General features: G+C 58.6%; 51 protein-coding genes, 3 tRNA genes and 2 pseudogenes (1 of these 56 running past the window's edge). 33 read left to right on the forward strand and 23 right to left on the reverse strand.

Features of this window, described 5'->3' with window-relative positions:
* Window positions 1–294: 294 nt before the first annotated feature.
* Window positions 295–1347 (reverse strand): annotated as a pseudogene (gene ampC, locus FQ187_RS09820) (class C beta-lactamase); the annotation flags it as partial.
* 249 nt (window positions 1348–1596) lie between these two features.
* On the opposite strand from ampC, the gene FQ187_RS09825 reads away from it, so the two are divergent.
* Window positions 1597–2499 carry a LysR family transcriptional regulator gene (locus tag FQ187_RS09825; protein WP_149629313.1) on the forward strand — a complete coding sequence of 301 codons (903 nt, stop codon included), beginning with the start codon at window positions 1597–1599 and terminating at the stop codon, window positions 2497–2499.
* Here the strand turns inward: FQ187_RS09825 and gudD are convergent.
* The gene (gene gudD / locus FQ187_RS09830; RefSeq protein ID WP_149629314.1) at window positions 2496–3839 is read right to left on the reverse strand and encodes a glucarate dehydratase; all 1344 of its coding nucleotides are present in this window, start codon (window positions 3837–3839) and stop codon (window positions 2496–2498) included. The genes FQ187_RS09825 and gudD overlap by 4 nt on opposite strands.
* A gap of 24 nt (window positions 3840–3863) precedes the next feature.
* A complete protein-coding gene (locus tag FQ187_RS09835) occupies window positions 3864–5210 on the reverse strand; it encodes an MFS transporter (protein WP_149629315.1) in 1347 nt (448 codons plus the stop codon).
* A gap of 281 nt (window positions 5211–5491) precedes the next feature.
* On the opposite strand from FQ187_RS09835, the gene FQ187_RS09840 reads away from it, so the two are divergent.
* The gene (locus FQ187_RS09840) at window positions 5492–6205 is read left to right on the forward strand and encodes a FadR/GntR family transcriptional regulator (RefSeq protein ID WP_149629316.1); all 714 of its coding nucleotides are present in this window, start codon (window positions 5492–5494) and stop codon (window positions 6203–6205) included.
* Window positions 6206–6308: 103 nt separating this feature from the next.
* Here FQ187_RS09840 and yegQ read toward each other — a convergent pair whose 3' ends face one another.
* Window positions 6309–7634: a tRNA 5-hydroxyuridine modification protein YegQ gene (gene yegQ / locus FQ187_RS09845; protein WP_149629317.1), complete on the reverse strand. Its 1326-nt coding sequence runs from the start codon at window positions 7632–7634 to the stop codon at window positions 6309–6311.
* 163 nt (window positions 7635–7797) lie between these two features.
* On the opposite strand from yegQ, the gene FQ187_RS09850 reads away from it, so the two are divergent.
* Window positions 7798–8859, forward strand: coding sequence for an AI-2E family transporter (locus FQ187_RS09850; protein WP_149629318.1), 1062 nt, complete (start codon window positions 7798–7800; stop codon window positions 8857–8859).
* Here the strand turns inward: FQ187_RS09850 and FQ187_RS09855 are convergent.
* From FQ187_RS09855 to FQ187_RS09865, 3 genes are all read right to left on the reverse strand, one after another.
* Window positions 8856–9038, reverse strand: a complete 183-nt coding sequence (locus FQ187_RS09855) for a hypothetical protein (RefSeq protein WP_095128871.1) — start codon at window positions 9036–9038, stop codon at window positions 8856–8858. The genes FQ187_RS09850 and FQ187_RS09855 overlap by 4 nt on opposite strands.
* A gap of 100 nt (window positions 9039–9138) precedes the next feature.
* Complete coding sequence (locus tag FQ187_RS09860; protein ID WP_003179723.1) at window positions 9139–9333, reverse strand: hypothetical protein; 195 nt, start codon at window positions 9331–9333, stop codon at window positions 9139–9141.
* Window positions 9334–9568: 235 nt separating this feature from the next.
* Window positions 9569–9940, reverse strand: coding sequence for a hypothetical protein (locus FQ187_RS09865; RefSeq protein ID WP_149629319.1), 372 nt, complete (start codon window positions 9938–9940; stop codon window positions 9569–9571).
* A 245-nt stretch (window positions 9941–10185) separates the two neighbouring features.
* Between FQ187_RS09865 and FQ187_RS09870 the strand changes: the two genes are divergently transcribed.
* Window positions 10186–11040 (forward strand): shikimate 5-dehydrogenase, encoded by an 855-nt coding sequence (locus FQ187_RS09870; protein WP_149629320.1) that lies wholly within the window; start codon window positions 10186–10188, stop codon window positions 11038–11040.
* An 8-nt stretch (window positions 11041–11048) separates the two neighbouring features.
* A complete protein-coding gene (locus FQ187_RS09875; RefSeq protein ID WP_149629321.1) occupies window positions 11049–11567 on the forward strand; it encodes a cupin domain-containing protein in 519 nt (172 codons plus the stop codon).
* Between the two features lie 7 nt (window positions 11568–11574).
* On the opposite strand, the gene FQ187_RS09880 is transcribed toward FQ187_RS09875, so the two are convergent.
* Window positions 11575–12222: a YceH family protein gene (locus FQ187_RS09880; protein ID WP_074878482.1), complete on the reverse strand. Its 648-nt coding sequence runs from the start codon at window positions 12220–12222 to the stop codon at window positions 11575–11577.
* Between the two features lie 310 nt (window positions 12223–12532).
* Here FQ187_RS09880 and FQ187_RS09885 point away from each other — a divergent pair, with 310 nt between their 5' ends.
* The 6 genes from FQ187_RS09885 (at window position 12533) to FQ187_RS09910 (ending at window position 17695) form a co-directional block, all read left to right on the forward strand.
* A complete protein-coding gene (locus FQ187_RS09885; protein ID WP_149629322.1) occupies window positions 12533–13510 on the forward strand; it encodes an NAD-dependent epimerase in 978 nt (325 codons plus the stop codon).
* A gap of 49 nt (window positions 13511–13559) precedes the next feature.
* Window positions 13560–14300, forward strand: a complete 741-nt coding sequence (locus FQ187_RS09890) for a glycosyltransferase family 2 protein (protein WP_149629323.1) — start codon at window positions 13560–13562, stop codon at window positions 14298–14300.
* A complete protein-coding gene (locus FQ187_RS09895; protein ID WP_008148397.1) occupies window positions 14297–14575 on the forward strand; it encodes a lipid-A-disaccharide synthase N-terminal domain-containing protein in 279 nt (92 codons plus the stop codon). Before FQ187_RS09890 ends, FQ187_RS09895 begins: the two co-directional genes overlap by 4 nt.
* Window positions 14576–14578: 3 nt before the next feature.
* Window positions 14579–16099: a glycosyltransferase family 39 protein gene (locus FQ187_RS09900; RefSeq protein ID WP_149629324.1), complete on the forward strand. Its 1521-nt coding sequence runs from the start codon at window positions 14579–14581 to the stop codon at window positions 16097–16099.
* Window positions 16096–17031 (forward strand): SdiA-regulated domain-containing protein, encoded by a 936-nt coding sequence (locus tag FQ187_RS09905; RefSeq protein WP_149629325.1) that lies wholly within the window; start codon window positions 16096–16098, stop codon window positions 17029–17031. The genes FQ187_RS09900 and FQ187_RS09905 overlap by 4 nt, the downstream gene beginning before the upstream one ends.
* Before the next feature lie 154 nt (window positions 17032–17185).
* A complete protein-coding gene (locus FQ187_RS09910) occupies window positions 17186–17695 on the forward strand; it encodes a DUF1993 family protein (RefSeq protein WP_008148402.1) in 510 nt (169 codons plus the stop codon).
* Between the two features lie 339 nt (window positions 17696–18034).
* On the opposite strand, the gene FQ187_RS09920 is transcribed toward FQ187_RS09910, so the two are convergent.
* Genes FQ187_RS09920 through FQ187_RS30300 form a run of 3 tightly spaced genes read right to left on the reverse strand, consistent with a single transcriptional unit; the run spans window position 18035 to window position 22966 of the window.
* Window positions 18035–19165: a DNA-binding protein gene (locus tag FQ187_RS09920; RefSeq protein WP_149629326.1), complete on the reverse strand. Its 1131-nt coding sequence runs from the start codon at window positions 19163–19165 to the stop codon at window positions 18035–18037.
* Window positions 19149–22781, reverse strand: coding sequence for a toxin VasX (locus tag FQ187_RS09925; RefSeq protein WP_149629327.1), 3633 nt, complete (start codon window positions 22779–22781; stop codon window positions 19149–19151). Before FQ187_RS09925 ends, FQ187_RS09920 begins: the two co-directional genes overlap by 17 nt.
* Window positions 22778–22966, reverse strand: coding sequence for a hypothetical protein (locus FQ187_RS30300; RefSeq protein ID WP_256667289.1), 189 nt, complete (start codon window positions 22964–22966; stop codon window positions 22778–22780). Before FQ187_RS30300 ends, FQ187_RS09925 begins: the two co-directional genes overlap by 4 nt.
* Window positions 22967–23471: 505 nt before the next feature.
* Here FQ187_RS30300 and FQ187_RS09935 point away from each other — a divergent pair.
* Complete coding sequence (locus FQ187_RS09935) at window positions 23472–23837, forward strand: DUF6124 family protein (RefSeq protein ID WP_149629328.1); 366 nt, start codon at window positions 23472–23474, stop codon at window positions 23835–23837.
* 63 nt (window positions 23838–23900) lie between these two features.
* On the opposite strand, the gene sstT is transcribed toward FQ187_RS09935, so the two are convergent.
* Window positions 23901–25133: a serine/threonine transporter SstT gene (sstT, locus tag FQ187_RS09940; RefSeq protein WP_149629329.1), complete on the reverse strand. Its 1233-nt coding sequence runs from the start codon at window positions 25131–25133 to the stop codon at window positions 23901–23903.
* A gap of 281 nt (window positions 25134–25414) precedes the next feature.
* Between sstT and FQ187_RS09945 the strand changes: the two genes are divergently transcribed.
* Window positions 25415–26569, forward strand: coding sequence for an MFS transporter (locus FQ187_RS09945; protein ID WP_149629330.1), 1155 nt, complete (start codon window positions 25415–25417; stop codon window positions 26567–26569).
* Between the two features lie 4 nt (window positions 26570–26573).
* Here the strand turns inward: FQ187_RS09945 and nhaR are convergent, their stop codons facing one another.
* On the reverse strand, window positions 26574–27473 hold the full coding sequence (nhaR, locus tag FQ187_RS09950; RefSeq protein WP_008148408.1) for a transcriptional activator NhaR: 900 nt from the start codon (window positions 27471–27473) through the stop codon (window positions 26574–26576).
* Window positions 27474–27607: 134 nt separating this feature from the next.
* Between nhaR and FQ187_RS09955 the strand changes: the two genes are divergently transcribed.
* Together FQ187_RS09955 and FQ187_RS09960 are read left to right on the forward strand one after the other, a co-directional pair.
* Window positions 27608–27850 carry a hypothetical protein gene (locus FQ187_RS09955; protein WP_149629331.1) on the forward strand — a complete coding sequence of 81 codons (243 nt, stop codon included), beginning with the start codon at window positions 27608–27610 and terminating at the stop codon, window positions 27848–27850.
* A 28-nt stretch (window positions 27851–27878) separates the two neighbouring features.
* Entirely contained in the window at window positions 27879–28628 is a 750-nt protein-coding gene (locus FQ187_RS09960; protein ID WP_046054156.1) for a TerC family protein, read from the forward strand.
* A gap of 79 nt (window positions 28629–28707) precedes the next feature.
* On the opposite strand, the gene FQ187_RS09965 is transcribed toward FQ187_RS09960, so the two are convergent.
* Entirely contained in the window at window positions 28708–28914 is a 207-nt protein-coding gene (locus FQ187_RS09965; RefSeq protein WP_149629332.1) for a hypothetical protein, read from the reverse strand.
* A 134-nt stretch (window positions 28915–29048) separates the two neighbouring features.
* Between FQ187_RS09965 and FQ187_RS09970 the strand changes: the two are divergent.
* The 3 genes and pseudogenes from FQ187_RS09970 to FQ187_RS09980 all read left to right on the forward strand — a co-directional run bounded on the left by FQ187_RS09970 (window position 29049) and on the right by FQ187_RS09980 (window position 30312).
* Window positions 29049–29778: pseudogene (locus FQ187_RS09970) on the forward strand (peptidase C39 family protein).
* Between the two features lie 94 nt (window positions 29779–29872).
* Complete coding sequence (locus tag FQ187_RS09975; protein WP_149629334.1) at window positions 29873–30079, forward strand: DUF6021 family protein; 207 nt, start codon at window positions 29873–29875, stop codon at window positions 30077–30079.
* A 17-nt stretch (window positions 30080–30096) separates the two neighbouring features.
* The gene (locus FQ187_RS09980; RefSeq protein ID WP_149629335.1) at window positions 30097–30312 is read left to right on the forward strand and encodes a hypothetical protein; all 216 of its coding nucleotides are present in this window, start codon (window positions 30097–30099) and stop codon (window positions 30310–30312) included.
* Window positions 30313–30367: 55 nt separating this feature from the next.
* On the opposite strand, the gene pbpG is transcribed toward FQ187_RS09980, so the two are convergent.
* Together pbpG and folD are read right to left on the reverse strand one after the other, a co-directional pair.
* Window positions 30368–31306, reverse strand: coding sequence for a D-alanyl-D-alanine endopeptidase (gene pbpG, locus FQ187_RS09985; RefSeq protein ID WP_149629336.1), 939 nt, complete (start codon window positions 31304–31306; stop codon window positions 30368–30370).
* 239 nt (window positions 31307–31545) lie between these two features.
* Complete coding sequence (gene folD, locus FQ187_RS09990; RefSeq protein ID WP_008148421.1) at window positions 31546–32400, reverse strand: bifunctional methylenetetrahydrofolate dehydrogenase/methenyltetrahydrofolate cyclohydrolase FolD; 855 nt, start codon at window positions 32398–32400, stop codon at window positions 31546–31548.
* Window positions 32401–32679: 279 nt separating this feature from the next.
* Between folD and FQ187_RS09995 the strand changes: the two genes are divergently transcribed.
* The 10 genes from FQ187_RS09995 to FQ187_RS10040 all read left to right on the forward strand — a co-directional run bounded on the left by FQ187_RS09995 (window position 32680) and on the right by FQ187_RS10040 (window position 43001).
* Window positions 32680–32756 (forward strand) — tRNA-Arg (locus tag FQ187_RS09995).
* A gap of 40 nt (window positions 32757–32796) precedes the next feature.
* Window positions 32797–32872 (forward strand) — tRNA-His (locus FQ187_RS10000).
* 54 nt (window positions 32873–32926) lie between these two features.
* Window positions 32927–33011 (forward strand) — tRNA-Leu (locus FQ187_RS10005).
* A 422-nt stretch (window positions 33012–33433) separates the two neighbouring features.
* A complete protein-coding gene (gene tig / locus FQ187_RS10010; protein ID WP_129437029.1) occupies window positions 33434–34744 on the forward strand; it encodes a trigger factor in 1311 nt (436 codons plus the stop codon).
* Between the two features lie 94 nt (window positions 34745–34838).
* A complete protein-coding gene (gene clpP, locus FQ187_RS10015; protein ID WP_046047575.1) occupies window positions 34839–35474 on the forward strand; it encodes an ATP-dependent Clp endopeptidase proteolytic subunit ClpP in 636 nt (211 codons plus the stop codon).
* A gap of 112 nt (window positions 35475–35586) precedes the next feature.
* Window positions 35587–36870 (forward strand): ATP-dependent Clp protease ATP-binding subunit ClpX, encoded by a 1284-nt coding sequence (gene clpX / locus FQ187_RS10020; protein WP_007946893.1) that lies wholly within the window; start codon window positions 35587–35589, stop codon window positions 36868–36870.
* A 161-nt stretch (window positions 36871–37031) separates the two neighbouring features.
* On the forward strand, window positions 37032–39428 hold the full coding sequence (lon, locus tag FQ187_RS10025) for an endopeptidase La (protein ID WP_027926069.1): 2397 nt from the start codon (window positions 37032–37034) through the stop codon (window positions 39426–39428).
* Between the two features lie 147 nt (window positions 39429–39575).
* The gene (locus FQ187_RS10030) at window positions 39576–39848 is read left to right on the forward strand and encodes an HU family DNA-binding protein (protein ID WP_002552737.1); all 273 of its coding nucleotides are present in this window, start codon (window positions 39576–39578) and stop codon (window positions 39846–39848) included.
* A gap of 233 nt (window positions 39849–40081) precedes the next feature.
* Window positions 40082–41953 (forward strand): SurA N-terminal domain-containing protein, encoded by a 1872-nt coding sequence (locus FQ187_RS10035; protein WP_149629337.1) that lies wholly within the window; start codon window positions 40082–40084, stop codon window positions 41951–41953.
* Window positions 41954–42182: 229 nt separating this feature from the next.
* The gene (locus FQ187_RS10040) at window positions 42183–43001 is read left to right on the forward strand and encodes a DUF2242 domain-containing protein (RefSeq protein WP_149629338.1); all 819 of its coding nucleotides are present in this window, start codon (window positions 42183–42185) and stop codon (window positions 42999–43001) included.
* 352 nt (window positions 43002–43353) lie between these two features.
* Here FQ187_RS10040 and FQ187_RS10045 read toward each other — a convergent pair whose 3' ends face one another.
* Window positions 43354–44394, reverse strand: a complete 1041-nt coding sequence (locus FQ187_RS10045) for an AraC family transcriptional regulator (RefSeq protein WP_149629339.1) — start codon at window positions 44392–44394, stop codon at window positions 43354–43356.
* A gap of 3 nt (window positions 44395–44397) precedes the next feature.
* Complete coding sequence (locus FQ187_RS10050; protein WP_149629340.1) at window positions 44398–45528, reverse strand: carbon-nitrogen hydrolase family protein; 1131 nt, start codon at window positions 45526–45528, stop codon at window positions 44398–44400.
* Window positions 45529–45737: 209 nt separating this feature from the next.
* Between FQ187_RS10050 and FQ187_RS10055 the strand changes: the two genes are divergently transcribed.
* Both FQ187_RS10055 and FQ187_RS10060 read left to right on the forward strand, forming a co-directional pair.
* On the forward strand, window positions 45738–47777 hold the full coding sequence (locus FQ187_RS10055) for an FAD-dependent oxidoreductase (protein WP_149629341.1): 2040 nt from the start codon (window positions 45738–45740) through the stop codon (window positions 47775–47777).
* A 50-nt stretch (window positions 47778–47827) separates the two neighbouring features.
* On the forward strand, window positions 47828–48745 hold the full coding sequence (locus tag FQ187_RS10060) for a 1-aminocyclopropane-1-carboxylate deaminase/D-cysteine desulfhydrase (protein ID WP_149629342.1): 918 nt from the start codon (window positions 47828–47830) through the stop codon (window positions 48743–48745).
* 10 nt (window positions 48746–48755) lie between these two features.
* On the opposite strand, the gene FQ187_RS10065 is transcribed toward FQ187_RS10060, so the two are convergent.
* The 3 genes from FQ187_RS10065 to FQ187_RS10080 all read right to left on the reverse strand — a co-directional run bounded on the left by FQ187_RS10065 (window position 48756) and on the right by FQ187_RS10080 (window position 51582).
* Window positions 48756–49304 (reverse strand): cytochrome b, encoded by a 549-nt coding sequence (locus FQ187_RS10065; RefSeq protein WP_149629343.1) that lies wholly within the window; start codon window positions 49302–49304, stop codon window positions 48756–48758.
* 188 nt (window positions 49305–49492) lie between these two features.
* Window positions 49493–50320 (reverse strand): phosphonoacetaldehyde hydrolase, encoded by an 828-nt coding sequence (phnX, locus tag FQ187_RS10070; RefSeq protein WP_149629344.1) that lies wholly within the window; start codon window positions 50318–50320, stop codon window positions 49493–49495.
* A 152-nt stretch (window positions 50321–50472) separates the two neighbouring features.
* A complete protein-coding gene (locus FQ187_RS10080) occupies window positions 50473–51582 on the reverse strand; it encodes a 2-aminoethylphosphonate--pyruvate transaminase (protein WP_149629346.1) in 1110 nt (369 codons plus the stop codon).
* A gap of 109 nt (window positions 51583–51691) precedes the next feature.
* Between FQ187_RS10080 and FQ187_RS10085 the strand changes: the two genes are divergently transcribed.
* A complete protein-coding gene (locus FQ187_RS10085; protein WP_149629347.1) occupies window positions 51692–52555 on the forward strand; it encodes a LysR substrate-binding domain-containing protein in 864 nt (287 codons plus the stop codon).
* A 121-nt stretch (window positions 52556–52676) separates the two neighbouring features.
* On the opposite strand, the gene FQ187_RS10090 is transcribed toward FQ187_RS10085, so the two are convergent.
* The gene (locus tag FQ187_RS10090) at window positions 52677–53549 is read right to left on the reverse strand and encodes a LysR family transcriptional regulator (RefSeq protein ID WP_149629348.1); all 873 of its coding nucleotides are present in this window, start codon (window positions 53547–53549) and stop codon (window positions 52677–52679) included.
* 268 nt (window positions 53550–53817) lie between these two features.
* Here FQ187_RS10090 and FQ187_RS10095 point away from each other — a divergent pair, with 268 nt between their 5' ends.
* Both FQ187_RS10095 and FQ187_RS10100 read left to right on the forward strand, forming a co-directional pair.
* Entirely contained in the window at window positions 53818–55143 is a 1326-nt protein-coding gene (locus FQ187_RS10095) for an MFS transporter (RefSeq protein ID WP_149629349.1), read from the forward strand.
* Between the two features lie 10 nt (window positions 55144–55153).
* Window positions 55154–56545 carry an FAD-dependent oxidoreductase gene (locus FQ187_RS10100; RefSeq protein WP_149629350.1) on the forward strand — a complete coding sequence of 464 codons (1392 nt, stop codon included), beginning with the start codon at window positions 55154–55156 and terminating at the stop codon, window positions 56543–56545.
* 3 nt (window positions 56546–56548) lie between these two features.
* Here FQ187_RS10100 and FQ187_RS10105 read toward each other — a convergent pair whose 3' ends face one another.
* Window positions 56549–56714: the 3' end of a type VI secretion system Vgr family protein gene (locus FQ187_RS10105; protein WP_149629351.1), read on the reverse strand. Its footprint extends 1259 nt past the window's final position; only the last 166 of its 1425 coding nucleotides appear in the window; its start codon lies off the right edge, out of view; its stop codon occupies window positions 56549–56551.

Consider the following 56714-nt stretch of genomic DNA (forward strand, 5'->3'; position numbering starts at 1 on the left):
GAGCTCTTCCAATTTTGGCCAGAAGCCGAAGACGGCTTCTTCGAATAGGCCTGATACATAGATGCAACGGGGCGGCGGTTTTTCAAAAGCGGGTAGACAGTGGGGGCGAGTCCATACATAGCAGCTGCCGAGCCTGCGAGGCTGCGTTCAGCGGCGAAGCCGTCGTAAAACCTGCAACCGAGGTCTTTCAGGAAAACCTCACTTGACAGATCACGACCGCTGCGTCCGAACGCGGCCCGAGCCGAACGCAGCCTCGCAGGCTCGGCAGCTGCTACGAAAATTTGTGCTTCTCGGCTACTTGCTCAGAGCACTCAATATCGTATGAGCAATCTTGATCCGCTTAGGGTTTGGGTAGTTTTTGTTGGCCAGGATCACAATGCCGATGTCTTTCGACGGCACGTACGCCACGTAAGCCCCGAAGCCGCTCGTTGAGCCGGTTTTGTTGATCAATACGTTTTCTGGTTGAGGTTGCGGCGGGGTCAGCCACTGGACTTCGTGAGCCTCCATCGCCATCTGCGTCGAGTTACCCGCCAGCAATTTATCGAGGGTGACCGGGTAGTTGTAGAACTCCCAACCCAGCCCCTGAGTCATCTCGCCCACCTTGTAGTAACCGGTATGCGTCATGGCAATTGCTCGTTGCATCGGATCTTCGAGGCTGGCCGGCTTCATGTTCGCTTCAACATAACGAATCAGGTCCGCAGAGCTGGTTTTCACCCCATAAGCCTCCGAATCCAGTGCCCCCGGCCCAACCCGTACAGGCTTGTCATCCTTGTTGTAGCCCTGAGCATAAAGCCCCATCTGAGCCTGCGGCACCTTGAGGTAGGTGTGTTTTAGTCCGAGTTTCGGCAGCAGGGTTTTTTCCATCACGTCATCAAACGCCGCGCCCATGCTTTGGGCGGCGAGGTAACCGAACAACCCCAGGCTCGGGTTCGAATACTGCCGATGGGTGCCTGCGGCATAAGTCGGTTTCCACTGCTTGAAATAGCCGAGCATCTTGTCCGGTGCATCGGCATCGCTGGGGAATTGCAGCGGTAGCCCGCCGGCGCTGTAGGTGCCCAGTTGCAGCACGCTGATGGTGTCGAACGCGCTACCACGCAGTTCCGGCAGCACGCTGCTGGCCTTGTCCGACAGGGACAGTTTGCCGGTGGCCTGAGCGTAGGCGGCGAGGGTGGCGGTGAAGGTTTTGCTCACCGAGCCGATTTCGAACAAGGTGTTTTCAGTGACGGGTTGTGCGCTCTCTTTCGAAGCTACGCCGTAGTTAAAGTAATACGGCTGGCCGTTGACGGTAATGGCGACCGCGACACCGGGGATCTGCTGTTGCTGCATCACCGGTTCGATGGGGCCTTCACGATGGCTTCAATGCGGTCATCAGCAACGCAATGACCGGCGCTGAGGAAAAGTGCAAAAGCGCTGTAGGACGAGAGTTTGTTAGGCATGATTGATTCACTTTCCATGAGTTTCAAAGGTGTTAACCACTACACTCCGAGCGGCTTTTCAATCCGGGTTGCTGGTGGGCGAGCCAAATCTATGCAGTCTGCCGAGGTTCGACAACCGATGATATTTCGGATGAGCCATTAGAAAAATTTGGGAGTGAGCATGATCCGGCCTCAATTACCGCTCAATGCATTGCGCGCCTTCGAGGCCTCCGCCCGGCATTTGAGTTTCACCCGTGCGGCCGTTGAGTTGTGTGTCACACAGGCGGCGGTGAGCCATCAGGTCAAGAGCCTTGAGTCTCAACTTGGCGTCACCCTGTTCAAGCGCTTGCCCCGCGGGCTGATGTTGACCAGCGAGGGCGAAATCTTGCTACCGGTGTTGCGCGAGTCTTTCGACCGTATAGCGCAAACCCTTGAGCGATTCGAGGGCGGACATTTTCGCGAGGTATTGACGGTCGGCGCGGTGGGGACGTTCGCGGTAGGCTGGTTGTTGCAACGGTTGACGGACTTCCAGGCGAAACATCCGTTCATAGATTTACGCCTGTCGACCAACAACAATCGCGTGGATGTGGCGGCTGAAGGGTTGGATTACGCGATTCGGTTTGGTGCGGGAGCATGGCATGGCATTGAAGCCGTGCGGTTGATCGAGGCGCCGCTGTCGGTGTTGTGTATTCCCGGGATTGCCCGGCAACTGAAAACACCGACAGACCTGTTGCAGCAAACACTCTTGCGTTCTTATCGCACGGACGAGTGGCCCGAATGGTTTCAGGCTACCGGCCTCTCGACCCACACAGCACCGCCTCGGAGCATCGTCTTCGACTCGTCGCTGGCGATGATGGAGGCGGCGCTGCAAGGGGTGGGCGTCGCATTGGCGCCGCCGCTGATGTTCGCCCGTCAACTGGCGGCGGGTGCAATAGAGCAACCGTTCGCTATCGGGATCACCACCGGCAGTTACTGGCTGACCCGCTTGCAGTCGCGCCCCGAAACGTCGGCGATGGCGGTGTTCAAGCAATGGTTGCTGCAAGCAGCACAAGAACCTGTGGGAGCGATATTCCAACAGAGTTAACGCACCAGACACGGCCGCTTGTTATCGAACTTCCAACCTGGAATCAGAAACTGCATCGCCACGCTGTCATCCCGCGCGCCCAGTCCCATGCCTTTGTACAACTCATGGGCCTTGGCCAGCTGGTCCATGTCCAGTTCGACGCCCAACCCGGGTTTCTTCGGCACCTGCACGCAGCCGCCAACGATTTGCAGCGGCGCTTTGGTCAGGCGCTGACCGTCCTGCCAGATCCAATGCGTGTCGATGGCGGTGATGTCACCCGGCGCGGCGGCCGCGACGTGGGTGAACATCGCCAGGGAAATATCAAAGTGGTTGTTGGAATGCGAACCCCAGGTCAGGCCCCATTCATGGCACATCTGCGCCACGCGGACCGAACCCTGCATCGTCCAGAAGTGCGGGTCGGCCAAGGGAATGTCCACTGATTGCAACTGGATCGCGTGGCCCATTTCCCGCCAGTCGGTGGCGATCATGTTGGTGGCGGTTTTCAGGCCCGTGGCACGACGGAATTCAGCCATGACTTCACGGCCCGAATAACCGTTCTCCGCGCCGCACGGGTCTTCGGCGTAAGCCAGGACGTGATGCTGATCCCGGCACAGACGAATGGCTTCCTTGAGTGACCACGCGCCATTCGGATCGAGGGTGATGCGCGCATCGGGGAAGCGTTCGGCCAGGGCGGTGACGGCTTCGATTTCTTCGTCGCCACTGAGCACGCCGCCCTTGAGTTTGAAGTCCTTGAAACCGTAGCGGGCGTGGGCGGCTTCGGCAAGGCGGACCACGGCGTCGGCGGTCATGGCTTTTTCGTGACGCACGCGGAACCAGTCGTGGTCGGCGTCCGGTTCGCTGCGGTAGGCCAAGTCGGTTTCGTTGCGATCACCGACATAAAACAGATAACCCAGCATCTTCACTTCATCACGCTGCTGGCCTTCGCCGAGCAGGGCGGCCACCGGCACGTCAAGGTGCTGACCCAGGAGATCAAGCAGGGCGGCTTCCAGGCCGGTGACGGCGTGGATGGTGATGCGCAAGTCGAAGGTTTGTAACCCGCGACCGCCGGCATCGCGATTGGCGAAGGTCTGGCGCACTTGATTGAGGATCTTCTGATAGGTGCCGATCGGATTGCCGACCACTAATGAGCGAGCATCTTCGAGGGTCTGACGAATGCGCTCGCCGCCCGGTACTTCACCGACGCCGGTGTGACCGGCGTTGTCCTTGAGGATCACGATGTTGCGGGTGAAAAACGGCCCGTGGGCGCCGCTCAGGTTGAGCAACATGCCATCGTGGCCGGCCACCGGAACAACCTGCATGCTGGTGATGATCGGGGCTTTGGCGGTTTCTTGTGTGTTCATTGTTATGTCCTTCAAAACAGATGTTCAGGCGTGGTTGGACGCTGGTTTGCCCAGTGCAACGGCCGGTGCGGTTTTCGGTTTGTTACGTGCGGCGAAGACGATGAGCGCGGCAATGATCGAGGTCGCGGCCAGGCCGTACAGCCCACCCTGAATCGAGCCGGTGCGTTCTTCCAGCAGGCCGAACGTGGTCGGCGCGACGAAGCCGCCGAGGTTGCCCACCGAGTTGATCAGCGCGATCACACCCGCCGCGATCCGTGCGTCCAGATAGGCCTGAGGAATCGGCCAGAACAGCGACGACGCCGATTTGAAACCCAACGCAGCAAAGCAGATCGCAACGAAAGCAAAGATCGGCCCACCGGTGGTGGACATAAACATCCCGGCTGCTGCGATCAGCAGGGCCGCGGCGACCCAGGCTTGCTGGTGTTTCCATTTGGCCGACAGCGAAGCGAAGGCGTACATGCCGATGATCGACAGCAACCACGGGATCGAGTTGAACAGCCCGACTTGAATATCGCTCAGATCGCCCATCTTTTTGATGATGCTCGGCAGCCAGAAGGTCGCGGCATAAATGGTCAGTTGGATGAAGAAATAGATCAGGCAGAACAGGATGATCTGGCGATCCTTGAGCAGCTTGCCCAGCGACGGTTTGATCGGCGTCGCGGCTTCGCGGGCCAGTTGTTCGTCGTCGATGGCCTTGACCAGCGCGTCCTGCTCTTCTCGACTCAGCCATTTGGCGTCGTGGGGTTTGGAGTCCAGCCAGAACCAGACGAACACGCACAGCCCGACCGAGAACATCCCTTCAATGAAGTACATCCACTGCCAGCCGTGCAGGCCGAAGCCGCTGATTTGCAGGAGCAACCCGGACAACGGGCCGGAGATCAGCGAAGCAATCGCCGAACCGCTGAGGAAGATGGCAATCGCCTTGCCGCGTTCAACGCCAGGCAGCCAACGAGTGAAGTAATAAATCACTCCGGGGAAGAAACCTGCTTCGGCCACGCCCAGCAGGAATCGCAGAATGTAGAAGTGGGTTTCGTTCTGGATGAAGGCCATGCAAGCGGCGACCAGGCCCCAGGTCAGCATGATGCGGGTCAGCCAGATTCTCGCGCCGACTTTTTGCAGGAGGATGTTGGAGGGGACTTCGAACAGCGCGTAACCAATGAAGAACAGCCCGGCACCGAGGCCGTAGGCGGCGGCACCAATGCCCAGGTCGTGCTCCATGTGGGCGCGGACGAAGCCGATGTTCACGCGGTCGATGTAGTTGACGATGAACATGATCACGAACAGCGGCAGAACATGGCGTTTCACTTTCGAGATGGCGGACTTTAGGAGCGAATCGGCGCCATCGTTCATCCCGGATATGGATGTATTCACTGCGTTATCTCCCACTGATTATTTTTATGCGGGGTGTGACTGGGTATTGCGATGTTGATAGACATCATACAACTGCGTTTTTTCATCCTGCAAGAGTGGTCGTCCAACAAAATGGCGCTTTAGAGAGCATTTATTATTCTTTTGCAGTGATGTATGACCTTTACGATGGTCTTGAATACCCTAGTTGTTGAGTGTTGTCATACAAGTTGCTCAGCGTTTTCCTGAGATTCCCATCGAGCGCAGTGCTACGATTCCGATAGTTCTGCTTTCGGATGATCGCCATGCAAGAAGACCTCGACGCGCCTGCCCGCAAGCGCACCCACAATCTGGCCCATGACCTGGTCACCAAACTGACCCAGAGCATCTTGCTCGGTCAGATGCTGCCCGGGGACAAGCTGCCGTCCGAGAACACGATTGTTCAGGAGCACGGGGTCAGTCGCACGGTGGTACGCGAGGCAATTTCGAAGTTGCAGGCGTCGGGTCTCGTGGAAACCCGGCATGGCATTGGCACCTTTGTTATCGAGCGAACACCGGAGCAGGGACTGCGGTTGAACGTCGATACCGCGCTGGGGGTGCGCAGCATTCTGGAGTTGCGCATGGGCCTGGAAACCCAGGCCGCCGCGCTGGCTGCAACCCGTCGCACGGATCATCAATTGGCGCAGATGCGCGAAGCGCTGGACGACTATCAAAGCCTGCTGGCCAACAACGACAGCTGCGTCGAAGCCGACAAGCGCTTCCACCTGCTGATCGCCGAAGCCACCGGCAACGTGTGCTTTCCCGAAATCATGCTGCACCTGGGCAGCGCCATGATCCCGCGCACCCGTGTCAATGCCGCCGAGCGCGGCGCGGTGGACTTGAGCAAGCTCGGGCAACTGGCCAACCTTGAGCACGAGGCCATTCTCAATGCGATCAAACGGCAAGATCCGGACGCGGCGCGGGCGGCCATGTGGCTGCACCTGACCAACAGTCGCGACCGTTTTTCGGCCGATCGCTGACCATATATTTTGTAGGCGGCAGTACCATCGCGTCATCGTTCTTCGTCGGAACGCCGCCCGTAGCAGGCTCGCTCCCACAAGGTTTTGTGTCGCTTGATGATATTCAGCTCACGCTGACATCCCGCATCAACAACCCAAACCGCAAATCCACCGCATCCGGAATCGGCAGATACACCGTATGCCCATCCCCCGGCGCCACCTCGATTTGCTCGCCTTTGACGTTTTGCAGCTGATGCAAGTCGAATTGGAAGTTGCCTTTGGGCGTCATCAGTTCCATGTGATCGCCCAGGCCAAATCGATTCTTCACCTTGATTTCCGCCATCCGGTCACGCCGCTCGCCGGTCAACTCACCGACAAACTGCTGCCGTTCCGACACCGAACTGCCGTGCTGGTAGTTCTGGTATTCGTCATGCACATGCCGACGCAGAAAACCTTCGGTGTAGCCGCGCTGAGCGAGGGATTCCAGATCCGTCATCAGACTGCGGTCGAACTGGCGACCGGCCACCGCGTCGTCGATCGCCCGACGGTAAACCTGAGTGGTCCGCGCACAATAAAAGTGGGATTTGGTCCGGCCCTCGATTTTCAATGAGTGCACGCCCATCTGCGTCAGGCGCTCGACATGCTGCACGGCGCGCAGGTCCTTGGCGTTCATGATGTAAGTGCCGTGTTCGTCTTCGAAGGCCGGCATCAATTCGTCGGGCCGGTTGGCCTCCTGCAACAGAAACACCTGATCGGTCGGGGCGCCGATGCCCAGGGTCGGTTCGGGCTGGAAGGTTTGAACGATCTCGCCCAGCTGATTTTCCGTGGCCTCTTGCGCTGAATATTTCCAGCGACAGGCGTTGGTGCAACTGCCCTGATTGGCGTCGCGCTTGTTCATGTACCCGGACAGTAGGCAGCGACCGGAGTAAGCCATGCACAAGGCGCCGTGGACGAACACCTCCAGCTCCATCGCCGGGACCTGTTCGCGGATTTCGGCGATTTCTTCCAGGGACAGTTCGCGCGACAGGATGATCCGGCTCAAGCCTTGTTGCTGCCAGAACTCGACACTGGCCCAGTTCACCGTGTTGGCCTGTACCGAAAGGTGAATCGGCATCTGCGGATAATCCCGGCGGACCAGCATGATCAGGCCTGGATCGGACATGATCAGCGCGTCCGGTGCCATGGCAATTACCGGCGCCAGGTCTTTGAGGAAGGTTTTTAGCTTGGCGTTGTGCGGGGCGATGTTCACCACCACATAGAAGCGCTTGCCTTGAGCCTGGGCTTCGTGAATGCCGAGGGCCAGATTGGCGTGATCGAATTCGTTGTTGCGCACCCGCAGGCTGTAGCGCGGTTGACCTGCGTACACCGCGTCGGCGCCGTAGGCGAAGGCATATCGCATGTTTTTCAGGGTGCCGGCGGGGGCGAGCAGTTCTGGAGGCAGGAGAGTCATGGCAGAGTCGGTCACAAAAGCCGCAGAGAGTAAGCGGCTTGCCCCAAGGTTTCATTGATCTGGATCTATGCTTGATGAACAAACGGATGGCACTCGCGCGAACCGTGGCGGACTAAGCATCAGGGCGCGACATTGTGTCCTTGCGGACTGACATGGATCGGACATGAACGAAGAGACAGTACAAAACAAATCACTGGTGATTTTGCTGGGCCTGGTCACCGCCGCTTTCATCTGGATTTTGCTGCCGTTTTACGGCGCGATGTTCTGGGCGGTGATCCTCGGCATCCTCTTCGCGCCCCTGCAGCGACGACTGCAACTGAAGTTCGGCTGGGAACGCAACCTGACGTCGCTGCTCACCCTGAGCATTTGTCTGGTGATCGCGATTCTGCCGGTGATTGTCCTCAGTATCTTGCTGGTTCAAGAAGGGGCCACGGTGTACAAGAGCATCGAAAGCGGCGAACTGGACATCGCCGGGTATGTGACGCATTTCAAACACAGCCTGCCGCCGTATTTTCAGCACTTGCTCGATCGGGCCGGGGTTGGCGAGCTGGACGGGCTGCGGGAGAAAATCATCAAGAGTGCAGTGACAGGCAATGAGTTTGTCGCCACGCAGGTCTTCAGTTTCGGACAGGGCACGTTTGATTTTTTGGTGAGTTTTTTCATCATGCTTTACCTGCTGTTCTTCTTTCTGCGGGACGGCGCCGAACTGGCACGCAAAGTTCGCGCTGCAGTGCCGCTGCAGGAGCACCAGAAACGTCGTTTGCAACTCAAGTTCAATCGCGTAGTGCGGGCGACGGTGAAGGGCAACCTGGTGGTGGCGATCACGCAGGGTGCATTGGGCGGTTTGATTTTCTGGTTTCTGGATATTCCGAGCGCGCTGCTCTGGGCGGTGCTGATGGCGTTTCTGTCGCTGTTGCCAGCGGTGGGTGCGGGGATCGTCTGGGCGCCGGTGGCGGCGTTTCTCCTGTTCACCGGGGCGATTTGGCAAGGCGTGGGGTTGGGGTTGTTCGGGATTTTTGTGATCGGCCTGGTGGATAACGTGCTGCGACCGATCCTGGTGGGCAAGGATACCAAGATGCCGGACTATCTGATCCTGATCTCGACCCTTGGCGGTCTGGCGATCTTCGGCCTCAATGGCTTTGTAATCGGGCCGCTGATCGCCGCGCTGTTCATGTCGAGCTGGGCCATCTTCATTGAAACCAAGCCACGGGTGCAGCTGCCTTAAGCGCTGAGTTGGCCTTGGCCAATACGTTGGGACAGTGCCTGGGCGGCCGGCAGCGAGGTGAGCGGACCGCTGATCGGTTCGCCGTCCTGCACCAGATACCAACAGGCGAGCAATCCTAGCTCTCTGAGCGGTGCGGGAACGGCGCTGCCGATAACGGACATGATCTGAACCTGGGACATAAGTACCTCCATCAATCTACGGAGCTACCTTACGGACCGGGCGCTTGAACGGACAATCAATGCTTTCGATAGTCGTCATTGATGCCAATGAGTTATCGGTTCAGTCGACCACCAGATCCAGCATATGAACCACTTCTTGCTCGTTGAGCAGGCCTTTTCGCACCAGGTTTTCTGCCAGCAGCGAAAGAAACTTGGCGCTGCGATGGCCTTCCAGGTGCTTGAGTTCGGTCAGTGCGTTGTACACCTTGCTGGAAGTGCACAAGCCGACAATGCGGTGCGGGTTTTGCGTGGGCATGAGGTCGTCCTTGTTTTTATCAACCTGTTGTTAACGGACAGATCCAAGATTGCGGACCTGACATGACATAAATATGACCGTTTTCCCCGAAGCGGGGGAAGGATGGCGAGTCAATCTTGCCAATTTGCACCGCAAAGACTGTCCCGACAGCGACCTTGGCGAGATTTATCCAGACCTCTGCCGACGGACGGTCACAAAAAAGGCCCCGCTGTTGAGGCGGGGCCTGATGATTCCGTTACCAGCGGCCATAACCGTGGGGAGGGCCGTAGTAACCGCGCGGTGGACCGTAGTACCCACGTGGTGGTCCGTAGTAAACCGGCGGCGGGCCGTAATAGGCCGGTTGTTGCACGTAGACCGGTGCCGGCTGGTAATAAACCGGTGGCGGGCCGTAGTAAACCGGTTGTGGCTGAGCGTATACCGGTTGCTGTACATAGACCGTCCGGTTGCTGTTGATGATGGCCGAACCGACGATGGCCGTGCCAACGATCGCGCCAAATACCGCCGGCCCTTCCCAACCGTGACCGCCGTGACCGCCGCCAGCTTCTGCCTGCCCTGCGATAGCAAGAGCACCGATCAGCAAGGCTACTGCGGGGATTTTACGGATCATGATAGTTCCTCGGTTCTTCGCCCCGGCGCTTGTGTCTGCAATAGACCCAAGGATTGTCGCGGAGATACTTCTAAGACAGCGTTTTTCTCAAAATCAGCACAGCCGTTGGGTAAATTTTGTGTAAGGTCTGTACCAGCTTCTTTACGGTTCAGTGAGGCCGCGTGCAGACACGCCGTTATGATCGATCAGACCCGATGGATTGGCTAATCCCGTCCATCTGAAAGTGCTATTCAAGGAGATTTTTCATGCAGATGAACCCCGACAGAGACACTCAGCTGTGCATGTCGCTTTCCGCACGCCCCGGGAACTTCGGCCTGAGGTTTCACAATCATCTGTATGAGCAACTGGACCTGAATTTTTACTACAAGGCCTTCAGCAGCCAGGATCTGCCAGGCGCCGTTGGCGGCATTCGCGCCCTGGGGATTCGTGGTTGCGGCGTGTCGATGCCGTTCAAGGAGGCGTGCATTGCGCTGGTCGATGAACTGGATCCCTCCGCTGCGGCCATTCAATCGATCAACACCATCGTTAACACTAACGGCCATCTCAAGGCTTACAACACCGATTACATCGCGATCGCCCAGTTGCTTGAAACCCACCAGGTGCCGAAGGAATTGACCTTTGCCCTGCGCGGCAGCGGCGGCATGGCCAAGGCGGTGGCCAGTGCCTTGCGCGATGGTGGCTACAAAAATGGCCTGATCGTAGCCCGCAACGAGCGTGCCGGATGTGCGTTGGCCGAATCGCTGGGCTATCGATGGCAAGCGGAGCTGGGTTCGGAGCGGCCGCAGATGCTGATCAACGTCACACCGATTGGCATGTCCGGGCCCGAGGCCGATCAGCTGGCGTTCGATGCTCAAACCATCGCTGCTGCCGAGACTGTCTTCGATGTAGTGGCAGTCCCTTCGGAAACACCGTTGATTGTGCGCGCTCGTGCTGAAGGCAAGCGAGTGATCACCGGGCTGGAAGTGATCGCGATCCAGGCGCTGGAGCAGTTCGTGCTGTACACCGGCATGCGGCCGACCGATGAGCAGTTTCACAAAGCCGTGGAATTTGCCCGCAGTGGCCTTGGCTCTCCTGGTGCCCAGCAAGCGAACCGTGACTGAGGTGACTCATGCATCCTGCCATTCTTAATCTGGATCAGGCCGAACTTGAGCCGCTACCCGAAGCGTTTGCCCCGACGGGAGACACCGCCGATCGCTATCAGCAACGGCAGGCGCGCATCGGCCAGCAACTCGGCGCGCAGAAGCTGGGTTATCGCCTGTACGTGCTGGAACCGGGGATGCGTGGCAGCCCGTTTCACAGTCATCGGGTCAACGAGGAGATGTTTTACATCGTGGCCGGGGAAGGGGAGATTCGCTTGGGCGTCGAGCGCTTTCCCGTTCGCGCCGGTGATGTCATTGCCTGCCCGCCGGGCGGCCCTGAAACCGCGCACCAGATCGTCAACACCAGCAACGGTGAGCTGCGCTACCTGGCGGTCAGCACCCAACAATCACCCGAGATTTGCGAGTACCCGGATTCCGGCAAATATGCGGTGATGGACGACTTCAAGGTCGACGCCGAGGGCAAAGCCTCGGGCTTCGTCGCCGTCGCCAGGCCGGCGGACGGCGTGGATTATTGGGACGGCGAGTAACGCAGGGTTATTCGAGGCGGGCCAGACGCTCTTCCAGCGCCGCGATTCGCGCCTCAAGCTCTTCGATCCGCTCAACCGATACGCCGCCACCCGCGCCACGCTCGGTCGGGTTCTGCCGTGCCGCCAGGATCACTTCGATGTCCGCCGGGTCGCCCAAGGCGTGCATGTAGCGGTCTTCACGCTGACCGGCCTGGCGCGGAATCAACAGCGCCAGACCGCGAGCGATCAAGCGTTCCAGTTGATGCACCACTTGTTCGGCATCTTCGAAGTCATGCATGCGGCCGCTGCGGGTCAGCAGTTCATTGACCGTTTGCGGACCGCGCAGGAACAGCAGCCCCGCAAGAATGACTTGAGCCGGCACCAGTTCCAGTGCCTTGTCGACCTTGTGTTCCCAGCGATCCGCACGGCTGCCCATCACCAGTTTGGTGAAGCCGCGTCCTTCGAGGGCGCGCAGACTTTGGCCGACTTGACCCTGGGTCAGGTTCATCACGGGCTCGCGGCTGGTTTTCTGGTTGCAGGCAATCACCAACGCATTGAGGGTCAGCGGATAGGTTTCCGGGCTGGTGGCCTGTTTTTCGATCAACGAACCCAGAATGCGGATTTCCGTGCTGTTAAGCCGCGGCTCGTCGAATGTTGTCTCTTGCTCAGTACTCATGGTTCTGCATCCTTCCCGGGGTCAATTTTTTTCTCCTGCTGGCATGCACTTTAGATTGACGTGTGTCAATGGCAACTGAATTCGTCATGCCTTCTTGGTAATCATCACAAAACCTAAATGAATAATTAACGCTATTTTTACAATCCGACGAGTAAGGTATGTATGGCCGGGAACTGGCAGACCTTATTGCGGGCATCTGGTAGTTCTCCCATTGACGATACAGGCCTTATTGACTGGACTACATGGAGCAAAGCATGAAGCTGACGTGGGTATTGGCCAAGAACAGTGCGCTGATCGGCGCGTACTCCTGATGACCGTTCTGGTCACTGGCGCTGCCGGTTTCATCGGGTATCACACTGTTAAGCGTTTGTGCCTGGAAGGTCTTGAAGTCATCGGTATCGACAACCTCAACGACTATTACAGCGTTGAGCTTAAACGCGCACGGCTCAACGAGCTTGCATCCTTGCCAGGCTTTCGTTTTCAGACCCTGGATATCGTCGACAAACCGGCACTGATGGCGTTGTTCAAAGAACATCGTTTTACCGAGGTTGTGCACCTGGCGGCCCAGGCGGGTGTTCGCTATTCACTGGACAATCCGGACGTCTACGCGCAATCGAACCTGGTGGGTTTTCTGAATGTGCTGGAAGCGTGCCGTCACTATCGCCCCGAGCACCTGATCTATGCATCAAGCAGCTCAGTGTACGGTACCAACAGCAAAATGCCGTTCAGTGTCGAAGACGCTGTCGATCATCCCATTTCACTGTACGCGGCCAGCAAACGTGCCAATGAGTTGCTGGCTCACAGCTATTGTCATTTGTATGGGCTGAAGGCCAGCGGCCTACGCTTCTTTACCGTTTACGGACCTTGGGGGCGACCCGACATGGCGCTGTTCAAGTTCACCGAAGCGATCCTCAACGGCCTGCCGATCGATATCTATAACCACGGCCAGATGGCGCGCGACTTCACTTACATCGACGACATTGTCGAAAGCGTCGTCCGTTTGCGCCCACGGCCGCCGATCCCGGACGGGGAGGGCGACGGCGTTAACCGGATTTTCAATATCGGGCGTGGCATGCCGGTAGCACTTCTGGAGTTCGTCGATTGTCTGGAATCGGCGCTGGGGATCGAGGCGCAACGCAACTTTCTACCATTACAGCCTGGTGATGTGGTCAAGACCTGGGCTGACGTGTCGGCATTGACGCAATGGGTCGACTTCCACCCTCAGGTGACGGTGGAAGCGGGTGTAGCGGAATTTGTGAAATGGTATCGCCACTTTTATCAGCGATGAAATGTTCGCCCTTGATAATAAGAAACCAAGGATTAAAGGGGGGACCCCTATGAGTCATGAAATTTTTGTATCTGTATTGATTCCGGCAAAAAACGAAGCGAACAACCTTAAGCCCTTGATTGAAGAAGTGCGCGCGGCCTTGGCCGACGAGGCGTACGAAATCATCGTCGTGGACGATGGCAGTACCGATGCCACCTTGCACGAACTGCGCCAGATGAAAAACAGTGGCCTGAGCACGCTGCGTATCCTGCGTCATGAGCGTTCGCTTGGGCAAAGTACCTCGCTTTACCATGCGGCACTGGCTGCCAAGGGGCAGTGGCTGGCTACGCTCGATGGCGACGGCCAGAACGATCCTGCGGACATCCCCGGGATGTTGGCGTTGGTGCGCGGTGAACAGGGGCTGGCCGGCATTCAGTTGGTGGCCGGGCACCGGGTCAACCGCCGCGACAACGCGAGCAAGCGCTGGGCTTCACGGTTTGCCAATGGATTGCGCAGCCGCATGCTCAAGGACCGGACACCGGACACCGGTTGCGGATTGAAACTGATCGAGCGGGCGGCGTTTCTGCGCCTGCCGTACTTCGATCATATGCATCGGTTCATTCCTGCACTGATCCAGCGCCACAACGGCCGAATGATCACCCATCCGGTCAACCACCGTCACCGCACCTCCGGGGTCTCCAAATACGGCAACCTCGACCGTGCCCTGGTGGGCATTCTCGACCTGATCGGCGTCTGGTGGCTGATCCGGCGCACGCGCCTGAACGCCAATGCGCAGGAAATCGAAGGATGAATCTCTCCCGTGAAACCCTGTGGCTGGTGGTCGGCTTCGCCGGCCAGATAGCCTTTACCGGTCGCTTCGTCTTGCAGTGGCTGTACAGCGAATACAAGAAACGCAGCGTGATTCCAGTGAGTTTCTGGTACCTGAGCATCGTCGGTAGCGCCCTGCTGCTCGCTTATGCCATTTACCGGGAGGACCCGGTGTTCATTGCCGGTCAAGCCTTTGGCTCGATCGTCTATCTGCGCAATTTGCAGTTGATTGCCCGCAGCAAACACTTAAAGGACTGAGTCATGCGCAGAACGTTATCACCCCGGGTCGAATGCCTGGGTTTGATGTTGCTCGCCCTGGTTTTGATCGGTGCCGGGCTGGGGCTACGTCAGCCGCAGAATGTCGACGAGGAGCGATTCCTTGGCGTTGCGCTGGAGATGCTGCAGCACGGCTCGTGGCTGATTCCGCACCGTGCGGCAGAGATCTACGGCGACAAACCGCCGATTTTCATGTGGACGGTGGCGTTCTTCGCCTGGCTCACCGGTAAACCCGCCATCGCCCTGTATCTGCCGGGGCTTCTATCGGCCGTGACGGTCACCGCAGTGGTCTATGACCTGGGCCGCCGGTTATGGCATCAACGTGCCGGTCGGATGGCGGCGCTCTTGTACCTGGCGACTTATCAGACCTATAGCATCCTGCAGACCGGCCAGATCGACAGCTTTTTGATTCTGTTCACCTCCGTGGGTATGTACGGTCTGGCGCGGCACCTGTTGCTTGGGCCGGCCTGGCGCTGGTTTTACCTGGGCTGCGCCGCCATGGGCATTGGTGTGATCACCAAAGGGGTTGGCTTCGTCCCGGCCCTGATGCTGATTCCGTATGCCTACGCGGTGCGCAAAGGTTGGCCCGGTGTGGTGGCCATGCCGGGAGAGGCGCGCAAGTGGCTGCTGGGACTGTTGGTCATGCTGGGCGCCATCACGATCTGGTTACTGCCCTTGGCCTTGTCCATCGCGCTCAATGGCACTGCTGACGAGGTCGCCTATGCACGAGAAATTCTGCTGCGCCAGACCGCGGGACGTTATGCCGCCGCCTGGGACCATCGCGAGCCGTTCTGGTATTTCTTCGTTCACGTGATCCCGCAATATTGGCTGCCGCTGGTGCTCGTGTTGCCGTGGCTGGTGCCCGCTTGGCGCCGGCAACTGCACAAGCGCGACGGCCGAGTGCTGGTGCTGCTGGGCTGGGTCGTGCTGGTGGTACTGTTTTTCTGTATCAGCAGCGGCAAGCGCAAGTTGTACATCTACCCGGCGCTGCCCGGGCTGGTGCTGGTGGCTGCACCGCTGGTTCCCTGGTTGCTCAAGCGCTGGTTCAGTCAGCGTCCGCGTGGTTGGCGAGTATTCCAGGCGCTGGTCGTGACCTGGTTTGCGCTTTGGATTGCCCGCGGTTTCATCGAGCCGATCAAGGACGGTCCAAACCCTCATGAGGCGATCATGGCGCAGGCGGCGACCATGACTCAAGGTGCCGACCTGGTGTTGGTCAATTGGCGCGAGGGCCATTGGCTGTTCGCACGACAACCGATCGTGCACTTCGGGATGGTCGGCTCAACGGTCGAGCAGGCGGCACAGTGGCTGCGCGAACACCCTCAGGCATACGCCTTGGTCCCCGACGAACTGTTGAGCCAGTGTTTCAATTCTCAGGCCGCGCGTGAGTTAGGCGAAACCTCCCGTGCACAGTGGTCGATCGTCGGCGCCGATGCCGATAACGGCCAATGTCATCCGGGACAACCCGTCAATGTCTATCGATTTACTTGGGACCCGAAAAAAACATGAGTAAAAGGAAGGCTGGAGTTCTGCTTATCGCCGCGCTGGTCGGCGTTAGCGTGGTTTTCGTTCATTTTGGCTGGCCCGGGCAGTTGTACGCGCACTGGCATAACAGCTGGTATGGCAATCAGGCGCCAGACAAAAATATCTGGCTGCCAGACTACAAAGTCGCGATCGACGGCAAACCGATCCCGGGCATCACCGATATCTCCGGTATCGCCTATGACCCTGAACACGACCGCTTGTTGGGTATCACCAATGGTTCGCCGATGGAAATTCTGGCGCTGACCCGTGACGGCGATTTGCTCGAACGCTACCCATTGATCGGTTTCGAGGATACCGAAGGCATCGCTTACATGGGCAAAGGGCGGGTGGTCATCGTTGATGAACGGCTGCAGCGGCTGCACATTTTTACCCTGCCGGACACCGCTGGCCCCATCCGTGCGGAGCAAACCGAATCACTCGCCATTGAGATCAACCTGAATGAGCATAACAAGGGGTTTGAAGGTGTGACCTATGACCCGGCCAATGACCGCATCTTCGCCATCAAGGAGCGTGATCCGCGGCAACTGTACTCAATCACCGGCATGCTCGGCTCCATTGGCAGCCGATTGCAGATCCGTATCAAGGACTTGACGACCTGGGTCGACCGCGGCGTTTACAGCAAAGACCTTTCCGAGGGTTACTACGATCCTCGGACCGGCCACTTGCTGTTGCTGAGCGAACAGTCCAGCAACCTGACCGAACTGGACCAGCAGGGTAACTTCGTCAGTATTCTTTCCCTGCGCGCCTTGGCGGGTGATCTCAAGCATACGCTGCCGCAAGCCGAAGGCATGACCATGGACAACACTGGCGAGCTTTACATTGTGAGCGAGCCCAATCTGTTTTACCGGTTCACTCAATCGAAGGCTGGTCTGTCGGCGAGTGCAGAAAAACACTGATGACGTTGAAGTTTTCATGCCGGCGAGGGGCTAACGTGCGCAGATCGTTCAGAGGTACGCTGCGTTTCCCCACCGGATAAAAGACCCGCCGCAGCGGGGTGTGCATGGCTATAATCGCCCCCACGTTTTCCTCCTGTCACAACACGAGACTGCCATGACTATTTCCCTGTACGCCGCTTCCGTTCCGGTTTTCAAACAAATGCTCAACGCCCTGAGCGATGTTTTGAACAAGGCCGAAGCCCACGCCACTGCCAAGAACATCGACCCAAATGCTTTCCTGCAAGCCCGTCTGTACCCGGACATGTTCCCGCTGGTCCGTCAGGTGCAGATTGCCGTTGATTTTGCCAAGGGCGTTTCCGCGCGTCTGGCTGAAGTTGAACTACCGAAATACGACGACACCGAAACCACCTTCGCCGAGCTGCAAGCGCTGATCGCCAAGGTGCTGGCCTTCATCGGCGAGATCAAACCGGAACAGATCGACGGCAAGGAAGGCATCGAAATCATCACCCGTCAGGGCACGCCGAAAGAGAAGCGCTTCACCGGCCAGGCTTACCTGCTGAGCTACGGTCTGCCGCAATTCTTCTTCCACGTCACCACCACCTACGCACTCCTGCGTCACAACGGTGTGGAAGTAGGCAAGCGCGATTACATGGGCGCGTTCTAAACCTCCCGACGTAAAAAAGCCCGCCAAGGTGTGAACCTTGGCGGGCTTTTTGGCGCGTGTAGTAACGCCGGTCTGCCTCGTCACTGGCGCGGCTGTGGGCAGTGAAGTCGGGTGTGGCGCCCTGGTACTTGGCGAGTTTGAACGCTTCGGCATGCGCTTCTTTGCGCGCTTGTTCCAGTGCCGGGGGCACAGGAGCGTCCAGCGGCTCGAACTTGCCGCCCTTGTTCAGGTAGTCGAGCAAGGCTTTGCGGGTCTGTTGCCGATCCGGTTCGGGCAACTGTTGCAGATCGACAAGTTGGCTCAGGGACGCGATGTGGGCGCGGACATTGGAAAAACAACTCATGCGCGGCGTTTGTCGGTCGGATTCAAGCGCTGCACTTCAGCAAAGATCTCGGTAATCGCTCGGCGAGGTTGGCGTTTATGCAGGGCGCGGACCTGTGCGCTCAGGCGCAGCAGTTCTTCACTCGGTTTGGCCCATTGTCCCTTCGGCAACGGCTCGGACCATTGGCGCATCGATTCGGGCATGGCCTGCGGGGCCATTTTCTGGAGGCGGCGGACTTCCCATTCGGTCAGGTGGTTGGGAATCGTCCACAACGTCATGACGTGGTACAGGTACCAGAAGAAGCCGGACACTCGACCACGGTGGCCGTCACGGATTTGTTGGTGCAGGCGCGCGCGGGCGTTGCGGAAAGTGTGCAGGCCTTCGTGGGGTGGGTCGTTCGGGCCTTGCAGGTCTTGCGGGTCCTGAATGGATTTGAGGTCGTGGATTTCGTATTCCATGTAGCCGCGAATGGCTTCCCAGTGGCTGATGGCCAGGGAGAGGCCGAAGCAGGGAAATTCGACGCTGGTCAGGGTCTCGCCGTGCTGGAAGCCGATGCCCATGCCGTATTGGCGGTGGATGCCGTATTGGGTGGCGCCTTGGGCTTCGATGACCCAGGCCGAGAGGGATTCCCAGGGGACGAAGACGGGCTCGGTGGCGTCTTCGGGCATGAAGCAGACTTCGCGGCGTTGGCGGTTGAAGCGGGTGGGGATGATGGCGGCGCGTTTGTTGTGGGTGTGGCGCCAAGTGCAGAGAAGGATGGCTAACGCAGAGAAGCCGGTTATCAGGGCTATTCCGTAGGCCTCATTGAAAACCCCTTCTATGGCATGAGAAACATCGTCCCAACCCATCCCGAACAAAAAAAACATGAAGCCGCCAAATAGAGGTATCAAAAATGCGATCGAGAAGGCAACGCTGAATGGTCCACCTAATACGACCTGCCATGAAAACACCTGCGGTGAACCCAAGCCAAAGTCCATGAACACCTCATTCAGATCCCCGATATGCGGACCGTGCGGTGGCAGCGCTGTCGGTAGTGGCAACGGCGCGAGATAAGTGATTTTCCCACTTGGAAACGGTTCAACGTCTCCGGCACTTCGGGATTGCTCAAGTTGCGGCGCGGGTATCGGGATATCAATCTTGTTGGGCATGGTCGGCCAACTCCAGCAAATGGGTTTCAACCAGCAACATGGGCGGATGTTCGGTAACGGATTGAGGGGCCAACGCCGGAAAGCGGCCGTCACCCCGAGGGTCCAGGCGAATGACCCGAATGCGAGAAACCCACGCGCCCTTGGCGTTCAAGGTCTGTATACAGACTGCCAGCTCCAACGTTTCGGACGCCGGGGTAAATTCGCTGTCAGGATCCACGGGATATTTCAGGCATAACACCAGCCGGTCGGGTCCTGTTTGCACGATGCGCAGGCTGTTCGCCACTTCCTCACTGACGACGTCCTTGCGCTGGCGCGGTACACCACGACTGTGGAGGGGAACGGAAAGTCGGTGGGCGCCGATCCCCAGGCGATGAGCCGGTTGACCGCTCAGGGGCGGCTGAAAATCATTGAGCTTGAGCCCTGGCAGCACCAGATGGATGTCTTTGGGCTTGGCCTTTAACAACAGGTCTTTCAGCCAGGAGTCATGCTTGTTCGGACCCAGTTGCGCATACGGGGCGTGAAGCAAATAGGCCAGATAACTTTGATATTCATCCAGGGTATGGTCACCGCGATGATCGGCGTCCAGGCTCCAGGGAGTGGTTTTCAGCCACTTATCATGGGTGCTGATGTTGTAGCGGTTGTACAGCCAGGTGCCACCCAGTTCCAGCACGGTGAATAAGGCGCCGGCCAGATTGAAGCGGAAGAATACGGTGGATAGCCTTGTCCCCGCAGCAGCCCAAGCAGCCGTTCTTGCGGCAGTGTTTTTTGCGATCAACACGTTAAATGCAGCACGACCGGTGTGACTCAAACCATAGGCATTGACGGTCGTCATGCCGGTCGCCCCTGCTGTCGCGAGCGCCGCACTATTCTGCGCCGCAGCATTCCCACTCCGCGTCGCCTGTTGCCAATTCTGGTGGTGGTTGATGAGGCTGACCATTGAAGATGCAAAACCAAAACCGTAGGTGAAGATGCCCAGTCCAACATGCATCTTGCCCATTTGCACATGCACATTTTGCAAAGCATGGTGCTGAAGACCCGCGACGAGCGCAGCGCTCCGAACCTTCAACGCCGTATCGGCGAGACTTTGGGCCGCAGTGAATCCCGCCGCCCCGGTAGCCATCGCTGCATTAAAAAAGGGCATCCAGACTCGCTTGTTCCTGGATTGGTTGGTCAGTTCCCTTATGACCGAAACCAAATTCACCCCCTGCACCAAAAACACCAACAACCCCATACCCTCACTTCGAATCAAACTCCCATTCGGCACCGAGCCAACCCCCAGCCGAATATCCTTCAGCAAACTCCGTACCTCCAACTGCTGCGCCGGCGGAAACAACACCGTCACCCCCGCCCGAGCCGGCGTCGCGCCATACAGCCGAACCGACTGGTCGGGCAATTCCGCAATCGGGCTCAGCGCCCCCGCCAACCGGCCTTCAAGTTGCGTCAACTGCCCGCGTACCCGCACGATCTCGCCCTGCAACTCCACCGCCCGTGGCATCTTGTGCCCCGCCCGGTTTTTGTTGTGGGTGAGCTGGTTGCGTTCGCGGGTCAGGGTTTTCAGGTAATCGCGCTCCCTGAGCAGTTCCTTGAGGTTGGTTTGCAACGCCGCGTGTTCTGCTGGGCTAGCGACAGTAAAGGTCACGCCGGTGGTTTTCGCCGCATCCAGTATCCGTCCCGACAAGGCCTTGGGCAGGCGCCGGAACAGTTCGTCGAGGTCGGGGATTTTTCCTCCGGCCAGATCGAAACCTTCCAATGCCCGGCTCAGCCCCAGGTTCAGCGCCGGGCTGAGGCTGTGCTGGGCCGCATCAGCAACGGCGCGGGTGTGTTCGGGCAAATCGTCGAGGGCCGGCAGGGGCGGTTGTTCGATTTTCTTCAACTCGCCCAACCAGTGCGGCAGGTTGTTGAACACCCCCATGCCGGCGTTGAACAACGTGCTGTATTGCGCGGCCCGTTCTGGCTGAAGACGCAACGGCAAGGTGTAGAACAGCGGTCGGGTCAGTTCGGGGTGTTTTTCCAGATAGCCGAGGAGGATTTCGCTCGCGTGGTCGCTGCGGCAGATGTCCTTGAGGCAGGCGTATTCGGCGGTGAAGGCCTGGTGGAGTTGCTGTTGATCCTGCGCGTCGTAATACCAGGCCGAGCGATGGAAGCGACCGGCACACACCAGCATGGTGCGGTCGGCGGTGATGCGCTCGAGCAAGCGGTTCCAGCGGCCAAGGTCGTCTCGATGCTGAAACAGCGCGCTGTCCATGGCCGGACGGTCGATGAAATCGTTGACCCCACGTTTGCCACTGAAGCTGGAGCCTTCGAGCACATCGACGATGCGTTTGTTTTGCTCTCGGCCGAGTTTTATCAAGGTATCGAGGTGACGTTCGACGAAATCGTCGGGGGCGACCGTGAAATGTTGGCGCGTGTAGTAACGGCGGTCTGCATCGTCACTGGCGCGGCTGTGGGCGGTGAAGTCGGGTGTGGCGCCCTGGTACTTGGCGAATCTGAACGCTTCGGCATGCGCTTCTTTGCGCGCTTGCTCGAGTGCCGGAGGCACGGGAGCGTCCAGCGGCTCGACCTTGCCGCCCTTGTTCAGGTAATCGAGCAAGGCTTGGCGGGTGTGTTCCCGGGTTGGTTCGGGCAACTGCTCGATATCGCCAAAAAGCGCCTGGACTCGTGGATCGTCGCTGGCGTCGGCCAGGTTGCCGATATCCGCGGGACTGAGCTGGCTAAAGGATTCGATGTAGCAAGCCAGCAGGTAATCGCGTTCGTTGTGGTCGGCATTGCTCCAGTCGTCGACCCAGCCGACCACGGTGTCTTGATACTCGGCCAAGTCACGCAGCACGCCGAGGTCGTCGTGTACCACGAGGAACAGCGTGTCGTCCTGATAAGCCGGGCGGACCCGCCCGAGAAACTCGCCGATGTGCGCCTCGCGAAACCGCCGTGGCTGTTCCCACAGATAGGGTTCACGTTCGTGCGCGGGGGCGTCGCTGACGTGCACCGTCGGCAACAGAACGGCGTCCGATGGCGACTCGGCTTCCTGCTCTTCGCGGTCTTTTGCGACGTGTGCCTGCTGGGCTGGAACGGTCGCAATCTCCGCCAGCCACTGCTTACCTTGCGCGACCGTCAGCAGATGCTCGCCACCGGTTTGGCAATGCACCGGGCCGAGGTCGACGGCCTGCATGAAGTGTTCGCGTTCCTCGCGGCTGTCGAGCACTTGCGTGCATTTGGCCGCCGTCCATTGCACTTCGGCGAAGGTCACATGCAAGGTGCTGCGCCTTGAAAATACCAAGGCCGGACGCTCCTCGATGGGCGTGCGCTGATCGCTGTCGACCTTGGCGCCCTTGTGCAGCAAGGCGCTGACCAGTCCGTTGAGTACCTGGTATTCGTGCAAGTGGCCGGTGACGCTGTCGATGATGTACAACCAGCCATCGCGCAGCATGCGAATGCCCAGCGGACGGGTTGTCAGGGCATACGGCAGCTTCAGTTCGGCACTCGGGTCGAGGGGCTTTTCCACCAGCCCATAGCGCAAGGGCAGCAGCTGCACGTGGGTTTGGCGCAAGGGGCAGGCACCCAGAGAGCCGATGGGGGATTTGGATGCCGCTGCTGCGGCGAGGTTGGCGGGTGAAGTCATGGGCGCCCCCGTTGGCTGGCCCACTGGTGGGCCAGGTCAGCGGCCAACGCGATGCGCTCGCCGGGGGATTGCAGCGATGGTGTATCGAGCGTTGGGGTGATGCGCGCGGGCTGATTGAGTACCTGAATGTCGCAGGAAAAATCAGCGTCGCGTCTGAAAATGCCTGGGTTGGCAGCACTGTGCATCCACATGTCCCTGTGTCTGTTAAAGACACGGGACTTTGCGTGCATCTACCAATTGGCGCAGTCAGACGAATCGATATTTAGCGTAGGACGCATCCGTTAAGCCGAATGGTTGTCGAATATCGTTTCCCGTCAACATTTTCGGAATGTTAAACACCGCTCGACAGCACTTGTTGAAAACGGCTCAAGGTTACTTCCTGCAAGCTACAACACCTTGCGTCGTTGCCTACGGCTACGCCAGAATCCGCCGGCTTGTGCGCCTTGGGGGCGGTCGGTAACTTGGTTCTCGTCACTGCCCATCAGTGATAGGGTTTAGTCGCCCGGCTAGTCATCTACGGTTGCACAAGTGTCATCCAGTCAGGTTCGCCTGCACTTGATGGTGGCTGTGCGCATGGCGCCTTCGGGCGCACCGGGTTTTGGTGACTTCACCGGTCGACTAACTTGCGCACAGCCGCCTCCTTTTCGTTTAGTCGCGAGATGGTCACGGCCCTTCTATAGGAAAGTTACCATGTTCAAGGTCACACCCAATCCACCAGACACCGATCCGGTCTCCCCCTACGAAAGCCCTGACTCAAACGACCATCACTTCCCGCCAGCCGACCCCAAACCACCAAAACGCAACGGCCAGCTCTTCAGCGTCTGCCCGGGTATCAACCCTGAAACCCTTCTCGCCAATGCCTCGGAAGATTTGCTGTCCATCAGTGCCATCGCCGCCAACCTCGCCGACGATGTGGACGGCTCCCGCCGCTCCGTAGCCTTGGCGCTCAGCCGCATGGCTGACGGCGTGCATTTGATGGTGGAGCGAACGCTGGATCATCTGGATGAGCCGGAAATGGCGGCGATTTTCGCCAAGCAACAAAGCCGCGTCATCTAATCCGCCACCCATAAAAAATGGGCACCCAACCAAGTTGGCGTGCCCTTTTTTAATGCGCCGGATTTAAGCCAGGCGTTGTTCTTTCTCGTCTTCGCCCAGGCACGCTGCCGCGGTGAACAGCACGTCGGTGGAGGAGTTCAGCGCGGTTTCCGCCGAGTCTTGCAGCACGCCGATGATGAACCCAACGGCCACCACCTGCATGGCGATTTCACTGGGGATGCCGAACAGGCTGCACGCCAGGGGAATCAACAGCAACGAGCCGCCCGCCACACCAGAAGCGCCACAGGCACAGATCGCCGCGACGACGCTCAGCAGGATGGCGGTCGGAATGTCCACGGCGATGCCCAGCGTATGCACGGCGGCCAGGGTCAGCACGGTAATGGTGATCGCCGCGCCGGCCATGTTGATGGTCGCGCCGAGCGGGATCGAGACCGAGTAGGTGTCTTCGTGCAGGCCCAGGCGCTTGCTCAGTTCCAGATTGACTGGAATGTTCGCCGCCGAACTGCGGGTGAAAAATGCGGTGATGCCGCTTTCCCGCAGGCACATCAGCACCAACGGATAAGGGTTGCGACGCAGTTTCCAGAACACGATGACCGGATTCATCACCAGCGCCACGAACAACATGCAGCCCAGCAGCACTGCCAGCAGATGCACGTAGCCGATCAAGGCGCCGAAACCGGAGGTGGCGAGGGTCGAAGCCACCAGGCCGAAGATCCCCAGTGGCGCGAAACGAATCACCAAACGCACGATCAGGGTCACACCGTTGGACAAGTCGCCAAGCACCTCTCGAGTGGTGTCACCGGCATGGCGAATGGCAACGCCCATCCCAATCGCCCACGCAAGAATGCCGATGAAGTTGGCATTCATCAGCGCTCTGACCGGGTTGTCGACCACGCTCAACAGCAGACTTTGCAGCACTTCACTGATACCGCCCGGCGCGGTGACCGTAACGTCGTGAGTCGCCAATACCAGGCTCGACGGGAACAGCGTACTGGCGACAACGGCCACCACCGCCGCCGCAAACGTTCCCAGCAGATACAGAAACAGAATTGGCCGGATGTGGGTTTCCTGGCCGTGCTTATGGTTGGCGATCGAGGCCATGACCAGCACGAACACCAGAATCGGCGCGACGGCTTTAAGCGCCGATACGAAGACTTTCCCGATAAACGCGGTGGACTTCGCCACCTCCGGCGCTAACAGGGCCAGGGCAATCCCGGCGATGAGACCGAGGATGATTTGTGTGACCAGGCTTAAGTGTTTCAGGCGTAACCATAGCGAAGGGGATGAAGCGGTCATAAAACGGCATCTCTGATTTTTTTTAGGTGCGGGGGTATCGCGACATCAATGCCAATCAATGGCCGATGAACAGGGTGTACGTATCGCAGGGCGCGGACTTTATCACAGCGTGGCCTTTATCCTTCAGACCTGTGACGATCTGCCGCCCGTGGGCCAACGAGATCGGCAGGTTCGTGCAACCCTGATCGGAAACACTCTGTTAAGATTCGCCATCCTCATTTTCAAGTCATGCCAGTGGGCCTTCGGGCTATCGCTGGTGTCGTCGTTTTCTGGAGTTCTGCATGCTGTTGCCCATCCTTCTGTTGTCTGCCGCCGGTTTCACGGTGCTGACCACGGAATTCATCATCGTCGGCCTGTTGCCGGCGATCGCTCGAGACCTTGAAGTCACCATCCCCCAAGCGGGTTTGCTGGTGACCTTGTTCGCCTTCACGGTCGCCGCATTCGGGCCGTTCCTAACCGCGTATTTCGCCCGGTTCGAGCGCCGCAAATTGTTTATCTCGGTGCTGATCATGTTTGGCTTGGCCAACACCCTCGCAGCGTTTGCGCCAAACATCTGGGTGATGTCCGTCGCCCGGTTGATCCCCGCGTTGGGGTTGCCTGTGTTCTGGGCGCTGGCCAGTGAAACCGCGGTGGACATTGTCGGCCCGGACTACGCCGGTCGCGCCATCGCCAAGATCGGATTCGGGATTGTCTGCGCCACCGTGTTCGGCATTCCGGTGGGCACACTGATCTCCGATGCGTTCGGTTGGCGCAGTGCCTTCGGCATTCTGGCGGTGATCGCGTTTGCCAAGGCGTTGCTGCTGTTTATCTACCTGCCGAAAACCAATCTGCATCAGCATCAGGTGAGCTTTCGCTCGCAGTTCAGGATCCTGCGCAGCCCGCTGATGGTGGGGCATGTGCTGCTGTCGATCCTGGTGTTCAGCGGCATGTTCACCGCTTATACCTACCTGGCGGACATTCTTGAGCGACTGGCCGGTTTCAGCGGCACGCTGGTCGGCTGGTGCCTGATGGGCTTCGGCGCGGTCGGCCTGATCGGCAACTCATTGGGCGGCCGCGCGGTGGATCGTCATCCGTTGATGGCTTCGACGATGTTCTGCGCGTTCATGATCGCCGGCTTGGTGGCATTGGTGCCGAACATTCATTCGCCGCTGGGTCTGGCAGCGGCGATGGGGATTTGGGGCGTGACTCAGGCGGCGTTGTTCCTGGTCAGCCATGTGCGATTGATGAAGGCTGCACCCGAAGCGCCGGCGTTCGCGGCATCGCTGAACATTGCCGGGGCTAACCTCGGGATCGGCCTGGGCGCCATGATCGGCGGTAGGGTCATCGACGGTGTAGGCCTGCAAGGTCTTGGTTTCGCGGCGGCAGCTTTTATCCTCGCCTCGATCCTCTTGGCCATCGCGCTGATGACCTTCAAGCCCCGCGAAGTCTGCGCCTGACACCTCACATCTCGGTGAACAGCTCGCGTCGGGCACCTTCGGTAATGGCGACAATGCCGGGGTGCTTGACCTTGCGTTCCACCGAAATGGCGTAGAACGACTCGGTCACCGCGTCGGTCTGGCCAATCAATTCCACGCCGTATTGGCGTATTACCTCATCGGCAATCACGCTCGGGCCGATGAAGATCCCGCTGCCGGATTGGCCGAAAGCCTGCATCAAGGCGCTGTCGTCGAACTCGCCGACGATGCGCGGCTGGATCTGCTGCTCGGCAAACCAGCGCTGCAAGCGACTGCGCACCACGGTCTCCGGCCCTGGAATCAGCAGCGGTGCGCCGTGCAGGCTGCGGGGGAAATCCTGACCGTACTGCGCCGCCAGTTCAGCAGTGGCGAAGAAGCTGATCCCGCATTCCCCGAGTTTCTGGCTGTAGCCCTTGATGTCCAGGTGCGAGGGCATCGGGCTGTCGGAGATCACCAGGTCAAGACGCTGGATCGCCAGGTCGGCGAGCAGGCGTTCCAGTTTGTCTTCGCGACAGGTGATGCGCAGCGGCTCGCTCAATTCCATGGTCGGCGCAATCAGGCGATAGACGATGGATTTGGGCACCACATCGGCCACACCTACCCGAAACAGAATCTGCTGTTCGTTGGGCTGTGCTCGCAGCATCAGCTCCAGTTCGCCGCCCAGCTGAAACATTTGCTCGGCGTAGGGCAGGGTCTGACGGCCGGCCTCAGTGAGTTCCAGTTGCCGGCCGACCCGGCGAAACAGCTCGATGCCATAAGTTTGTTCGAGCAGGGAAATCTGCCCGCTGATGGTCTGCGGCGTCAGATTCAGCTGTTCGCAGGCGCGCACGATGCTGCCGGTCTTGGCCACCACCCAGAAGTAATGCAGCTGTCGATAGTTGAGCATGGCGACCTACAGTTCGTTAAAACCGAAGTATAACCGCTAAAAATACGAATTTTCCTGAAGTGTTTGCCTCCTTAGAATGCCTCGCTATCGACGGGTGGCCTTTTCGCCCTGTCTGTTCTATCGAGGAAAGCATCATGAAGCTTAAAACCACGGCACTGCTGATCACGTCTTTACTGGTATTGGCCGGTTGTGACCAAGCCGAAAAAAGCGCTCAGCAACTGATGGGCAAGGCTGCCGAAACCGCCAAACAAGCGATCGACGACACCCACAAAGCCGCAGAGCAGGCAATCAGTGACGCCTCTGGCGGGCTGATCAGCAAGAAAGAACAATCGGGCGAAGATAAAGAGAAAACCGAATCTTCGTCCCAGGAAATCTAAACCGTCTTAAAAGAGTCAGGACTGACCCATGGAATACCTTTTAGAACTTGCTGCAAGCCCCACCGCCTGGGTTGCCCTGGCCACGTTGATCGTCATGGAAATCGTGCTCGGTATCGATAACCTGATCTTCATTTCGATCCTGACCAATAAACTGCCCGAGCAGCACCGGCAGAAGGCGCGGCGCATTGGTATCGGCATGGCGCTGATCCTGCGACTGGCGCTGTTGAGCACTATCGCGTTCATCGTCCAGTTGACTGAGCCTGTGATCGATATCTTCGGCCAGACGTTCTCCTGGAAGGACATGATCCTGATTGCCGGCGGCCTGTTCCTGTTGTGGAAGGCGACCACCGAGATCCATCACAGCATGGACCCTGCACCGGATGATCCGACGTCGGCCACCTCGACCGTGACCTTGGGCTTTGCCGCCGCGATCGGTCAGATTCTGCTGCTGGACATGGTGTTCTCCATCGACAGCATCATTACCGCTGTCGGCATGACCGAGCATTTGCCGATCATGATCATCGCGGTGGTGGTGTCGGTACTGGTGATGTTGCTGGCGGCTGATCCCCTGGCCAAGTTCATCAACGACAACCCGACGGTGGTGATGCTGGCGCTGGGCTTCCTGATCATGATCGGCATGACGCTGATCGCCGAAGGCTTCGGCGCCCATGTACCGAAAGGCTACGTGTATGCGGCCATGGCGTTCTCGGCGACGATCGAGGGTTTGAACATGATGTCGCGACGGGCAAAGCAGAAGCGTATCGCCGCTGAAGCATAACCTGCGTTAAACGAAACGGCCGCCTGTGCTCGAAAGAGTCCAGGCGGCCGTTTTTGTTTGCGCTACACAACGGTGTCGTTCAGTGCGCGGTAGCGTGCTGTTCAGCGGTTTTATCGGGTTTCGCCACTGGCGCCGACTGAGCCGGATGATGGTGCCGGCGGGTAATGCGCAGGACCCCCCACAACATGGCGGCGGCAACGGTCAGCCAGCCAGAAATCAACATCATAATGGTCATTGTCATTGTCAGGCTCATCAGTGCCTCCTCTTCGCCCTGCTGCGGGCACATACTCTTTGCACATGACAGTCTAGTCGCTGCTGTGTTTCAGGCTATTGACCAAAGGTCGCCTGTCACCAATTAGTTCGCTCTATCGAATGCCATCATCTGCCGGTTGAGGCTATACCACTGCCGCGCGGCGTCCTATGATCGACGGCCAAGCCGGGAGCGTGAATGCCTGGCGTCTAAATCAAGAGAGTGATGATGGTGCGGGTATTTTCTCGAATTCGATCTTTAGTGCTGGTCGTTGGCTGCGTTGCAGGTCTGGCTGGCTGCGCGGGGAGTGTGGCACCTGAAATCAAGCGCCTGCCGGAGCGAGTCGAACTCAGTGGCACGTTCTACCGTGGCGTGGCGAATCAGAGTGGGCCGCAAGTGCTGGCCAGCATGTTGTCCCAGCAAGGCATAGTGATTACGCCAGGTTTGCTCGAAAAACCGTTGCATTTGCCGGGTGCCGAAGCCCAGTTGCAGCAGAACATGCAGAACCTCGCTCGCGAGTACGGCATGGTCGTCTATCCCCTCGACAGCAATCTGCCTGCACTGTTGACCCAGGTTGCGGCCGGTTACCCGGTAATGGTGCGTTTCACTGAAGGTTCGGCGTTCTGGGCTGAACCGCGTTACGCCATTCTTGCCGGGTACAACCGTCAGAAGCGGACAGTGCTGCTGCGCTCGGGCATGAATCGTCGGGAGTTGATGGGCTTCGGTTCGTTTGAGTCGGCGCTCAAGGATGCCGGTGGCTGGGCCGTGCTGATTCAGAAGCCGAATCAGTTGCCGGCCAATGTCGATCAGCAGCGATGGCTCAAGGCCGCGAGCGACCTTGCCCGGGCAGGTCAGGAGCAGGCGGCCGCCAGGGCGACGAAAGCGCTGAACGCGCAATAAGTCCGTTCGTCATCTGTCGGGCACCCTTGCACTTTGCCGACCTCTAAGAAAGTAGGGCCCGGATTTCTCCGGTCCAGACTCAAAGGAGGTGCCCATGGCACATTCCACTACCCCTGTCGGCCCGCACTCGTCCGAGCATTCCTCGGGCGATGAGTTGGGCTTCGATCCCGATTCGCCGGACCTCGCCGATCCTCAGGTCGACCCCATCGGCCCTGCCAAGGCGCCCAGGGATGTGAAGCCGGGCGACAATACCAAGGCTCCCGCGAAGCCTTACGATCCACTCGCCGATCTGAAACCCTGAGCCTTAGTGAGGTGCGTATGTCTACCGATTCGAGTTTCAACGACAAACGTCCGGACAGCGTTCCAACCACCCCTGAAAAAGACATCGACCCCGTGATGGATCCGGACAGCCCGTTAAGGGATCCTTTGGCCAGGCCCGTGGTCGTGCCGACGGAGCATCCACAGGGCTGGAATGACCCGAGTGCCGGGGACGGCATTCCGGATGACGAACAGATGCCGCTGCCCAATGACTGACGCCGGACGAAAAAAAGCCCCGAATGGTCGGGGCTTTCTTTTGTCTGTCGTTTACTTATTTCGACGCTTCAACCACGCCGCTCTGACGATGCTTGAGGTTCTTGTTGGACTTGTACTGCAAGGCTACAGACGGCACGTTCGTGCCTTGGCCGGTTTCCACCCAGCTGCGAATACGGCTGGCATCGGCAAAGTGTGTGTACTTGCCGAAAGCATCGAGGATGACCAGCGCAACCGGGCGGTTGGCCATGCTGGTGACCAGCACCAGGCAGTGACCGGCCTCGTTGGTGAAGCCGGTTTTCGTCAGCTTGATGTCCCAGTTCGGCTTGTTGACCAAATGGTCGGTATTACGGAAACCCAGGCTGTAGTTGGGTTTACGGAACGAAACGGTTTTTTCCTTGGTGGTACTTAGCTCAGTCAACAGCGGGTACTTGTGCGCAGCGATCAGCAGTTTGCTCAGGTCGCGGGCCGTGGACACGTTGCGAGGGGAGAGGCCGGTCGGTTCTACAAAGTGGGTGCTGGTCATGCCCAGTGCTTTCGCTTTGGCATTCATTGCGGCAATGAACGCGACGTAGCCACCCGGATAGTGATGGGCCAGGCTTGCGGCAGCGCGGTTTTCCGAGGACATCAGGGCAATCAGCAGCATTTCCTTGCGCGGCATTTCGCTGTTGAGTTTGACCCGGGAAAACACACCTTTCATTTCCGGGGTGTCACTGATGTTGATGGAGAGGTATTCGTCCATGTTCTGCCTGGCTTCAACCACGACCAGGCCGGTCATCAGTTTGCTGACGGAAGCGATCGGCACAACCACGTCAGGATTGCTGGCATAGATGACTTTGTTGGTCTGCAGATCCATCAGCAATGCGCTGCCGGAAGCGATCTTCAGTGTTGACGTATCTCGCGGCGCCGAAGTGGTGTCGGCAGCGTTGACCATTGGCGTGGTGAAAGTCCCTGTAAATGCAAAAAATAGGCTCAGGATGGAAAGACGGATTTTCACGCTGGCAGACTCGTTAGGTGTGGATAAGCCGTTCTGTAACGGGTTGTTTCTTTAAAAAACGACGCATTTTAGGAGTATGGCTGAAGAACTGTCGATGGTTGTTCAATGAACAGGTCAAAGTCCTTGAAAACCCCTACAAGCAGTAGGTTTCCGGCGAGTGGTAGCGTTTTTAATTCAGGCAAAAAGAACCCCGCCAATGGCGGGGTTCTTTTGTTCGTCGCAGCAATGAAAATGCGAACTCAGCTGTGCAGTGTTTCGGCTGCGTACAGCGTGTTTTCCAGCAGGCAGGCGCGGGTCATAGGGCCAACGCCACCCGGGACTGGAGTGATCCAGCCGGCGCGGGGCAGGGCGGTGTCGTAGATCACGTCACCGACCAGTTTGCCGTCTTCCTGGCGGTTGATGCCGACGTCGATCACGATCGCGCCTTCCTTGATCCACTCACCCTTTACCAACCCCGGCTTGCCGGCGGCGACCACCACCAGATCGGCGCGACCGACGTGGCCTGCCAGATCCTTGGTGAAGCGGTGGGTGACCGTCACGGTGCAGCCGGCCAGCAGCAATTCCATTGCCATCGGGCGGCCAACAATGTTGGAGGCCCCGACAACCACTGCATCCATCCCGTAGAGATCGACACCGGTGCTTTCCAGCAACGTCATGATGCCTTTAGGGGTGCACGGACGCAGCAGCGGAATACGCTGGGCCAGGCGGCCGACGTTATAAGGGTGGAAACCGTCGACGTCCTTGTCTGGACGAATACGTTCCAGCAATTTGGAGGCGTCCAGGTGTTCAGGTAAAGGAAGCTGAAGCAGAACGCCATCAATCGCCGGGTCGTCGTTCAGGCGATCGATCAGATCGGTCAGCGCTTCTTGAGTGGTTTCGGAAGGCAGGTCGTAGGCTTGGGAAATGAAGCCGACCTCTTCACAGTCTTTACGCTTGTGCGAGACATAAACCTGAGAGGCGGGATCGCTGCCGACCAGGATCACCGCGAGACCGGGCGTGCGCAGACCTTGCTGGCGACGCTCGTTGACGCGTTTGGCGATCTGCTGGCGCAGGCTGGCGGCGATCGATTTGCCGTCGATTAGTTGTGCAGTCATTGCGCGTGATTAACCATCGAGAGGGGAAAAAAAGAGAACGCATTCTCGCATGTCATGAGGTGAGGGCAAAGGCGCTTGGTCTGCAAATTCCCCTAACCCCTTTAATTAAATGAATTTTTTTTAAAAAAGAGTTGACGACCTTCAGGGGCACCTATAACATTCGTCGCACTTGTCGGGCACAGCCTAGCACTGGTTAAGAAGGTCGAGCAGAGTTGATGTTTAATTCGGTGAGGCTGAAAGCACTTAGTTTGTAATCGTCCAAGAATACAGATTAACAAGGCGCCCGTAGCTCAGCTGGATAGAGCATCCGCCTTCTAAGCGGATGGTCGCAGGTTCGAGTCCTGCCGGGTGCGCCATTAGGCAGCTTTGGCACAAGTAACGCAACATGGCAATATGGTGGGCGTAGCTCAGTTGGTAGAGCACGGGATTGTGACTCCCGTTGTCGAGGGTTCGATCCCCTTCGTCCACCCCATATTTAGAAAGGCGCCAGATTAACAGTCTGGCGCCTTTGCTTTAAAAGCTTGATGCGGATGTGGTGGAATTGGTAGACACACTGGATTTAGGTTCCAGCGCCGCAAGGTGTGAGAGTTCGAGTCTCTCCGTCCGCACCATTACAAGTGGCTATTTAATAGCAGAAAACGGCGCAGCACCTGAAAAGGGCTGCGCCGTTTTTGTTTTAGAAGTCTGAATTTTCAAAGCGGCCGCAGGTTCTGGGTCTAGAGGGCGGCTCGGATCGTCGGATTCATGTTTCTCGATGATGCTGATTCGCCCGTTGGTCCCCTTGTGGGGTCGACTGTCAGGGATGGATTGCCGATGCCTCCTATATATAGAAGGATTGGTGCAGAGCCCTGGCATGATTGGCTGTATTTGCTAACAGGGCGAGGCACAACCGTTTGTCCCCGCCTATAAATTGCCTGCTGCTTTTTTACCCGTTTTCAGTAGGGTGACTTCTTGAGTTTGACCCACTAGAATGCATGCCCTTGATTCTGGGGTCGGAAACGGCCGGCTAACGTCTGTGCAACGAGGAATATCCATGCAAGTTTCTGTTGAAAATACTTCTGCTCTTGAGCGCCGCATGAGCATCACCGTGCCGGCTGAGCGCATCGAGACTCAGGTCAACAAGCGTCTGCAGCAGACTGCCCAAAAGGCCAAGATTGCTGGCTTCCGTCCAGGCAAAGTGCCAATGAGTGAAATCAAGCGCCGTTTTGGTGCTGATGCACGTCAGGAAGCTGTTGGCGACGTGATCCAGTCTTCTTTCTACGAAGCTGTTGTTGAACAAAAGCTGAACCCGGCTGGCGCTCCTTCAATCGAGCCGAAATCGTTGGAAGCCGGCAAAGATCTGGAATATGTCGCGATTTTCGAAGTGTTCCCTGAGTTCACCGTTGCCGGCTTCGAAGGTATTGCGGTTGAGCGCCTGAGCGCTGACGTGGCTGATGCCGATCTGGACAAAATGCTGGAAGTGCTGCGCAAGCAGAACACCCGTTTCGAAGTGGCCGATCGCGCCGCTCAAAACGAAGACCAGCTGAACATCGATTTCGTTGGCAAGGTCGACGGTGAAGTGTTCGCTGGCGGTTCCGCCAAAGGTACTCAGCTGGTTCTGGGTTCCGGCCGCATGATCCCAGGTTTTGAAGACGGTCTGGTTGGCGCTAAAGCCGGCGAAGAGCGCGTTCTGAACCTGACCTTCCCAGAGGACTATCAGAACCTCGACCTGGCAGGCAAAACCGCTGAGTTCACCGTGACCGTGAACACTGTTTCCGAGCCAAAACTGCCAGAGCTGACCGAAGAATTCTTCGCTCAATTCGGCATCAAGGAAACCGGTCTGGAAGGCTTCCGCACCGAAGTTCGCAAGAACATGGAGCGTGAACTGCGTCAGGCGATCAAATCCAAGGTCAAGAATCAGGTAATGGACGGTCTGCTGGCCACCAACCCGATCGAAGTGCCTAAGGCTCTGCTGTCCAACGAAGTTGACCGTCTGCGCGTGCAGGCTGTTCAGCAGTTCGGCGGCAACATCAAGCCTGAGCAACTGCCGGCCGAGCTGTTCGAAGAGCAAGCCAAGCGTCGCGTTGTGCTGGGTCTGATCGTGGCTGAAGTGGTCAAGCAATTCGACCTCAAGCCTGACGAAGCCCGCGTTCGTGAAATGATTCAGGAAATGGCTTCGGCTTACCAAGAGCCTGAGCAGGTTGTGTCCTGGTACTACAAGAACGACCAGCAACTGAACGAAGTCCGTTCGGTTGTGCTGGAAGAACAAGTTGTGGATACTGTTCTGCAGAAGGCTAACGTGACCGACAAATCGGTCTCTTACGAAGAAGCAGTCAAGCCGGTAGAAGCTCCACAAGCCGACTGATAGCTTTTTGCGGTAAGAAGTAATCACCATAAGCCAGCCTTCGCGCTGGCTTATGCGTATTCAAGACATAACTATTTGGGAGTGACTGCAGAGCATGTTCCGTAATTCGTATATTCAGCAGAACTCTGATATCCAGGCCGCAGGCGGCCTGGTCCCGATGGTTGTCGAGCAGTCCGCTCGTGGCGAGCGCGCCTACGACATCTATTCGCGCCTTCTCAAGGAGCGAGTGATCTTTCTGGTTGGTCCGGTAGAGGACTACATGGCCAACCTGATCTGTGCGCAACTGCTGTTCCTTGAAGCGGAAAACCCGGACAAGGACATCCATCTCTATATCAACTCCCCGGGCGGTTCGGTGACGGCGGGCATGTCGATCTATGACACCATGCAGTTCATCAAGCCAAACGTGTCGACCACCTGTATCGGTCAAGCGTGCAGCATGGGTGCGTTTCTACTGACGGCCGGTGCCCCTGGCAAGCGTTATTGCCTGCCGAACTCGCGTGTGATGATTCACCAGCCACTGGGCGGTTTCCAGGGCCAGGCTTCGGACATCGAAATCCATGCCAAGGAAATCCTCTTCATTCGTGAGCGTCTCAACACGCTGATGGCCAAGCATAGCGGTCACACGCTTGAAGAAATCGAGCGCGACACCAACCGTGACAACTTCATGAGCGCAGAAGCCGCTCGTGAGTACGGGTTGATCGACGAAGTGATCAGCCAGCGCCCCGCTTAAAATAAGCAGCTCAAAATAGGCTTGGTCGGCTGCTCCGATCACCAGCGGGCTTGAAAAAGCCCGCAATAGCCTTCATCTTGTGTTGCAAGCCTATCGGATTTGGATCGAACGAATGACTGACACCCGCAACGGCGAGGACAACGGCAAGCTGCTCTATTGCTCCTTCTGTGGCAAAAGCCAGCATGAAGTGCGCAAATTGATTGCCGGCCCCTCGGTCTTTATCTGCGACGAGTGCGTCGACCTGTGCAATGACATCATCCGTGAGGAGGTGCAGGAAGCCCAGGCCGAGAGCAGCGCGCATAAATTGCCATCGCCTAAAGAAATCAGCGGCATCCTTGATCAGTACGTGATTGGTCAGGAGCGTGCGAAAAAGGTTCTGGCCGTAGCGGTGTACAACCACTACAAGCGCCTGAACCAGCGTGACAAAAAGAATGACGATGTCGAACTCGGCAAGAGCAACATCTTGCTGATCGGCCCGACAGGCTCGGGTAAAACCCTGCTTGCCGAAACACTGGCCCGCTTGCTGAACGTTCCGTTCACCATCGCCGACGCAACCACCCTCACCGAGGCAGGTTACGTGGGTGAAGATGTCGAAAACATCATTCAGAAGCTGCTGCAGAAGTGCGATTACGACGTAGAAAAGGCCCAGATGGGCATTGTCTACATCGATGAGATCGACAAGATCTCGCGCAAATCTGACAACCCGTCGATCACCCGGGACGTTTCCGGTGAAGGCGTGCAGCAGGCCCTGCTCAAATTGATCGAAGGCACGGTCGCTTCCGTTCCGCCTCAAGGTGGTCGCAAGCATCCGCAACAGGAATTCCTTCAGGTCGACACCCGTAACATCCTGTTCATCTGCGGTGGTGCGTTCTCCGGTCTGGAAAAGGTTATTCAAAACCGTTCCACCAAGGGCGGCATCGGTTTCAACGCGGAAGTGCGCAGCAAGGAAGAAGGCAAGAAAGTCGGTGAGTCCCTGCGTGAAGTCGAGCCTGACGATCTGGTCAAGTTCGGTCTGATCCCTGAATTCGTCGGTCGTCTGCCGGTACTTGCCACGCTGGACGAGCTTGATGAGGCTGCGCTGATGCAGATTCTCACCGAACCGAAAAATGCTCTGACCAAACAGTATGCCAAGCTGTTCGAGATGGAAGGTGTGGACCTGGAATTCCGGGCTGACGCTCTGAAATCGGTCGCCAAACGTGCCCTGGAACGCAAAACCGGTGCCCGTGGACTGCGTTCGATTCTCGAAGGTGTATTGCTCGACACTATGTATGAAATCCCCTCGCAGTCCGAGGTGAGTAAAGTAGTGATCGACGAAAGCGTTATAGAAGGCAAGTCCAAGCCACTGTATATCTACGAAAACAGTGAGCCGGCTGCCAAGGCAGCGCCAGACGCTTAAGCGTCACGCTGCTGGAATAAAGAAGGGGCCTTCGGGCCCCTTTGCTTTTTGCGCGTTTTAACACCTTCTTTAAGCTTGTTTTTTTTGAAGGTAGCCCCCATCTTGGTTTCAAGCTCACTTCCATCTGTTTACGGCCTTATGGCCGCCGTAGAGGCGAAATCATGAAGACAACCATCGAATTGCCTCTCCTGCCATTGCGTGATGTTGTGGTTTATCCGCACATGGTTATCCCGCTGTTCGTGGGGCGCGAGAAATCCATCGAAGCCCTCGAGGCAGCGATGACGGGCGACAAGCAGATCCTCCTGCTGGCTCAGAGAAACCCTGCTGACGACGATCCCGGTGAAGATGCACTTTATCGCGTAGGTACCATTGCTACCGTTCTGCAGCTGCTCAAGCTGCCTGACGGCACGGTCAAGGTTTTGGTCGAAGGTGAGCAGCGGGGCGCCGTTGAGCGTTTCAGCGAAGTGGACGGCCACTGCCGTGCCGAAGTCTCATTGATCGACGAAGTCGACGCGCCAGAGCGCGAGTCGGAAGTGTTCGTACGCAGCCTGCTGGCTCAGTTCGAACAATATGTGCAGCTGGGCAAGAAAGTCCCGGCTGAAGTCCTGTCGTCGCTCAACAGCATCGACGAACCAGGCCGCCTGGTCGACACCATGGCCGCACACATGGCCCTGAAGATCGAGCAGAAGCAGGAAATCCTCGAAATCATTGATTTGTCGGCCCGGGTCGAGCACGTTCTGGCGTTGCTGGATGCCGAGATCGACCTGCTGCAAGTCGAAAAACGCATTCGTGGTCGCGTCAAAAAACAAATGGAGCGCAGCCAGCGCGAGTACTACCTGAATGAGCAGATGAAGGCCATTCAGAAAGAGCTCGGCGACAGCGACGAAGGCCACAACGAAATCGAAGAGCTGAAAAAGCGCATCGATGCCGCCGGTCTGCCGAAAGATGCCTTGGCCAAAGCCCAGGGCGAACTGAACAAGTTAAAACAAATGTCGCCAATGTCTGCGGAAGCGACCGTGGTGCGCTCGTATATTGACTGGCTGGTTCAGGTGCCGTGGAAGGCGCAGAGCAAAGTGCGACTGGATCTGGCGCGCGCTGAAGACATTCTCGATGCAGACCACTATGGTCTGGAAGAAGTCAAAGAGCGGATCCTCGAATACCTCGCCGTGCAGAAGCGAGTGAAGAAAATTCGTGGTCCGGTGTTGTGCCTGGTCGGTCCTCCCGGGGTGGGTAAAACCTCTCTGGCGGAGTCGATTGCTCACGCCACCAACCGCAAATTCGTGCGCATGGCCCTCGGTGGTGTGCGTGATGAAGCGGAAATTCGTGGCCATCGCCGTACTTATATCGGTTCGATGCCAGGAAGATTGATTCAAAAGATGACAAAAGTGGGCGTTCGCAACCCGCTGTTCCTGCTCGATGAAATCGACAAAATGGGCAGCGACATGCGTGGCGATCCGGCGTCGGCGTTGCTGGAAGTGCTCGACCCTGAGCAGAACCATAACTTCAACGATCACTATCTGGAAGTCGACTACGACCTGTCCGATGTGATGTTCCTTTGCACCTCGAACTCCATGAACATTCCACCAGCCTTGCTGGACCGGATGGAAGTGATTCGTCTGCCGGGTTACACCGAAGACGAGAAGATCAACATCGCCGTCAAATACCTTTCGCCAAAGCAGATTACTGCCAACGGTTTGAAAAAAGGTGAGCTGGAATTCGACGCCGAAGCGATCCGCGACATTATCCGCTACTACACCCGCGAAGCCGGTGTACGTGGGCTGGAGCGCCAGATTGCCAAGGTTTGCCGCAAGGCGGTCAAAGAGCATGCAATGGAAAAACGCTTCTCGGTGAAGGTCACTGCCGAGATGCTGGAACACTTCCTGGGCGTGCGCAAATTCCGCTACGGTCTGGCCGAATCGCAGGATCAGATCGGTCAGGTCACCGGGCTGGCGTGGACTCAGGTGGGTGGCGAATTGCTGACTATCGAAGCCGCAGTCGTACCGGGTAAAGGCCAGCTGATCAAAACAGGTTCTTTGGGTGACGTCATGGTCGAATCGATCACTGCGGCCCTGACCGTTGTTCGCAGTCGCGCGAAGAGCCTGGGGATTCCCCTGGACTTCCACGAGAAGCGCGACACGCACATCCACATGCCGGAAGGGGCGACCCCGAAGGACGGCCCTAGCGCCGGTGTGGGCATGTGCACGGCTCTGGTGTCGGCATTGACCGGGATCCCTGTGCGCGCGGACGTCGCCATGACTGGCGAAATTACGCTGCGTGGTCAGGTGCTGGCGATTGGCGGTTTGAAAGAAAAACTGCTCGCTGCTCACCGTGGCGGAATCAAGACGGTGATCATTCCTGAAGAGAACGTACGCGATCTGAAGGAAATTCCTGACAATATCAAGCAAGATCTGCAGATTAAACCGGTTAAATGGATTGACGAGGTCCTGCAAATTGCGCTGCAATACGCGCCGGAGCCCTTGCCAGATGTAGCTCCAGAGATAGTTGCAAAGGATGAAAAACGCGAGTCTGACTCTAAGGAAAGAATTAGCACGCATTAGTACGCATTTGCCTGGGTGGCTTGTTGACAGCTTTTTAGAGCCCTTGTTATAAAGCGGCTCTTAAGTGTCTGTAGGCCATTCAGCACTCGTTTTTGCTTTCACCAAAAAACTTAGAATCATACTCAAATAGATATAAGGGGACTTAGAGTGAACAAGTCGGAACTGATTGATGCTATCGCTGCATCCGCTGATATCCCGAAAGCTGCTGCTGGCCGTGCGCTGGACGCTGTAATCGAATCCGTCACTGGCGCTCTCAAGGCTGGCGACTCTGTTGTTCTGGTTGGTTTCGGTACTTTCTCCGTAACTGATCGTCCAGCTCGCATTGGTCGTAACCCACAGACCGGTAAGACGCTGGAAATCGCAGCCGCTAAAAAACCAGGTTTCAAAGCCGGTAAAGCACTGAAAGAAGCTGTCAACTAAGTTCGATTCAGGTTTTTGCCTATCCGGGTCGGGGTCATGCCTGACCTGGCAGCGGAGCGGTAGTCCAGTCGGCGAGTCGCCGATCCGAGACGCCGAGGCTCGCAAGTTCGAGTCATCGGTCCGCTCCGCCAGTTACGAGAAGGCGCATCCTCGGATGCGCCTTTCTTCTATCCGGATTCTACCCACGCTCCACGGTTGCCTAATTTTGAAGTTCAACCGTTTCTGGGGGACGCATGCTGCAGAATATCAGGGACAATTCACAAGGCTGGATTGCCAAGACCATTATCGGGGTCATCGTTGCACTGATGGCTTTGACCGGTTTCGACGCCATCTTCAAGGCCACGACGCACAAAAATGATGCGGCCAAGGTCAATGGCGAAGAAATCAGCCAGAACGAGCTCAGCCAGGCGGTCGATATGCAACGCCGTCAGCTCATGCAACAGCTGGGCAAGGATTTCGATGCTTCCTTGCTCGACGAAAAAATGCTGCGCGAATCGGCCCTCAAAGGCCTGATCGATCGCAAGCTGCTGCTGCAAGGCGCAGAAAACTCGAAGTTCGCATTTTCCGAAGCTGCTTTGGACCAAGTGATCCTGCAAACGCCTGAATTCCAGGTGGATGGCAAGTTCAGTTCTGAGCGTTTCGACCAGGTTGTTCGCCAACTCGGCTACAGCCGCATGCAATTCCGCCAGATGCTGGCTCAGGAAATGCTGATCGGTCAGCTGCGCGCTGGTCTGGCAGGTAGCGGTTTCGTCACCGACGCACAGGTTCTGGCTTTCGCCCGTCTGGAAAAACAGACCCGCGATTTCGCTTCCCTGAACGTCAAGGTTGACCCGGCGGCTGTGAAGCTGACCGACGACGAAGTCAAAGCCTACTACGACGAACACGCCAAGGAGTTCATGACGCCGGATCAGGTGGTCATCGATTACCTCGAGTTGAAGAAGGCTTCCTTCTTTGATCAGGTCAGCGTCAAGGACGAAGACCTGCAAGCGGCGTATCAGAAAGAAACCGCGAACCTGTCCGAGCAACGCCGGGCCGCGCACATTCTGATCGAAGTGAACGACAAGGTGACCGAAGCGCAAGCCAAGGCCAAGATCGAGGAGATCCAGGCACGTCTGGCAAAAGGCGAGAAGTTCGAGGCTCTGGCCAAGGAATTCTCCCAGGATCCGGGTTCGGCCAACAACGGCGGCGACCTCGGCTACGCAGGTCCTGGTGTCTACGATCCAGCCTTCGAAACAGCGCTGTATGCGCTGGCCAAGGATCAGGTCTCGGCGCCGGTCCGCACCGACTTCGGTGTTCACCTGATCAAGTTGTTGGGCGTGGAAGCACCTGAAGTGCCGACGCTCGCCAGCCTGAAAGACAAGCTGACCCGTGAGCTGAAAACCCAGCAGGTCGAGCAGCGTTTCGTCGAAGCGACCAAGCAACTGGAAGACTCGTCGTTCGAAGCCTCCGATCTGGCTCAGCCGGCGCAGGACCTGAAGCTCACTGTTCATACGTCCAAGCCGTTCGGCCGGGAAGGTGGCGAAGGTGTTGCAGCCAACCGTGCCGTGGTCACTGCGGCGTTCAGCCCTGAAGTGCTGGATGAGGGTGCCAACAGCACCGCCATCGAGCTCGATCCGGAAACCGTGATCGTGCTGCGCGCCAAGGAACACCTGAAGCCTGCGCAACTGCCGTTGGAAAGCGTGGCTGCCAGTATTCGCGTGCAATTGGCCAAGGAGCACGCCAGTGCTGCCGCCAAGACCAAGGCTGAAGAGCTGATTGTCAGCCTGCGCGATGGCAAGACTGCGCTGGACAAGGCGATCGACGGTCAGAGCTGGAAAGTGACCCAGGCAGCCACTCGTGGCCAGGAAGGGGTTGACCCAACCGTGCTGCAGGCGCTGTTCCGCATGCCCAAGCCTGTCGCCAAGGACAAGCCGACCTTCAGCAGCGTAACCCTGGCCGATGGAAGCCTGGTGGTCGTGCGCCTGAACAGCGTGAACGAAGCCGCTGCGCCGACCGAAGAAGAGAAGGCTCAATACCGTCGCTTCCTTGCTTCGCGCATTGGCCAGCAAGACTTTGCGGCCTACCGCAAACAGCTGGAAAGCCAGGCTGAGATCAAACGCTACTGATGCCTGACTGAGTTTTGCGCTACACAAAGACCCCGGCCGAAAGGCCGGGGTTTTTTATGGGTGAAACGAAAGCAGCGCGGGTTACCCGTCGCCTGAGTATTTACCGAGCGACTTTTTCCTGTAAATGACAGTCAGTAGACTTGTAACTGTTTTAAGACACTAATCGATACTCCGCTAAGCATCGATCTGTTGCACAATACGCCCCGGACCGTTTTCCTCAGGATGTTCAATGTTTAAATCATTTCCCATGCGTGTTGCAGGGCTGGCGTTGGTGCTGGCCGCCGCGGCCGGCTGCTCGTCGAAGAAAGCCCCTATCTACGAGCATGAGAACTTCGATGACTCCGGAACGTTTTCGCGTAGCTACCCGGTGACTGATGCGCAGACGTGCGAAGCCGCCCGTCGGGCGTTGCTCAGTCAGGGCTACATCATCACCAGTTCCGACCCGAAACTGGTCAGCGGACACAAAAGCTTCCAGCAGACCGGCGAGACCCACATGGAGATCAGCTTCAGTGTGGTCTGTGCCGATGATGGCAGTGAAGGGCACCACGCGACGATGTTCGCCAATGCCCTGCAGGACCGTTATGCGCTGAAGAAGACCAACAACTCCGCCAGCGTTGGTGTGGGTGTGCTGGGCTCTGTGTCGATGCCGATCGGCTCGTCCGACGACTCGATGGTCAAGGTCGCCAGCGAAACCGTATCGGCGCCCAAGTTCTACGAGCGGTTCTTCACCCTGGTCGAGTTGTTCCTGCCAACGGAAGCGAAAAAGGCCGCACACATCAAGGATAAGCCGAAACCCGATCTCGGCGTGCCTGAAGCCAAGGTTGCACCGGCTCCGTTGGCGCCGTCTGCGGCAGAACCTGCGCCAGCACCTGCCGAAGCTGCTCCAGCAGCCGCTGAGCCTGTTGCACCGCCGCCTGAAGCCGCTCCGATTGCTCCGGCCGAGAATGCCGAACCGGCATCAACCACGGAAACCGTCACTCCGCCGCCCCAATCAAGCCTGCCTCCACCCACCGAGCCTATTTCGGCCATTCCTGTATCTGGCCAGTAATCGTGCTCTGACGCCGCGGGATCGGGTCAGACGACACCGATCGCGCAGCGGCTTTTAAAGTGATCTGCGTCAACCCAGGCCGTTGTCCTACGGCCTGTATCGAAAAAATCCTGTGATAAATTCCTGACGGCCTGCTACGTTTTATTTAAGTAGCTGCTCAGCGGCGTACCTGCGTCATTTTTCTTTCACGTGGGCACTTTATGCTCGGGGCGCTGGTCATTTATTCAGGCGTTTTTTTCAACGAGCTTCGGGGGATTAAAAAATGGACGATTATCAAGAAGAGCTGCTCGAGTATCAGGCGTTTGAACTGGACCCGCTGGAACCGGCCGAAGACGCTACCGAGCTGTAAGCGTCAAGCGGATTGGCGATGACTGCGGCGAAACTCGCCGGGAGTCTGGCCGCTCCAGCGTTTGAAGGCCCGTTGAAAGGCTTCGGCTGAGGCAAAGCCCAGCAGATAGGCGATTTCTCCGAACGCCAGTTCGGTATCGCGGATGTAGGTCATGGCCAGGTCGCGACGCGTGTCATTTAGGATCGCGCGAAATTGCGTGCCTTCCTCGGCGAGTTTGCGGCGCAAGGTCCAGGTTGGCAGCTTCAGGCGTGCCGCCACTTCTTCCAGGTCGGGTTCCCGGCCACCATTGAGCAATGGCCCCAGTAACTGAGTGATGCGTTCACGCAGGCTGCGGGTGCGTGTCAGTTGCTCCAGTTCCCGTTCACACAGTTGCAGCAAGTGTCGCCAAGTGCTCGGGCAGTGTTCCGGGTTGCGCTGGGCGAGGCTGGCAAGGCTCAAGCGCAGTTGATTGTGCTCGCAACCGAACTGGATCGGGCAGTCGCCCAGCACTTCATAAGCCGTGCGGTAATCCGGCTCATCGAACTCGATCTCGATGCGTTCGGCCCGCAACGGGGCAGGGCTGACGCTGGACAATTGCTGCAACCAGCCAGCGATGATCGAATCCACCACGAAGCGGTTGTAGGCGTTGTAAGGGCTGATGGAATAAAACCGCAGCCAGGCACCTTGGGCGTCTTCGTGAAAGCTCGATTGGCCGCGATAGTTGGAGCCATACAAGGCTTCGAAGCGAATCAGGCACCGCGCGGCTTCTCGCACCGTTGGCGCCTGAGCGGCGGTGACCCCGGCCAGGCCGACCTGGCTCAGGCGACTGAGCTGACCCATGCGCAAGCCAAGTGCCGGGTTGTCGGTCAGTTGAATGGCGCTGTGGCCCAAGCGCATGTAGCGCGGTATCGAGAGCCGGGCGCCCGCTTCGCTGAGGCGAGCCGCGTCGAGGCCGTATTGTTCGAGCAACGGCTGAGGGTCTGCACCGTGGCTGCGCACGGCGTCGGCCAGGCTATGAACAAAGCCCACCGACAGATCGCCGAGGCGCATCGGCAACGGTTTCATCGGTTACAACCAGAGGTTCAGCAAACGTGCGCCACGGGCATTGCCGTCGGCGAACTGCTGGCCGTTGCTGCTGAGAAAACTTTGACCGGCGCTGCCCTGATCCCAGAACTGACCGCGCAGGAACACGCTCATGCCGGCGATTGCCTGGCTACTGGGCGGTTGAGCGGTGAGTGTCAGACGATGCCAGGCCTGGCCTTCGCTGAGTTCCCCGGCCTTGAGGCTGACGGAGCCAGGCGTCGACAGGCCCTTGTAACCGCTCCACGGTTTGTCCCAGGTGCCGCGCCCGAGCACAAACGCCGGGACCGCGACGAACTGCGCACCCTGGTCGTCGAGCTTGCGGTAATTGTCCGGGTACCAGCTGTCGCTCCCGATCAGCACACCCAGGCGTCCGGCCGGGGTGTCGACGACGTTGAGCGTATGTTCGCCATTGGCGGCGATGACTTCATGTTCATCGAAAATCGGATGCATCTGGCGCTGGGGTTGGCCGATCGGCAGGCCATCGCGGCCGAACACCACGCTGCTGTTGTACAACGCGCCGCGGCCGATTTTCAGGGTGCCGTCGATGACGCTAGGCTCGGGCAGCACGATGGAGCCCGCCACCAACGTCACGTGGAACTCTTTCGCCAGACCACCAAACAGAGCCTGGTAGTCCTTGGCCATGCCTTTGGCCTTCATGCGCAGGTGCGCGTCGTCCAGACGTTTTTCGCCCTTGGCGCTGATCAGTGCGCGGACGAACTTCAGAGGGTTACTGACCGCCAGCCAGTTCATGGCTTCCTTGAGCGTGGTCGCCTGGTACAGCTCATCTTTCTCGCCGCTGACCATCAACCAGGTGCCGACATGTTCGGGCAGGACGACGATGGTTTTTTCATTCAGCAGGCCCTGGTCCTGGGCCTTCTGCAAATAAGCCGCCAGCTTGCGGTGCAGGCGCTCGGGGCTTTGATAGTCGGTGGGAAACAGTTCGGGCTGGATGCCCAGCAAATTGCCGCGATCAGCGGGTATGCCTTGGTCGACCGCGAGGTTGATACGCAGGTCCGACAGGTAATGGCCCACCGGACGGTCCGCGGCCCACATGGCGTAGGTCGTAAGGGCGGCAATCAATGCCATGGAGAAGGTCAGGTACAGAAGTTTGCGCATGGGGAAACAGTCAACGGCCGTGTGCAGGGTTCGCGACTAGGGTAGGGCGCATGCTGGCGCTTGCCAAGGGGCGCTGCACATTTGGATCAATAAGTTGTCAGTTACGGTCATTGAGTGACAGCCGCGCGACTCTTAGTCTGTCCAACATGACTGACGGGGGCCAAAGAGCTCCTGCACTTTTTCCGTGATCGCTCGATGTGGAGTTACCGATGGCCGCCGCTCATTACCCGCACCTGTTGGCCCCGCTGGACCTGGGTTTTACCACGCTGCGCAATCGTACCCTGATGGGTTCGATGCACACCGGTCTTGAGGAAAAACCCGGCGGTTTCGAGCGCATGGCGGCGTATTTCGCCGAACGTGCCCGTGGCGGCGTTGGCCTGATGGTCACTGGTGGTATTGGCCCGAACGACGAGGGCGGGGTGTACTCCGGCGCAGCCAAACTGACCACCGAGGAAGAAGCGCTCAAGCACCGGATCGTCACCCGCGCGGTGCACGAGGCGGGCGGCAAGATCTGCATGCAGATCCTTCACGCCGGGCGTTATGCCTACAGCCCGAAACAAGTCGCGCCGAGCGCCATTCAGGCGCCGATCAACCCGTTCAAGCCAAAAGAGCTGGACGAGGAAGGCATCGAGAAGCAGATCAGCGATTTCGTCACCTGTTCGACCCTGGCGCAACAGGCCGAGTACGACGGCGTCGAGATCATGGGCTCTGAAGGTTATTTCATTAATCAGTTTCTTGCGGCCCACACCAACCAGCGTACTGACCGCTGGGGCGGCAGCTATGAAAACCGCATGCGCCTGCCGGTGGAAATCGTCCGTCGGGTGCGTGAAGCGGTAGGCCCGAATTTCATCATTATCTTCCGCCTGTCGATGCTCGATCTGGTGGAAGGCGGCAGCAGCTGGGAAGAAATCGTGACGCTGGCCAAGGCCATCGAGCAGGCCGGTGCGACCATCATCAACACCGGCATCGGCTGGCACGAAGCGCGGATTCCGACCATTGCCACCAAAGTGCCGCGCGGCGCGTTCAGCAAAGTCACGGCCAAGCTGCGTGGCTCGGTGAGCATTCCGCTGATCACCACCAACCGTATCAATACCCCGGAAGTCGCCGAGCAGATTCTGGCCGAAGGCGATGCCGACATGGTGTCCATGGCGCGGCCGTTCCTCGCCGACCCAGACTTCGTCAACAAAGCCGCGGCCGGTCGTGGCGATGAAATCAACACCTGCATCGGTTGCAACCAGGCCTGTCTGGACCACACCTTCGGCGGCAAATTGACCAGTTGCCTGGTCAACCCGCGCGCTTGCCATGAAACCGAGCTCAACTACCTGCCGGTGCAGCAGATCAAGAAAATCGCGGTGGTCGGTGCCGGCCCTGCGGGTTTGTCCGCGGCTACCGTGGCCGCCGAGCGAGGGCATCAGGTGACGCTGTTTGATTCGGCCAGCGAAATCGGTGGCCAGTTCAACATCGCCAAGCGTGTGCCGGGCAAGGAAGAGTTCTTCGAAACCCTGCGCTACTTCAACCGCAAACTGCAGACCACCCACGTCGAGGTGTGCCTGAACACCCGCGTCGATGTGGCGCAACTGGTCGAAGGCGGTTACGACGAGATCATTCTCGCCACCGGCATTGCTCCAAGAACTCCAGCGATTCCGGGTGTCGAGAACGCCAAGGTGCTGAGCTACCTGGACGTGATCCTTGAGCGCAAACCGGTGGGCAAACGCGTCGCGGTGATCGGCGCCGGTGGTATCGGATTCGATGTGTCGGAGTTCCTGGTTCACCAGGGCGTGGCCACCAGCCAGAATCGCGAGGCGTTCTGGAAGGAATGGGGCATCGATACTCATCTTGAAGCGCGCGGCGGTGTCGCGGGTATCAAGGCTGAACCTCATGCCCCGGCGCGTGAAGTGTTCCTGCTGCAACGCAAGAAATCCAAGGTCGGCGACGGCCTCGGTAAAACCACCGGCTGGATTCACCGCACAGGGCTGAAAAACAAGCAGGTGCAGATGCTCAACAGCGTCGAGTACCTGAAGATCGACGACGAAGGTTTGCACATCCGCATCGGCGAAACCGGCGAGCCGCAAGTGCTGCCAGTGGACAACATCGTGATCTGCGCCGGGCAGGATCCGCTGCGTGAATTGCAGGAGGGTCTGGTGGCGGCCGGGCAGAATGTGCATTTGATTGGCGGCGCGGATGTGGCGGCAGAGCTGGATGCCAAGCGTGCGATCAACCAAGGGTCGCGTCTGGCTGCTCAGCTGTAATCTCCACAACGGCTGTTAAGATGCCGGCTCTTCACCCAGAGCCGGCATCGATGCTTCTCCCGCCCAACGAATGGCTACCCCAGCCCCCCCTCGAAGCCCTTCATCTTGATTGGCTCACCCGATCAAGCATCGAAGTCGCGATCCTGCGCCTCGACCAGATCGACCCTCTGATCAGCGGCAACAAGTGGTTCAAACTCATCGAGCACCTGAAAGCTGCTGACCGGATCGGAGCCAAAGGCATCATCAGTCTGGGCGGTGCCCACTCCAATCATCTGCACGCACTGGCGGCGGCGGGCAAACGTTACGGTTTTAGCACCGTTGGCCTGCTGCGCGGTCATCCGCAAGAAACGCCAACGGTGAAAGACTTGCAGGCGTTTGGCATGCAATTGCATTGGCTGGGTTATGGCGGTTATCGAGCGCGGCACGAGCCGGGTTTCTGGTTGCCATGGCAGGTGCAATATCCCGACCTGCATCCGGTGCCGGAAGGTGGCGGCGGTTTGCAGGGCGCCAAGGGCTGCATGCCGCTGAGGTCAATGGTCAGCGAGCAACTGATCGGTTTGGGCTGGAGTGATTACGACGGCTGGTGGCTGGCCTGCGGAACGGGCACGACCCTGGCCGGTCTGGTGCTGGCCGAGGCGGGCGAACACCCGGTATATGGCGCACTGGCGGTGCCCGACGATCATGGTGTGGCGCAGCAGGTCGAATCGATTGTGCGGGAGTCGGGTTTACAGCACTGCGCTTATGAATTGTTCGATGCCAGCCGTGGTGGCTTTGCCAAAGTCGATTCGCTGTTGCTCGAATTCATCGATCAGACCGAACAGGCCAGCGGCATTCCCCTCGAACCGCTGTACACCGGCAAAGCATTGTTGGCGCTCAAGCAGCAAGTAGTAGCGGGGAGATTCGAAAAGGGCACGCGGCTGATCTTCGTCCATACCGGCGGTCTGCAGGGCCGCCGGGGTTTCCAGTGAGCGGCGGGATTCACCCGCGCTTGGGCATCATCCGCAGCAAGGTGTTATCGCCCACGACATAGTGGTGATAAATCCCCGCCACGGCGTGCAGACCGATCAGCCAGTAACCAAGGGTGCCGCCGAGTTCATGCCAACCCTGAATCTGCTTGGCCAACGCCTTGTCCTCCGCGACCAGCAACGGCAGGTCGAAGCCGAAGAACATCACTTGGTGACCTTTGGCGCTGGTGGCCAGCCAGCCCAGAATCGGCATGGCGATCATGAAAATGTACATCGCCCAGTGCATCAATTTGGCCAGCACGGTCTGCCAGTGAGGCGAGGCCGGGAAGATTTGCGGTGCCGAGCCCAGACTGCGCGCAAACAACCGCAGCCAAACCAGTACAAACACCGTCAAGCCCAGCAAAAAGTGCGATTCGGTAATCAGCGTCCGGCCGCCACTGCCTTTTGGAAAGATTCCGCGAAATTCAATACAGGCGTAAACCAGCGTCAGCAGGATCAGCATCAACCAATGCAGCACGATCGATACGGTGCTGTAGCGTGAGTCGGAATTCTTCCAGGGCATACGGTGTTCCTCACAGGTCAGGTCGAGCCACCGTTCTTGTTCGACAGTGTGCTTTAACTGTAATCCGCTTTGGTGGATTTGCCTGTGGCTATTTGGGCGTTCAATGCTTTGGATCAGGTGTTCGGCCAAAAAAAAAACGCAAGTGCCGTTAAGGAACTGGCGCTTTTTTTATGAGGCGACGAGCGCAATCAGTTGGTTTGCGGCATCTCACCCTTGGCCAGGCGCTGGTTGATATCGGCGATCACTTCCGGCAAATCGGTGATGGTGTCGATCATGTAGTGCGGCCGCGAGCCTTCGAACATCCCGTGGATGCGCTTGCGTTCGCTGGCCAGTTGGTCGCTGCCGAGGGCACGGTAACCTTCGTAGTCCAGGCCCAGCGCGTTACCAGAGCAAATCAGGGCGACGGTCCACATGCCGGCGCGACGACCCTCGAGAATGCCCGGCACGGTGTCGTCGATCTTCACGCAGGCCGCGACATCATCGATCCCTAGGGCGATCACGTTAGCCAGCGCCTGGGCCGGCCATGGGCGACCGTTAGGCACTTCGTCGGTGGCGACCACGTGGTCGGCGACGTAACCGTTGGTGGCGGCCAGCTCGACAACCTTGTCCATGACCTGTTTCGGGTAGCCGGAGCAGGAACCGATCTTGATCCCTTGCTGGCGCAGATTGGCGATGGCGTCCAATGCGCCAGGAATCAGGGCCGAGTGCTCGGCGATTTTCTCGATTTGCAATGGCATGAAGCGTTTGTAGATGGCGGTGACGTCATCGTCGGTCGGCGTACGGCCGAACACGGCGCGATAACGTTCGGCCACTTGCGGCTGATCGCACAGGGTGCGGATGTGGTCCCACTTGCCCATGCCCATCGGGCCGCGGGCTTCTTCGATGGAAACCTGGACGTCGAACTCGGCGAAGGCTTCGACAAAAATCTGAGTTGGCGCGAAAGAGCCGAAGTCGACCACGGTGCCGGCCCAGTCGAGGATGGCGGCTTGCAGTTTGGTTGGGTTTGTATAGTTCATGGTGATCAAGTCCTGGGGCAACTGGCTAATAGGGGAGCTGCTTTTGGTGGGAGCGGGCTTGCTCGCGAAGGCGGTGCGTCAGACGACATCAATGTTGAATGTCAGTCAGCATTCGCGAGCAAGCCCGCTCCCACAGTGGATTGCGGTGTGGTTTATATTTCGAGGACTTCCATCTCGCGCAACACTTCGGCGATCGCCGCCACGGCCGCGTGCATCTCGTCCTGGTTGACGTGGCCTATGCAGCCGACGCGGAAGGTTTCGACCTGGGTCAATTTGCCAGGGTAGAGGATGAAACCCTTGGCCTTGACGCGTTCGTAGAATTCCTTGAACTGGTAGCGCGGATCTTTCGGCGCGTGGAAGGTGACGATGATCGGCGCCTGAATCGCGGCGGGTAGAAAACTGCGTAACCCCAATTTGGCCATGTCATCGAGCAACACCTGGCAGTTGTTGGCGTAGCGCTGATGCCGGGCTGGCAAACCACCTTCTTCGTTGTATTGCAGCAGGGCTTCGTGCAACGCCGCGGCTACGTGGGTCGGCGGAGTGAAGCGCCACTGGCCGGTCTTGGCCATGTAGGTGTGCTGATCGAAAAGGTCCATTGCCAGCGAGTGCGAGTTGCCGGCGGCATTGGCCAGTGCTTCTTTGCGAGCGAAGACGAAACCCATTCCCGGAACGCCTTCCAGGCATTTGCCCGAGGCGGCGATCAGCGCTTCGAACGGCACCTGTTGCGCATCGATCGGCAAGGCACCAAAGGAGCTCATGGCGTCGATGATCAGGCGTTTACCGTGTTGCGCGATGACGTGGGCGATTTCCGGCAGTGGGTTGAGGATCCCGGTGCTGGTTTCGCAGTGAATCAGCGCGACGTGGGTGATGCTGGCGTCGGCGTGCAGCAGGCGGTCGACATCCGCGGCAGTGGTCGGTTCGTCTTCGGCGGTTTCGAAGGTGCTGAAGGAGCAGCCGAGCACTTCGCAGATTTTCGCCAGGCGTTTGCCGTAGGCGCCGTTGATCAGCACCAGGACTTTGCCGTCGCGAGGCACCAGCGTGCCGATCGCCGCTTCGACCGCGAACGTGCCGCTGCCTTGCAGGGGCACGCAGTGGTGGCTGTCGCCGCCGTTAATGATCGCCAGCAGCTGTTCGCAGAGGCTGGCGGTCAGTTGATTGAAACGGTCATCCCATGAACCCCAGTCGACCATCATCGCCTGACGGGTGCGGGCCGATGTGGTCAGTGGGCCGGGGGTGAGCAGGATGGGTTCGGCAGTACTCATTCTCGTGTCCTCGCAATCGATGGGATGAAGCTACGGGGCTTAAATTGCAATTTGCCGTGATATCAATCAAATTGTTTATTGTTATGCCAGCCATCAGTGAGGGTTATTCATGAACCTGTTCCAGCTCCGCGCATTCGATGCGGTGGCCCGCGAGGGAAGCTTCACCCGGGCTGCCGCGCGACTGTTCATCAGCCAGCCGGCGGTCACCGGGCACATCAAGGCGCTGGAGGAGCATTACCAGATCACCCTGTTGCGGCGCACCGCACGACGGGTGGAGCTGACGGAGGAGGGCACCAAACTGGCCGCGATCACCCGGGCAATGTTCGGCCTGGCTGAAGAAGCGCAGGTGATGCTCGAGGCCAACCGGCAGTTGCTGACCGGGCGTCTGGAGGTTGCGGCGGACGGGCCGCACATGGTCATGCCGATGCTCGCCAGTTTGCGGGCGCGGTATCCCGGCATTACCGTGAACCTGCGGCTGGGCAATGCTCAGGAAACCCTGGCGGCGTTGCTGTCCGAGCATGCCGACGTGGCGGTGCTGACCGAGGTCGAAGCGCGCAAGGGGCTGCATTTGCAAGACTTAAGCGAATCACGGATTTGCGCGCTGGTACCCGACGGTCATCCGTGGGCGCAGATGTCGAAGGGGGTGCCGCTCAAGGCGCTGGATCAGGTGATCATGGTGTTGCGCGAGCCAAGTTCGATCACCCGGCGCACCTTCGACGAGGCCTGCGCGACGGCGTTGGTCAGTCCACGGGTGTTGCTGGAGCTGGACAGTCGCGAGGCGGTGACCGAAGCCGTCGCCGCAGAGTTGGGGGTTGGCGTGGTGTCGTCGGTGGAGGTCAGTCATGACCCTCGGGTGGCGGCGGTGCCGATTCTTGGTGAAGGGTTGGTCAATCGGCACATGATTGGGTGCATGGAACGGCGGCGGGATTTGCGCTTGATACAGGCGTTTTTCGACTTGGCGCCATCCAGTTGATCCGCGGCGCGGCCTTCGCGAGCAAGCCCGCTCCCACAGGGGATCTATGTTGGCCACAGATTATGTGATCAACGCAAAACCAGTGTGGGAGCGGGCTTGCTCGCGAAGGGGGAGGACCTGCCTACACAAGACTCTCGCGAACCATCTCCAGAAACGTCGCCACCACCCGCCGCGAACTCTGCTCGCGCAAGCACACCAGCGTCTCGGTCAATCGTCGTTTGCAGTCGGTAATCGGCAACGCGCAAACCCTCGAATCTGCACCGAACTCGGCGGCCGATACAACACCGACACCAATCCCCACGACCACCGCCTCACGCGCCGCTTCCCGACCTTCAACCTGAATCGCCGGGCGAATGCGAAAGCCTGCCTGAGCCATTTCTTCTTCCAGCGTCTGGCGCGTCACCGAGCCGATTTCCCGCAGGACCAACGGCGTGTCATCCAGATCCGCGAGGCAAATCGACTCGCGGTCGGCCCACGGATGATGGCGGGAAACGAACGCCACCATCGGGTCGTTGCGCAGCGGCAGCGAGATCAGACGTTCGTCACTCACCTCCCGGCCCAGCAACGCCAGGTCGGCCTGATAGTTGAACAGCCGAAACAGCGATTCGTCGGTGTTGCCGGTTTCGATCTTCACGCTGATGCCGGGGTAGCGCTCGCAAAATCGAGCAATCTGCGGCAACACGTGCACTGGCGCATCCACCGCGAGAATCAGGCTGCCGGTCTGCAAGGCCCTGGAGTCATGCAAGAGCTCCTGCGCCTCGGCCTCGATGACGAATAATCGCTGAGTAATGCTCAACAAGCGCTCACCCAGATCGGTCAGCCGGACCGAGCGTTTATTGCGATGGAACAGCAGCACACCGAATCGCTCTTCGAGCTTGCGCACTTGGTCGGAAATCGCCGGTTGCGTGAGGAATAGCCGCTCGGCGGCTTTGGTGAAGCTTCCGTGCACGGCCACGGCGTGGAAGGCTTTGAGCTGGGCGTGGGAAACCGACATCGAAACCTCCAGTAACAAGCTGAGCTTATATTGGAAATACGATAAATCGATTTCACTTATTAATCAGTAATTGTTTTTATCGACCTCAGCCCCGGTGACTGGTCAGTTGAACAGCGTCGGCGGCCATGAGCCTGTGCGTGCAACAACAGGACTCATCTGACCGATATCGCCTCAGGGAAGCTGCGATATCGAAGTGCTCAACAATAAAAAAACAGGCGTTATTTCTCAATTTCTGCCGGCACACTCACACCCTGAGGTCAGAACCACGATGAACAAGCACATCGGCACTATCAAGCGTTGGCGCGTGCAGATCTTCGCGATCACCTGGCTCGCTTACGCCGCTTTCTACTTCACCCGCAAAGCTTTTTCCGTGGCAAAACTGGGGATCGCCGAAGACCCCACCTTCATGCTCGACAAAATGGCCATGGCCAACCTCGACGCCATCTACCTCACGGCTTACGCCATCGGGCAATTCACCTGGGGCATCCTGGCCGACCGCTTTGGCCCAAGGGTCGTAGTGTTTGGCGGGTTGTTGATTTCAGCGGCGGCAGCCTTGGTGATGGGCAGTTTCGCGACGTTGCCAATCTTCGCCACCTGCATGTTGATTCAAGGGTTTGCCCAGTCCACTGGCTGGTACGGGCTGTGCAAGAACCTCGGTAGTTTCTTTCCCTCTGAACAGCGCGGGCGGGTGCTGGGGTTGTGGAGTTCCTGCTATGCCTTTGGTGGGTTGGTGGCGTCGCCGTTTGCTGGCTGGTGGGCGTATACGCTGATCGGCACCTGGCATGCGGCGTTCTTTTCCAGTGCGGCGGTGGTTGGGCTGGTCGCCGTGCTGTTTTTTATTTTTCAACGCAACAAACCCGAAGACGTTGGCTTGCCGGCGGTGGAACCCGAGCCGCAACTGACGGCGCAAGAGGCCGACGCGCAAAGCAAGATCAGCATGCTGGAACCGTTAAAAGAAATTCTGCGCAACCGCACCGTGCTGGTTTTGGGTCTCGCGTACTTTCTGCTGAAACCGGCGCGCTACGCGATTCTGCTCTGGGGGCCGGTGATCGTCTTCGAGCAGATGCCCTCGGTGGGCAAGGTCGGCGCGGCGATCATTCCGACCTCGTTTGAACTGGCCGGGTTGCTCGGGCCGATTCTGCTGGGTCTGGCTTCGGACAAACTGTTCGGCGCCCGGCGCATGCCGGCGTGTGTGCTCAGCCTGTTGGCGCTGACCGTGAGCCTGGCGTTGTTCATGGGCGCTCTGCATACCGGCAGCGTGATGCTGGTGGTGGCGCTGCTGTTCGTCATGGGCCTGACCCTGTACGGACCGGACTCGATGATCAGCGGCGCGGCCGCGATTGATTTCGGCACCGCCAAGGCGGGCGCGACAGCGGCCGGTTTCGTCAACGGTTGCGGCTCAGTCGGGGCGATACTCGGTGGATTACTGCCGGGCTACTTCGACTCGGTCACCGTGTTCATCGTCTTCGCCGGTTGCGCGATGTTCTCGGCCCTGGTGCTGATCCCTCACTGGAACAGCCGCCCGGCTGGCCTGCGTGCCGAAAGCGCCTTCGTGCCTAACCAACCGATCACCGTAAAACCTCAGCGTACTTAAGGATTGACCCATGAGACCTTTCTGGCTGGAACAGGCGCTGGCGGCCGAGTCCTGCGCGCCGTGCGACCCCTTGGCGGGCGACACCCGCGCCGACGTCTGCATCGTCGGCGGCGGCTACACCGGGCTGTGGACGGCAATCATGCTCAAGGAGCAGAACCCTGAGCTCGACGTATTGCTGATCGAGGCCGATATCTGCGGCGCTGGCGCCAGTGGCCGCAACGGTGGTTGTGCACTGTCGTGGTCGGCCAAGTACTTCACGCTGGAAAGGTTGTTCGGTGTCGAAGAAGCGGTGCGATTGGTCAAGGAATCGGAGCGCAGCATCCATGCCATCGGCGCCTTTTGCGAGCAGTACGCGGTGGACGCCGATTACCGCCTCGATGGCACGCTCTACACCGCCACCAACCGCGCCCAATGCGGCTCGACCGACGCCGTGATCGCGGCGCTGGAGCGCAATGGCATCAACTCGTTCACCCAAAGGCCGGTGGCCGATGTGCAACGCATGGCCGGTTCCAGCAAACATCTGGAAGGCTGGTTTTCCCCGGCGGCGGCCAGCGTGCAACCGGGCAAACTGGTGCGCGGCTTGCGCCGGGTCGCCTTGCAACTCGGGGTGAGGATTCACGAGCACACCGCCATGACCGGGTTGCAGGAGGGCAAGCCTGCGGGGATTCAAACCCCCAACGGCACCGTCCGTGCGGATCGCGTGGTGCTGGCGATGAACGCCTGGATGGCCCGGGCGTTTCCACAGTTCGAGCGCAGTGTGGCGATCGTTTCCAGCGACATGCTGATCACCGAACCGCGACCCGATCTGCTCAACGAGATCGGTTTGACCAGCGGCGTCACCGTGCTCGATTCGCGGATTTTCGTGCACTACTACCACAACACCCCGGACGGCCGAATCATGCTCGGCAAGGGCGGCAATACCTTTGCTTACGGCGGGCGAATGTTGCCGGTGTTCGATCAGCCATCGCCCTATGCCGGTTTGTTGCAGCACAGCCTGAGCGAGTTCTTTCCGGCGTTTGCCGAGGTCAAGGTCGAGGCGACCTGGAATGGTCCGTCTGATCGCTCCGTCACCGGTTTGCCGTTCTTCGGTCAGATGAGTGCCAGCGGCAATGTGTTTTACGGTTTCGGATATTCCGGCAGCGGGGTTGGCCCGTGTCATATGGGCGGGCAGATTCTCGCGTCGATGGTTCAGGGACTGGACAACGCCTGGACTCGTTCACCTCTGGTCAGCGGCCCGTTGGGCTTGTTTCCGCCGGAACCGATTCGTTACCTCGGCTCCCTGATGGTGCGCAACGCCATCCGCCGCAAGGAGCGCGCCGAGGATCACGGGCGCCGGCCACGGCATCTGGATGTGCGTCTGGCGAAGTTCGCGGCGGCGGCAGGCAAGGCCGACAAAGGCTGAGTGTCAGGGTGTGAGGTCCGAGCGATTGACCAGCCAATCGAGCAGCAAGTGGCTATCGCGGCGTGGCGCGGGAACAGACCGAGTGCGCGGGTGATGGCCCATGCCGACGCACAGCACCGGCCGGTCCGGGTCGCTGTCGAGAAAACTGATCAGGACGTCGCTGCCGGCC

This window comes from Pseudomonas sp. ANT_J28 (assembly GCF_008370005.1).
Taxonomy (GTDB): Bacteria; Pseudomonadota; Gammaproteobacteria; order Pseudomonadales; family Pseudomonadaceae; genus Aquipseudomonas; species Aquipseudomonas frigoris.

Coding starts and splice junctions, on each gene's coding strand:
- FQ187_RS09900 (WP_149629324.1), top strand. CDS start 14,579: ATGCGCAGAACGTTATCACCCCGGGTCGAATGCCTGGGTTTGATGTTG.
- FQ187_RS09855 (WP_095128871.1), bottom strand. CDS start 9,038: ATGTCCCAGGTTCAGATCATGTCCGTTATCGGCAGCGCCGTTCCCGCA.
- FQ187_RS09955 (WP_149629331.1), top strand. CDS start 27,608: ATGAAGCTTAAAACCACGGCACTGCTGATCACGTCTTTACTGGTATTG.
- FQ187_RS10035 (WP_149629337.1), top strand. CDS start 40,082: ATGCTGCAGAATATCAGGGACAATTCACAAGGCTGGATTGCCAAGACC.
- FQ187_RS09860 (WP_003179723.1), bottom strand. CDS start 9,333: ATGCCCACGCAAAACCCGCACCGCATTGTCGGCTTGTGCACTTCCAGC.
- FQ187_RS09945 (WP_149629330.1), top strand. CDS start 25,415: ATGCTGTTGCCCATCCTTCTGTTGTCTGCCGCCGGTTTCACGGTGCTG.
- FQ187_RS09870 (WP_149629320.1), top strand. CDS start 10,186: ATGCAGATGAACCCCGACAGAGACACTCAGCTGTGCATGTCGCTTTCC.
- FQ187_RS09895 (WP_008148397.1), top strand. CDS start 14,297: ATGAATCTCTCCCGTGAAACCCTGTGGCTGGTGGTCGGCTTCGCCGGC.
- FQ187_RS10065 (WP_149629343.1), bottom strand. CDS start 49,304: ATGCCCTGGAAGAATTCCGACTCACGCTACAGCACCGTATCGATCGTG.
- lon (WP_027926069.1), top strand. CDS start 37,032: ATGAAGACAACCATCGAATTGCCTCTCCTGCCATTGCGTGATGTTGTG.
- clpX (WP_007946893.1), top strand. CDS start 35,587: ATGACTGACACCCGCAACGGCGAGGACAACGGCAAGCTGCTCTATTGC.
- FQ187_RS09865 (WP_149629319.1), bottom strand. CDS start 9,940: ATGATCCGTAAAATCCCCGCAGTAGCCTTGCTGATCGGTGCTCTTGCT.
- tig (WP_129437029.1), top strand. CDS start 33,434: ATGCAAGTTTCTGTTGAAAATACTTCTGCTCTTGAGCGCCGCATGAGC.
- FQ187_RS30300 (WP_256667289.1), bottom strand. CDS start 22,966: ATGCACAGTGCTGCCAACCCAGGCATTTTCAGACGCGACGCTGATTTT.
- FQ187_RS10085 (WP_149629347.1), top strand. CDS start 51,692: ATGAACCTGTTCCAGCTCCGCGCATTCGATGCGGTGGCCCGCGAGGGA.
- FQ187_RS09980 (WP_149629335.1), top strand. CDS start 30,097: ATGTCTACCGATTCGAGTTTCAACGACAAACGTCCGGACAGCGTTCCA.
- yegQ (WP_149629317.1), bottom strand. CDS start 7,634: ATGACTCTCCTGCCTCCAGAACTGCTCGCCCCCGCCGGCACCCTGAAA.
- FQ187_RS10060 (WP_149629342.1), top strand. CDS start 47,828: ATGCTTCTCCCGCCCAACGAATGGCTACCCCAGCCCCCCCTCGAAGCC.
- FQ187_RS09935 (WP_149629328.1), top strand. CDS start 23,472: ATGTTCAAGGTCACACCCAATCCACCAGACACCGATCCGGTCTCCCCC.
- FQ187_RS09890 (WP_149629323.1), top strand. CDS start 13,560: ATGAGTCATGAAATTTTTGTATCTGTATTGATTCCGGCAAAAAACGAA.
- FQ187_RS09965 (WP_149629332.1), bottom strand. CDS start 28,914: ATGTGCCCGCAGCAGGGCGAAGAGGAGGCACTGATGAGCCTGACAATG.
- gudD (WP_149629314.1), bottom strand. CDS start 3,839: ATGAACACACAAGAAACCGCCAAAGCCCCGATCATCACCAGCATGCAG.
- FQ187_RS09925 (WP_149629327.1), bottom strand. CDS start 22,781: ATGACTTCACCCGCCAACCTCGCCGCAGCAGCGGCATCCAAATCCCCC.
- FQ187_RS10055 (WP_149629341.1), top strand. CDS start 45,738: ATGGCCGCCGCTCATTACCCGCACCTGTTGGCCCCGCTGGACCTGGGT.
- FQ187_RS10045 (WP_149629339.1), bottom strand. CDS start 44,394: ATGAAACCGTTGCCGATGCGCCTCGGCGATCTGTCGGTGGGCTTTGTT.
- FQ187_RS09875 (WP_149629321.1), top strand. CDS start 11,049: ATGCATCCTGCCATTCTTAATCTGGATCAGGCCGAACTTGAGCCGCTA.
- nhaR (WP_008148408.1), bottom strand. CDS start 27,473: ATGCTCAACTATCGACAGCTGCATTACTTCTGGGTGGTGGCCAAGACC.
- FQ187_RS09850 (WP_149629318.1), top strand. CDS start 7,798: ATGAACGAAGAGACAGTACAAAACAAATCACTGGTGATTTTGCTGGGC.
- FQ187_RS09910 (WP_008148402.1), top strand. CDS start 17,186: ATGACTATTTCCCTGTACGCCGCTTCCGTTCCGGTTTTCAAACAAATG.
- FQ187_RS09885 (WP_149629322.1), top strand. CDS start 12,533: ATGACCGTTCTGGTCACTGGCGCTGCCGGTTTCATCGGGTATCACACT.
- FQ187_RS09825 (WP_149629313.1), top strand. CDS start 1,597: ATGATCCGGCCTCAATTACCGCTCAATGCATTGCGCGCCTTCGAGGCC.
- phnX (WP_149629344.1), bottom strand. CDS start 50,320: ATGAACTATACAAACCCAACCAAACTGCAAGCCGCCATCCTCGACTGG.
- FQ187_RS09880 (WP_074878482.1), bottom strand. CDS start 12,222: ATGAGTACTGAGCAAGAGACAACATTCGACGAGCCGCGGCTTAACAGC.
- FQ187_RS09920 (WP_149629326.1), bottom strand. CDS start 19,165: ATGCCCAACAAGATTGATATCCCGATACCCGCGCCGCAACTTGAGCAA.
- FQ187_RS09840 (WP_149629316.1), top strand. CDS start 5,492: ATGCAAGAAGACCTCGACGCGCCTGCCCGCAAGCGCACCCACAATCTG.
- FQ187_RS10050 (WP_149629340.1), bottom strand. CDS start 45,528: ATGCGCAAACTTCTGTACCTGACCTTCTCCATGGCATTGATTGCCGCC.
- FQ187_RS09905 (WP_149629325.1), top strand. CDS start 16,096: ATGAGTAAAAGGAAGGCTGGAGTTCTGCTTATCGCCGCGCTGGTCGGC.
- clpP (WP_046047575.1), top strand. CDS start 34,839: ATGTTCCGTAATTCGTATATTCAGCAGAACTCTGATATCCAGGCCGCA.
- FQ187_RS09960 (WP_046054156.1), top strand. CDS start 27,879: ATGGAATACCTTTTAGAACTTGCTGCAAGCCCCACCGCCTGGGTTGCC.
- FQ187_RS10090 (WP_149629348.1), bottom strand. CDS start 53,549: ATGTCGGTTTCCCACGCCCAGCTCAAAGCCTTCCACGCCGTGGCCGTG.
- folD (WP_008148421.1), bottom strand. CDS start 32,400: ATGACTGCACAACTAATCGACGGCAAATCGATCGCCGCCAGCCTGCGC.
- sstT (WP_149629329.1), bottom strand. CDS start 25,133: ATGACCGCTTCATCCCCTTCGCTATGGTTACGCCTGAAACACTTAAGC.
- FQ187_RS09975 (WP_149629334.1), top strand. CDS start 29,873: ATGGCACATTCCACTACCCCTGTCGGCCCGCACTCGTCCGAGCATTCC.
- FQ187_RS10095 (WP_149629349.1), top strand. CDS start 53,818: ATGAACAAGCACATCGGCACTATCAAGCGTTGGCGCGTGCAGATCTTC.
- FQ187_RS10100 (WP_149629350.1), top strand. CDS start 55,154: ATGAGACCTTTCTGGCTGGAACAGGCGCTGGCGGCCGAGTCCTGCGCG.
- FQ187_RS10040 (WP_149629338.1), top strand. CDS start 42,183: ATGTTTAAATCATTTCCCATGCGTGTTGCAGGGCTGGCGTTGGTGCTG.
- FQ187_RS10080 (WP_149629346.1), bottom strand. CDS start 51,582: ATGAGTACTGCCGAACCCATCCTGCTCACCCCCGGCCCACTGACCACA.